This is a genomic window from Bradyrhizobium sp. 186, from assembly GCF_023101685.1.
GTDB lineage: Bacteria > Pseudomonadota > Alphaproteobacteria > Rhizobiales > Xanthobacteraceae > Bradyrhizobium.
Genome location: NZ_CP082164.1, coordinates 3257442 through 3313447, shown reverse-complemented (window position 1 = coordinate 3313447; position 56006 = coordinate 3257442). Strand labels below are relative to the sequence as shown.

The following is a 56006-nucleotide window of genomic DNA, read 5'->3' as shown; positions in this document are numbered from 1 at the left end:
AGGAAGATCGGGGTGCAGATCAGGATGGTCGCGGCCATATCCATGAACGTGCCGAGCACGAACAGGATGAGGTTGATGAGCAGGAAGATGACCCAGGGTTGCGAGGACACCTTGCTCATCATCTCGCCGGCGAGGTCGGCCACCTCGTAGAGCCCCATCAGATACTGGAACATGGTGGACACGCCGATCAGCAGCAGCACCACGCCCGTCGTCTTCACCGCCTTGGCGGCGGCGCGCAGGAAGTTGCTCCAGGTCATGGTGCGATAGATGAAGAAGGTCAGTAGGATCGTGTAGGTGACCGCGACCGCTGCGGATTCAGTTGCAGTGAAGACGCCGGACAGGATGCCCGCCAGGATGATGCCGACGATCAGGAGGCCGGGCAGCGCGGCCGCGAAGGAGCGGAAAACCTCGGCCCAGCCCGGGAACTTGCCGGCCGGATAGCCTCGCTTCACCGCGACCGCGTAAGCGGCGACCAGCATACACACCATCAGCACAAGCGCTGGCAGGAGGCCGGCGGCGATCAAAGCGCCGATCGATACCTTGCCGCCGGCGGCCAGGGCATAGATGATCATATTGTGACTGGTTGGCATCAGCGCTCCCACCAACGAGGCATGGGTGGTGACGTTGACGGCGTAGTCGGTGTCGAAACCTTCCTTTTTCATCATGGGGATCATCACCGCCCCCATCGCCGACACGTCGGCCACGGGCGAACCGGATACGCCGCCGAACAGCGTGCAGGCGACCACGTTCGACATGCCGAGCCCGCCGCGGATGTGTCCGACGAGATTCTTGGCGAGCTGCACGATCTTGTCGGCGACGCCGCCATGCAACATCAGCTCACCGCTGAAAACGAAGAACGGTATGGCAAGAAAGGAGAAGATGTTCATCCCCGACATCATCTGCTGGAAGATGACGGCGACCGGCAGGCCTTCATAGAGGATGGTACAAATCGCCGAGAGGCCGATCGCGAAGGCGACCGGTACGCCGAGGATCAGGAAGCCGAAGAAGGAGGCGCCGAGAATGATCAGTTCCATGAGGGGACGACCTCTTCGCCGCGCAGGAGAGCAATGATGTGCTCGATTGAAAAGGAAACGATCAGAACGCCGGAGGCGATCAGCGGTACGTAGCGGACGACCTCAGGGAGGCCAAGATTGGGGATCTTCACGGTTCCGACCGAGGCTCCGAGGATCCAGCCGTTGTAGGCCATCGCAATGCCAAATGCGGCTACCAGAACGTGGATGACAAGCTCGATTTTCTCTCGCACGTGATCCGGAAGCATCACCAGCAGACTGTCCATTCCGATGTGTCCGGCATCGCGCACGCCGACGGCGGCGCCGATCAGCGTGACATACAGGATGAGAACCAGTGCAAGGTTCTCCGTCCAGGTCGGGCTGGAATTGAGCACGTAACGTCCGAACACCTGGTAGAACACAACGGTGACGATGAGGAGCAGGCCGGTCACGGACAGATACATGCCCGCACGAGCGACGACGGCATTGATCCGCGATAGCAAGCCGGTAGACGGGCGAGCCGCCGCGGCCTCCGGCTCGTGGCTTGCGACGTGTGGGTCTGACATCCGCGTCTCCTTGCGAGGGTCCGGTGTCGCCGGTCGGCGACTCCGGACCCGACGCCCCTATGTTTTTACTTCGTGTCCTGGATACGCTTGACGAGGCTCTGCAGCTTTTCGTCAGCGGCGAACTTCGCGTACACCGGCTTCATCGCGTCGACGAATTCGGCCTTGTTGGCGATCGGAACGACCTGAACGCCAGCCGCCTCGACGGTCTTGCGGGAAGCCTGCTCACGCTCGTCCCAGAGCTTGCGCATGTAGGGTACCGATTCCTTGGCCGCCTTGCGGATCATCGCCTGATCCTCCTTGCTCAGCGTGTCCCAGACCTTCTTTGACATCACGAGAACTTCGGGCGCCAGGGAGTGCTCGGTGACGTTGTAGAACTTGGCTGCCTCGAAATGGCGCGACGATTCGTAGGAGGGCCAGTTGTTCTCGGCAGCGTCCACCAGACCGGTCTTGAGAGCGGTATAGACCTCTCCATACGGCATCGGCGTCGGGTTGGCCCCGAGGCTCTGGATCATGCCGACCCACAGGTCGGATTGCTGGACACGAATCTTCAGTCCCTTGAGGTCCGCGAGCGACTTGATCGGTGCCTTGACGGTGTAAACGGACCGGGCGCCGCTGTCGTAATAGGCAAGGCCGACCAATCCTGCGGGTTCCATCGCCGCCAGGATCTCATCGCCGACCGGCCCGTCGAGGACCGTGCGCATGTGCTGCGTGTCCCGGAAGATGAAGGGCAGGCACAACGCGATGGTTTCCGGCACGAAGTTGTTCAACGGCGATGCGTTGATCCGCATCATGTCGAGCGCGCCGATCTTGAGTTGCTCGATGGTGTCCTTCTCGGAGCCCAGGGCTCCGTTGGGAAACACCTTCACACCGAGCTTGCCGCCGCTCGCCGTCGCGAGCTGCTTGCCCAAGAACTTGACGGCCTCGACGGTCGGATAATCGGCGGGGTGTATGTCGGCGGAGCGGAAATCGCGTGCGGTCGCCAGGGGCGCTGAGACCGCCAGCGCAACGGCTGCGATGATACCGGCTAGTGTCTTCATCTGGGCTTTCCTCCTGAGTTAATTATGTTGTTGTTGGGCAGATGCTGCAGGCTGCCTTGGGTCGCGCCTCTTCAAGTGTGAAGTCAAGCGCCACAACTGCACCACCTTGGTAGGGTTGCGCGACGGAGTCGAGCGGATTCGGCTGCTTCGAAGGCTTCCAGCCAGCGGAGCGCAGGTCGATGCCGCGCCTGGGCGACTGGCTGCCAATGTCTCCGCTTGCGCCGGAAAGTGCGAGCTTCATCGCGCCCTCTCCGGCGGGGACCTGCACGGCAAGTGCCGGCGCCCCTGCAATCGCGCCTCGCTGTCGGCCAAATGCCGGATGCGAGGTAACGATGCTCGTTGCATCCATGGACGTTCCTCTCGTTTTATGCTCGACCGCTATTGGTTGCGGCTTGGAGGTTCGGACGAGACGGTCGCCCCATCCTTGTGCGAACGCGCTGCATCAGCGCGAATTCGCCAATGTCGTCCCTAGGGCGGGCGGCATTCAGAGTCCAAGCCAAATCCGGCATCGATCAATGCTGGAGTTGCATCGATCGATCGCGCGGTGCTCCGGGGGAGCATCGGCGGATGGTCCTTTTTGCGAAGCCAGATCATGTAAGGCGCGACCGGGAATACGATGACAAGACAATCCTTGCGCCGCTGAAGGAAACGCCGGATGCCGCGCTCGAAGAGGTCATGCGCAAGACCTGGCCGTTCTACGGCGTCATGCTGTTCGTGCTGATGGTCGTCGCCTATCTGCCGGAGATCTCGCTCTGGCAGCCGCGCATGGTGCAGCGATAAAGTAAGCCACGTCGGCGTGACATCACCGGAGCGTCACTTGACGCTGCCGACGCCGGCCCCTCAAGATGCCGCGAAACATAGCGGAACATGTTGAGGGAATGCCCATGCCGCGGAAGCTGATCGATATCTCGGTGCCGTTGCAGAACGACGTGCCGGCCGATCCGCCGGGCAACCACCCGACGATCCAGTATATCGACCATCAGCAGGGCCTGCCGCGCATGCTGCAGTTCTTCAAAGGCCTCAAGGCGCAAGATTTGCCGGATGGCCAGGGTTGGGCCGTCGAACAGGTCTCGCTGTCGACGCATAACGGAACGCATCTTGATGCGCCTTGGCACTTTCATCCGACCATGAACCGCGGCGAGCAGTCATGGACGATCGACGAGGTCCCGCTCGAGTGGTGCTTTCAGTCCGGCGTCAAGCTCGATTTCCGGCATCTGCCTGATGGATACGTCGCCACCGCCGGCGACGTCGAGAAGGAGCTCAAGCGCATCGGACACACGCTCTCACCGCTGGAGATCGTCGTCGTCAACACCAGCGCCGGCGCGAAGTTTGGGCAGGCCGACTACGTCAATTCCGGCTGCGGGGTGGGCTATGAAGCCACCATGTATCTGCTCGAACGCGGCGTACGGCTGACCGGCACCGACGGCTGGAGCTGGGACGCGCCGTTCGTGTTCACCGCAAGGAAATATGCGGAAACGAGGGATGCCAGCCTGATCTGGGAGGGCCACAAGGCGGGACGGCACATCGGCTATTGCCATCTCGAGAAGCTGCACAACCTCGACAAGCTGCCCTCGACCGGATTCACGGTCTCGTGCTTCCCGGTGAAGATCGAGCGCGCCTCCGCTGGCTGGACCCGCGCAGTTGCGATCATCGACGGTTAGGCGCGCGCACTGTCAGTTGCCGCCGAGTCCGGTTTCGACGAGTTCGCGCAGCGCGTCGGTATCGAGCACGACGATGGCGCCATGCTCGAGACGAACCCATTTGCGTCCGGACCAGGCGCGCAATTGCTTGTTGATGCTCTCGCGCGTCATGCCCACCATCTCGCTGATTTCCTGCTGCGTGATGGCGAGCGTGCCGCTGCCGGAGTCGAACTTGCGCTCTTCGGTGAGGCCGAGCAGCGCGCTTGCGAGCCGGCCCGGCAAGTTTTGCAGGATCACCTGCTCGACCTGCTGACTTGTCCAGCGCAGCCGCGCGCAGAGCAACTCGATGAATTTCATCGCCAGCGCCGGCTGGCTTTTCACGAAAGGCAGAAAGTCCCGACGGTCGATAATGTAGAGTTCGCAATTGGTGTTGGCGGTTGCGTCGGCCGATCGGGGTGCGCCGTCAAGGACCGCGATCTCACCAAAGATTTCTCCGGGACCGATGAGATTGAGAATGGCGTTCCGGCCATCGGGCGATGAGGAGGAAATCTTCACTGTCCCCGTGATCACCGCGAACAGGTTGTTGCCGGGATCGCCTTTGGCGGCGATCGTCGCACCGCGCTTCACCGTGGTGTGCTTGGCGTAGCGGCAGAGCTGATCGAGCGCGTCCGGCTCCAGATCCGCGAAGATCGGGTGCTTGCGCAGGACCGATAGTTTGTTGCCCGCTGATTGTCGGGGGTCGCCGGTCTTGTCCTGAGGCACGCCGCGGGGCTCCTAAGACTGCGAGGCACTGGGGTTCCTGCGTAGTCAACGTTGCCGGGCTTTTCAACCGGAAAGCATGCACGCGGTTTTAGGCGAATGCCGCGAAAATGCCGCGATCAGGCTCGGAGTCCGCATCCGAAGGATGTGCCAATGCATTCCCGTCGATGCAGAGTTGCAGGAGCCACAAGTCGCGGTTGCGTTGAGGCGCTGCCGAACGGCCAGGAGCCGGCCGGCCATTGCCCGCAATTGGCACATCAAATGCGTCTATGATCTCAGGAATTTCGGCGCTCGCCATCCGGCTTGAGCCGGTCCGCGCTGGGTTGTCGATCCGCCCAAGCCAAAGCTGCGGCGAATGTGACAAAGACGGCTACGACGGCAATGGACATCAGCATCGCGTCAGTTGGCATCATGCCCTCCCGGATTGTTCTGGCATTATTGGCCGCACACGGTCGGCGTCATTGATCCGGATCAAAAATCGGAGAGCGCTGTGGGAGGGCCGGGCCTCAGGCCGCGGCCAATGCTTCGACCCGAGCGGGGTCGAGCAGGTTGATGCCGCCATGGATAATCTCGATCACACCGTGGCGCTCCAGCTTGGTGAAGGTCCGGCTGACGGTTTCGATGGTCAGGCCGAGATAGTCGGCGATATCCTGGCGGCTCATCGGCAGTGGAACCGTGTTCGAAGGTCCCCTCAGCGAGAACGACCGCTCGCGCCAGCCGAGCAGAAGGGTCGCGACCTTCTCGCCCGCGGAACGGCGGCCGAGCAGGACCATGTGGTCACGCGCCTGGCTCAACTCGCGAATGGCCAGTTCATTGATCCGCTGCAGCAGATGCGGCCGATCCTCGATGAAGCGGCCGAAAGGGGCTTTTGCGAACTGGCAAACGGTCACTGCGCCGATCGCATCGGCCGAAAAATTGTGGCGGCCGGAGATATTCATCCCCAGGAAATCGCCAGGCAAGGCAAAGCCCACGATCTGCCGGCGACCGTCAGGCAAGAGCTTGTACAGCCGCATCACGCCCTCGAGGACATTGTAGAACGATGTCGTGATGTCCTCCTCGCAGAACACGGTCTCGCCTGCCGCGAAATGGACGCGCCGTCCCAGATGCTCGAACTCCCTCAGCTCGACCGCATCCAGCGACGAACAGACTGCGACTTCGCGGACCGCACAATCGCTACAGGAGCGCCGGTTCGGCTCAATCGTGACCACGGAAGGTTTCATCCACCGCTCCAAGCGCCGGCTGACCTCAGCATCAGGCCGCGTCCACCGCGCGGGACGCATTTTACTGCACTGCGCCAAAGCCGGTTGACGCGGATCAATTGTGGCGGACATAGCCAGCCCTGTTGTGCTGCAACATTCGAATGATCAGCCCGGGCGCGCTAGAACGCTTGCACCGTCCAGCCTATCAGCTCCTTGGCGGTACGGGCGAAGGCCGCGTTGAACGCTTCGGCCGCAACGGCCGGCTCGACTTTGTCGAGCTTCTCGCTGCTCTCGACGAGGCGCGATGCGATCACCTTGCCGTTCTTGTCGACGATCCGCGCCGACAGTCCGATCTCGACCCGCGTCTCGCCTTCCATGGCGATGCGGAAGCGTCTGATATCGATCAGGAGCTGATAGTCCGCCTGTCCCAGGTCGGTCGTGCGCAACGGAGCATGGGCGATGTCGTAGTTCTCAAAACTGTCGATTAGCCGCGCCTGCACCAGCTTTGGAATGCTGTCGGCCCAGAGGAAATCTGCAAAGCCCTGATTGTCCCCGGTGGACGAGAACAGCATGCGCTGCGTCTGGAGCATCGCGACCGCAGTCGGCTCGGGAATGGCCAATGACGCGGACAAGGTCTTGCCCGCCGGCCTGACATCCTGCGGCGCGCGCAGGTCATGAGTTATCTTCTGCGCGGGCGCGCCGCCGCCGGTCATCTTCTCGAGGCCCGCCAGGATGCCGTCAAGCTTGCCGGTGTTGCGCGCAAGACCATCGGAGAACGTCTTGAAATTTGCGATAGTATCCTTCAGCGGACCGGAATTGTCCTCCAGCACGGTATCGACCCGCTGCAGCGCATCGCGCGCCGCCTGCGTCATGCTCTGGCCCGCCCCGGCTTCCGCTATCAAGGTCAGGGGCTCACCGGACTTGGCGACGATCATGCCGCCCTCCAGCGTCACCACCGGCACGCCGGTCAACCCCTGAAAATCGAGTCCGACCTTGGTGTCGGCGCGCACCGGCGTCGCCGAGGCAACCGAGATCGTCGCATTGACGAAGCGCGAATTATCCGGCGCGACCCCAAGCTGGGTCACCTCGCCAACGCGGATGCCGTTGAACAGCACGCCGGCGCCGACCAGGAGGCCCGGCACGGGTCCCTGGAATTGCACGTGGAAGTTCGTGCGCGGCCCGATCCCGCCGGTGTTGTTCAGCCAATAGACGAAGCCGAACACCGCGAGGATCGCGGCCAGCACGAAGGTGCCGATCAGCACGTAGGGAGCGCGGGTTTCCATGTCTCATCTCATCTGAGGTTCCAGCATCTGCGAGCGCTTGCCGTGAAAATAGGCGCGCACCCAGGGATGCTCGGATTGCAGCAGTTCGCGCATCGGGCCGACCGCCACGATCTTGCTGTCAGCGAGTGCGGCGACGCGGTCGCAGACCGTGGTGAAGCTCGCGAGGTCATGGGTGACCATGAACACGGTGAGGCCAAGTGTCTTTTGCAACGTCCTGATCAGCGCGTCGAAATCGCCGGCGGCGATCGGATCGAGGCCGGAGGTCGGCTCGTCGAGGAACAGGATCGGCGGATCGAGCGCGAGCGCGCGCGCCAGCGCCACGCGCTTGGTCATGCCCCCCGACAGCTCAGCGGGATATTTGTCGCCGTCCTGCGCCCGCAGCCCGACCATCTCGAGCTTGGCGATCGCGATCTCGTCCATCAGTTCCTGCGACAAAACGAGATTTTCGCGCAACGGAAACTGGACGTTCTGCCGGACCGTCAGCGAGGAGAACAGCGCGCCCTGCTGAAACAGGATGCCCCATTTCGTGGCCGCGCCTTGCGCGGTGCGGTCGTGCGTGCCGCCGATCGGCTGTCCCATGACTTCGATGGTCCCGCTTCGGCGCGGAATGAGGCCGATGATGGTACGCATCAACACCGACTTGCCGCCACCCGACGCACCGACGAGACCGAGGATTTCACCTCGGCGGACGTCGAGCGACAGATGGTCGAGCACGGTCTGGCGGCCGAAGCCGACCACGAGGTCGCGGACCCGGATCGCGAACTCCTGCTGCGATTCGGGCATCGTCACATCCCGATCGAGGCAAAGAAGATCGCGAACAGGCCATCGAGCACGATCACGAGGAAGATCGACTTCACCACCGACGTCGTGGTCTGCCTGCCGAGCGACTCGGCGCTGCCCTTCACGCGCAATCCTTCGCTACAGGCCACGATCCCGATCACCAGCGCCATGAACGGCGCCTTCAGGATGCCGACCTCGAAATGGGTGACGGAAATGGCCTCACGCAGCCGCGCGATGTAGATGGCAGGTCCCATGTCGCCGTAGAATTGCGCGACCAGGCCGCCGCCATAGAGCGCGGCAATCGATCCGATGAAAGCAAGAATGGGGAGCGCGATGACCAGGGCGGCCACCCGCGGCAGGATCAGGACGTCGACGGGATCGAGCCCCATGGTCGAGAGCGCATCGATCTCCTCGCGCATTTTCATGGAACCGAGCTCGGCGGTGTAGGCGCTTCCCGAACGGCCGGCGACCATGATGGCGACGATCAGCACGCCTAGCTCGCGCAGCACGAGGATGCCGACCATGTCGACAGTGTAGGACTCCGCGCCGAACCTGCGGAAATGGAAGAAGCCTTGCTGAGCGATGATGGCACCGATCAGGAAGGTGATCAGCATGACGATAGGAATCGCCTGCCACCCGATCCGGTAGAGCTGATAGACGAGCGATGTCAGTCGCAGCGAGCGTGGCCGGCGCACGACGCCGATCACGGCCATGAACAATGCGCCGAGCATTTGAAGAAAGATCGTGATGTCTTCCCGCGCGCCGATGGTGGCCTTGCCGAAATCGTTCAGCCTGAGCAGAACCGGGTTGGGCGCAACCGCGGGCACCGGCGTGTCGCGGTTGACCTGACGCACCTCGTCCATCAGGCCGCTGAAATGATCGGCGACTCCGACGAATTCGGCCGATCTGCCGGATGATGTCGCCCCGCGCAACAATTTCTCCAGCAGCCAGGCGCCGAGCGTGTCGAGCTCGCTGACGCCCGCCATATCGAGCGTCACGGCTTTCGATCGGGCCACATCTTTCCTGACCGACTGCGAAAGCGCTTCGAGCTTCGACACATTGGTGGAGATCCATGGCCCCTCGGGGCGCAGTTCGAGGCGCTCGCCCGACGGCGTTGCCAGCAACAGAGGTTCCGAGTTCACGTTCATATCCTAATGGGACGATGGGTCCCCACTAGCCCGTGTTCTAGGCCGGCATACGGCCGCTCGATTGACCTGCCTCAAATACGGGCCCGCATCAGCCTCTTGACGCAAATCAATGGCGGCCGGGCTCGCTCGCATAGGCTTTCGCCATTCAATGGAGACCGCCAATGTTCGAGACCGGCAGAACGAGCGACGAGCTGAAAGCGCTGAAGGTCGACGTCACACGTCTGCTGAGCACGGCCGGCGAGGAGATGTTCGATACGTCAAAGGATCGCGCCGAGGCGCTCGCCGATCAGATCAAGGCCGCGCTGGCCGAACTCGGCGAGACCGTCACCGAGGAGCAGGAGCAGCTTCAAGGTCTCATCACGGAACGCCCGGTCGCGTCGCTCGCCTCCGCCTTCGCGCTCGGTGTGATCGTCGGCTTCATGCTGAGGAGACACTAAGTGAATACGGAAAATGTCGTCAAACATCTGCGCGCACTGTGGCGCACGGACAGGATCATCGCGGACATCCGGCTGCGCCATTTGCTAGTCGGGCTGGGCCTGCGCGCTTTCGCGGCGCTGATCGCCGCATTCGGACTTCTGATGCTGGAGCTGTCGGCTTATTTCGCCCTGGTCCAGATCTGGAGTGCAATCGCCGCGGCCGCCATCCTCGGTGCCGTCAATTTCGCCGTCGCAGGGATTCTCTTCGTCGTCGCAGGGCGTGCCCCGCCAGGCCGCGACATCGAGCTCGCCAATGAAATTCACGGCACATCCGTCGAAGCCCTGCAACTGGAGGCGCGAGCGCTCCAGGCGCAGGTGACCGGCGCGGTTCATCATCCGCTGAGCACGATCGTGCCGGTGCTGGTGCCGCTGATCACAATCATCGTCAAGAGCTTGCGAAAGACCGCCAAGGAGTCCGCCGCGGCGGCAGCGCCTGAAGCGCGCTCGTAAGCGGCAAGCTCAGAGTTTCAGCCTGACGTCACAGATATCAGGCTCGGCCGGATCCGGCTTCACCTCGAAGCCGAGTTGCCGGCACATGGCGAGCATCACGATGTTCTCCTGGAGCACATCGCCCGATATGGTCTTCAGCCCCTCCGACTTCGCATAGTCGATGATCAGCTGCATCAGCGCCCATCCGAGTCCCCTGCCCTTGAGGTCGGACCGCAACAAAATCGCGTATTCGCCGCTCTCGTAGATCGAGTCCGAGTGGAGCCGGACCACGCCCACCATCTCGTTGGTGGCCTCATCGAACGCGATGAAGGCCATCGCGCGCGCATAGTCGAGCTGGGTCAGGCGTGCGATGAACTCATGGGTGAACTCCTTCATCGGGGCGAAGAAGCGCAGGCGGAGGTCGTGGGGCGTCACGTGACGCAGGAATTCGTGGATGGTCGGCTCATCCTCCGGGCGCAGGGGCCGCACGAAAATGCGCCAGCCGTCCTTAAGCCCGAGGTGGCGCTCCCATTGTGATGGATAGGCGCGAACGGCGAAATTGGCGGGGCCGGAGCCCGCGAATTTCCGTTGCGGCGGCGCCACCGCGACCCGCGCATCGACCGCCGTCACGCCGGTTTCGTCCGCGAGCAGCGGATTGATATCGAATTCGTGGATTTCCGGAATATCGGCCGCCATCTGAGCGAGCTTGACCAGCACCATGGCGACGGCGTCCTGCTTGACCGCGGGCACGTCCCGGTAGGCACGCAGCAACCGCGAGACCCGCGTGCGGTCGATCAGGTCACGGGCCAGTTGCAGGTCGAGCGGCGGCAGCGCCAACGCCTTGTCGTTGATAATTTCCACCGCCGTCCCGCCCCGGCCGAACACGACGACGGTACCGAAGGTCGGATCGTCGGCGAGACCGACGATCAGCTCGCGCGCCTTCGCCTTGACGACCATCGCCTGCACGATGACGCCGGCGATGCGGGCTTCTGGGCGCAGCTTCTTCGCCCGCGCGAGAATGTCGCTAGCGGCCGCGCGCACGGCATCCGGCGTGGTCAGGTTGAGAACGACGCCGCCGACATCGGACTTGTGGACGATGTCGCGCGACATGATCTTGAGCACAACAGTCGCGCTTTGCGCAAACATCTCGTTTGCATGGACCACCGCCTGCTCGACATCAGCCGCCGCACAGGTCGATACCATCGCGATGTCATAGGCCTCCAGCAGGCGCTTGATCTCGACGGGTTCGAGCCACTTCCGGCCGTCGGCGATCGCATTCGCAACAATCTGCCTGGCAGCCTGGGCGTCAGGCACGAACGTATCGGGCATCGCCGGAGGAACCTGGCTCAGCTCCTCCACGACTTCGCGGTGCCTCACGAGGTACATGAAGCCGCGCACCGCGTCGTCTTCGGTCGGATAGTTCGGGATACCGGCGCCGGACAACGTTTCGATGATGTTCTGGTCGGCTCCGATCCAGGAGGCGAGCACGGGCTTGGCCCAACTGCGGTGCTTCTGGCGATACGCCTTGACGCGTTCGGTTACCATCGTTGCGATATCGGCGGCCGAGGCGATCGCGGTCTGCACATTGAGGACCAGGACTGCGTCGTTGTCGGGATCGGCGAGCAGCACCTCAAGCGCCACGACGTAGCGCGACGCATCGGCGTCGCCAACGATGTCGACGGGATTTGCGCCGGACCAGGTCGGCGGCAGCACAGCGTCAAGATTTTTACGCGTGTCCGCCGAAATGGTTGCGGGAATTCCGTCGAGCTCGACCAAACGATCGACGGCGAGGACGCCGATGCCGCCCCCATTGGTCAGGATCGCAAGACGCTTTCCCGCCGGCGATTCGACGCGACCAAGGGTCTCGGCACAATCGAACAGCTCTCGGAGATCGGAGACCCGCAGGACACCGGCGCGGCGGAACGCCGCGTCATAGACGGCATCCGCGCCAGCGAGAGCACCCGTATGCGTGGCAGCGGCCTTCGCGCCCTGCGCCATGCGGCCGGACTTCACCACGACGACAGGCTTCACGCGTGCCGCGGCGCGCGCTGCCGACATGAACTTCCGCGCGTCCTTGATGGCCTCGATATAAAGCAGGATCGCGCGGGTCTTGTGATCCATCGCGAAATAGTCGAGCAGGTCGGCGATATCGACGTCGATCTGATCACCGATCGACACGATGCCGGAGAATCCGACGCCGCGCTGCGCGGCCCAATCTACCATGCCGGCCGCGATCGCGCCGGACTGCGAGATCAGTGCGAGATTTCCCGCTCCGGGCATATGCGCGGCGAAACTCGCGTTGAGGCTGACGCCGGGCATCATGAGGCCGAGGCAGTTCGGGCCGATCAGCCGCATGCCGTATTTCCGGGAGGCAGCGATGGCGGCTTCGTGCAGGGATCCCGGTCCGTGACCGAGCCCGGCCGAGACGATCAGGGCCCCTGCGGAGCCGCGACGCCCGGCCTGGTCGATGATCCCGGGAACCGCGGCGGCCGGCGCGGTGATGACGACGAGCTCGGGCACGAATGGCAGCTTGTCGAGGCTGCTCACCGCAGCAACGCCCCCGATCTCGGGATGGCGTGCATTCACCAAGCCGAATGCTCCCTTGAATTCGGCGTTGCGAATGTTCTCGAGAACGGCGCGTCCTACTGACCCCCGACGAGGGCTCGCTCCGACGAGGGCAACCGACCTAGGCGACAGCAGGTTTTTCAGGCGGTAAGTCGACATAACTGCAATCGTCCGATCGGGCGACGGATCCGATAGTCCGGAAGCTAGCGCGAATATGGAGTGAGCGCACCTAGTGCGACATCATCACCCAGCATGGTGGCTGGCCGATGACGGTCTTGGTCACGCCGCCCCACACGACCTCGTTCAGGCGCGAATGGTGGTAGGCCCCCATCACGATGGCGTCGATAGAGTGCGAGTCCGCCCAGCTCCCGAGCACCTTGCCGATCGAGCTGCCGCTGCCCTTCACCGTTTCGAAGGATGCGTAGACTCCGTGTTCCCTCAGATGATCGACGAGATTCGTTCCAGATTGCATGATCGCATCGGTCTTGTCGTCCGCCACCGTGATCACCCGCACCGATGCGGCAGCCTGGAGGACCGGCAACGCGTCGCCTACCGCGCGCGCGGCACGTGCCGAATGATCCCAGGCGATCACGACGTTCTCGAATTCGGGCCGGAGTTCGTCCACATGCTGCTCCGGACAGAGCAGCAGCGGGCGGCCGGATTCGAACAGGAACGTCTCGATGATGTTCTCTGTTCGACTGTCGTGCGGCTTCACGGGGATAAGGCTGAGATCGCTGAAGCGCCCATACTCGGCCAGGGTCGATGCGATCTGGTCCGCCGGCACCTTGCCCGATCGGCTTTGAGCGCGAATGCCCGTGCGGGAGGCCGCGTTGGTGAACGCATCCAGGAGATGCTGCATGTCGCCCACCTCGCGCACAGCGCCGGGCTCGGCGGAAGCCGGATCACCGGGGAATATCACCTTCGGCCGCACGAAAATATCTTCCTCCAGCGCAAGCGCGGTGATCCTCGCGCCGAGATCGGCGGCGACGGCCACGCATTTCTCGATCGCAGCAAGCGCCGGCCCGCGCGGCTGGCCGACAAGCGGCAGAAAGACGTCCTTGATGGGCATCGGGATTCTCCTTGCCAGCCAAAATAGGCCTGCTTTCGTCGGGACGCTTGATCCTCGTCAAGCCGGGGGAGCTCCGTTCGGCCAGCCGACGACAGGCGTTGATGGAAGTCAAGGACTGGCCGCGATCCCGTCCTAGAGGTTAAGCTCGTCCGCGGCCGGACCGCTGGCCGACGCATCGGAATGAGCCGGCAGGAATGACAGAGGATTCCGCGACCCAGGAACGGATCTTTGCGGCGCTCACCGACCCCGCCGAGCACCCCGGCGTGAGGCGGATCGAGACGCACGCAGCTTCAGTCTTTCTCGACGGGGAGCGTGCGCTGAAGATCAAGCGGGCGGTCCGGTTTCCATTCCTCGACTATTCGACCCTCGAGAAACGCAAGGCGGCCTGCGAGGAGGAGATCAGGATCAACCAGCCCCTGGCGCCCCAGATCTATCATCGCGTCGTGGCGATCACCGAGGAGCCGGATGGATCCATAAGGGTCGACGGCCGTGGCCGGCCGATCGAGTATGCGGTCGACATGTCCCGCTTCGACGAAAACCGGACGCTGGATCATCTGGCGAAAGCAGGCCCGCTGGATGCGGACCTTGCCTCGGCCGTTGCGCGCGCGATCGCAGCCTCGCATGCAGCGGCAACCCGTGCCGAGAGGGAGACATGGGCTTCCTCCATCCCAGCCCTGATCGATGGCAACAGCAATGGCTTGCGGAACGGCAACCATTTGAAGACGGCTGAGATCGAGCAGCTCGGCAATGCCTCGCACGAGGCGTTTCTGCACATCCGTCCCTTGCTCGAAGAGCGCGGCGGTCAAGGCTTCGTGCGACGCTGCCATGGCGATCTGCATCTTGCGAACATTGTGGTGATTGACGAGCAGCCCGTGCTGTTCGACGCCATCGAGTTCGATGCGCGTATTGCAACTGTCGACGTGCTCTACGATCTTGCGTTCACGCTCATGGACCTGCTGCGCCACGACCAGCCGCTGGCGGCCAACACCGTCCTGAATCAATATCTCACTGCGACGCCGCTCGAAAACCTCGACGCGCTCGGCGCCCTGCCGCTGTTCATGTCCGTTCGCGCGGCGATCCGCGCCCAGGTGGCACTGGCACGCCTGAAGCCGCCGCATTCCGACGATCCCGGTATTCTTGACGAGACACGCCGCTATTTTGACCTTGCCAGGGCGCTAATCCATCCGTCCTCCCCTCGCCTGATTGCCGTCGGCGGGCTGTCAGGCACCGGCAAGACGGTTTTGGCTCGTGCACTCGCGCCCGCCGTGACGCCGGCACCCGGGGCTGTCGTGCTGCGCAGCGACATCGTCCGCAAGCAGATGTTCGGGGTCAAGGACACCGACCGGCTGCCAACATCCGCATATCAACCCGAAGTGACGCAGCGCGTTTACGAGACGTTGGCCCAACACGCCCGGCGCGTGTTGACCCAGGGACATTCGGCGATTGTCGATGGCATATTCGCCCGCGATTTCGAACGAGACGCGTTCTCGGCACTGGCCCGTGAGTGCAACGTGCCTCTGAGCGGCCTCTTCCTGGTTGCGGACCTGACGACGCGGCAGGCGCGAATCGGAAGCCGTCAACGGGACGCATCCGACGCCACGCAAGAGCTTGCCGCGCTGCAAGAGCACTATAGTATCGGTCATGTCGGTTGGGCGACCATCGATGCATCCGGGACACCCGAGCGGACGCTCCAGAACTGCCGGGACGCGATCGCTGAAGGCAAATAAGGCAATCTGATTGGCGCGGGCAAGGATGTCGCGACCCACCACGATCTCGACGGCGACCGCTCGCGCCAGACCTGCGGCGAGAGGCAATGCCCTGCCCGGACGCCTGAGCCCCGGCATGGCTTGTGACACCGCCTTCCGGATCATCGCGCGCCGCCATCTCGATGCCGTCCTTGCCCAACATGACGGCACCTGTCGCGGCGATCCGGACGCGCTGCATCAGATCCGGATTGCACTGACCCATCTGCGCACCGCCATCCGTTTCTTTTCGCCCATCGTGGACGACGCGCGGCGCCCTGAGGTCTGGGCCGAGCTGAAATGGTTGAACAGCCAGCTCGGCATGGTACGGGACCTCGACGTGGCGATTGAACGCGTTGTAGCCGAGAGCGGCGACGAGCTCGCCGTGATTGCCGAGCTTCAGCACTGGGACGAGAAGCGCGCCGAAAGCCACCGCCTGCTGGCGCGCGCGCTGCAATCGGCGCGATATCGGCGCCTGGTTGAGCAGACCTCGGCCTGGATCAAGAGCGGCCCCTGGTCGACCAGGCGCAGCAAGGAGGCCATCCGGCTGCGCCGCTGCTCGCTCGCCGACCATGCGACGGCGCAACTCACGGAATGGGAAAAGACGCTGCTCAAGAAGGCGCGGAAACTCCGCAAGCTCGACGTCGAGAAACGGCACAAGCTTCGGCTCCTTAACAAGCGAATGACCTATTCGATCGAGTCGCTGGAAGATCTGTTCGCCGACAAGTCGCTGACGAAGCAGAAATCCATCCTCAAGCAATTGCGCAAGGCGCAACGGTCCCTCGGACAACTGAATGACGATGCGCGAGGACAAATTCTGGCAGCGTCATTAAATGGGGCCGGCCCGGAGGCAGGCATTCGCTTCCTCGACCGCAAACGCGAAAAGCGGCTGTTGCGAACCGCCATGGCCGCCTACCAGAAACTGGACAAAGCCAAGCCTTTCCGCTCCTCGGACCTCGCGCCAAGTCTGGAAACTGAGGACTAGGTGTAGACGTAAGTCTCCCGGCGCGTCGCTCATTGGAGGTGTTGAGCACCATCAACTCCAGACACCGATCAAATTGCTACCCGAGGCCGTTCAGCTTCGCGTGCTTGACCTGGGTCAAACCGGATATCGACGCCTGCAATAGGCTCTGCGCATCGAAATTCGTGCGAACCCGCGGAGTGTGTCCATGCGCGCCCATCAGATCATGACCCGGTCGGTCATTTCGGTCACCCCCGACACCAGCATTGTCGAAGCAGCGAACATCATGCTGAAGCGGCATGTCAGCGGTCTCACGGTGATCGACGATGCCGGCACGCTCGTCGGCGTCGTTTCAGAAGGAGACTTCATCCGCCGCAGCGAAATCGGCACCGGGCGCAAGCGGGGGGCGTTGGCTGAGATTCATCCTCGGCCCCGGCAAATCGGCTAGCGACTTCATCCATGAGCATGGCCGCAAGGTGTCAGAAGTGATGACCGCCTCGCCCGTGACCATCACCGAGGATACGGCGCTCGCGGAGATCGTCGATCTCATGGAACGGAACAACGTGAAGCGCCTGCCCGTGGTCCGCGGCGACAAGGTCGTCGGTATCGTGTCGCGCGCCGGCACCAATTTGGTGCAGGCGGTGGCGGGCCTTGCCCGCGTGGTGCCGGATCCGACGGCCGACGACGATCACATCCGCGGCCGCATCATCGACGCCATGGAGAGGAATGACTGGTGCCCGTTCGGCCTCAACGTCATCGTTCGCGACGGCATCGTTCACCTCAGCAGCGTTATCACCGAGGAGCGCTCACGGAAGGCCGCGGTCGTCGCGGCGGAGAACGTCGAAGGCGTGAAGAAGGTGCACGACCATCTCTGCTGGGTCGACACCATGTCGGGCATGTATCTGAATTCACCCGAGGACGACGATCTCGCGAAGGCGAGCTGAAGCAGAGCGCGGTTCAGCGGGGAATGACGGCGGTGGCCTCGATTTCGACGCGCGCCGCCTTCTCGACGAGGCGGACGACCTGAACCAGCGCCATCGCAGGATAGTGCGCGCCGAAGATCGTTCGATAGACCTTGCCGAGTTCCTTCAGGTTCGCCAGGTATTCGTCCATGTCGACGACGTACCAAGTCAGTCGCACCAAGTGCTCGGGCCGGGCACCGGCCTCGGCCAGAATCGCGGCGATGTTGCTCAGGGCCTGGCGTACCTGCGCGACAAAACCCTCTGCCAGACGCTCCTCGGCATCCCAGCCGATCACCCCGCCGGTGACGACGATGCGCCCCTCCGCGGCGATGCCGTTGGCGTAGCCCTTCGGCAGCGGCCAGCCAGAGGGCTGGAGGACCTGCGCCCCTGACCGGGTGTCGTCCTCGGCTGCGGTCGGCAGCACCGCAAGCTGCGGACCTTTCGGCGTCGTCACGGACAATTTTCTATCCTTCTCTCATTCTGCCGCGACACCCGAGGACGTCACTGCGGCCTGCGCCAGCTGCCGCAAGGCAAAGCGCTTCAACTTGCCGGTCTCGGTCTTCGGCAACTGCGTCACAAACTCGATCGCGCGCGGATACTTATACGGCGCGATCTCGCGTTTGACATGCTCCTGCAGCTCCGCGGCAAGCTGCGGATCCGTGTTGACGCCGGGCGCCGCAATGACGTAGGCCTTCACGATCATTCCGCGCGCCTCGTCCGGCGCACCGACGACACCGCACTCGGCAACAGCGGGATGCGTGAGCAGCGCTGCCTCGACATCCGTGCCCGCGATGTTGTAGCCGGCGGACACGATCATGTCGTCGGAGCGCGACTGGTACCAGAAGTAACCCTCGCTATCCATTAGATACGTGTCGCCGGTGATGTTCCAGCCGTTCTGGACATATTTGCGCTGCCGCTCGTCGGCGAGATAGCGGCAGCCGGTCGGCCCACGCACGGCGAGCCGACCCATCGTGCCCGGTGGCACGTCGTTGCCGGCGTCATCGACGATCTTTGCCTCATAGCCTGGAACGGGCTTGCCGGTCGCACCTGGGCGGATCTCGTCTTCGGTCGCGCTGATGAAGATGTGCAGCATCTCGGTCGCGCCGATGCCATCCATCAACTTGATGCCGGTGGCCTTGAGCCAGGCATCGAATGTCGGCTTGGGCAGCGTCTCACCGGCGGAGACGCACTTCCGTAGTGAGGAGATGTCGCGGCCTGGGAGCTTGCCGATCATGGCGCGATACGCCGTCGGCGCAGTGAAGCAGACCGTGGTCCTGTATTGCTCGATCGCGGTCAGGATGTCGTCTGGCGTTGTCTTCTCCAGCACGACGAAGGAGGCACCGATATGCATCGGAAATAGCACGCCGCCGAAGCCGAACGTGAACGCAAGCGGTGCCGAGCCGACGAAGCGATCCTTCTGCTCGGCCCGCAGAATGTTGCGCGCGTAACCATCGCAGACCGCCAGCATATCCCGGTGGAAATGCATGGTGCCCTTGGGATCGCCAGTCGTGCCCGACGTGAAGGCGATCAGGCAGATGTCGTCGGAGGCGGTATCGACCGCCCTGAACTCCGGACTTGCGTCGGCGATCAGCGCCTCAAGCGAGTCCGCCGCGCCATTGCCCCAATAGACGACCCGCTTGAGACTGGTCGCGACCGCTTTCGTCTTCTCCATTTCTTCGGCGAGCTTTCCGTCACAGAGCGCGAGCGTGATCTCCGCCTTCTGGATCGGATAGGATAGCTCCTTGGCGCGGAGCAGCGGCATCGTCGCGACGACAATGCCGCCGGCCTTGATCACCGCGAGATACGTCGCAACCATCATGGGGTTGTTGGCAGAGCGCAGCAGCACGCGTCCGCCTGTCACGAGACCAAGCTTACCGACCAGCACATTGGCGATGCGGTTCACGAGGTCTTGCAGCTCGCGATAGGTGTAGCTGACGGCGGGACTGATGACGCAAGGCGCGTCGCCGTGCCCCAGCTCAACCCAGCGATCGAGGAAATAACTGACGCAGTTCAATCGCGGCGGATAGTGCAGCTCCGGCCGCGTGAAGATGAATTCGGGCCAGAGCTCTCGCGGCGGCAGGTGTTGCCGCGCGAATGTATCGACATGGGCCGTCGCAGCGTTAGCGTCATACGAGCCCGACACTTGAACCTTGGCGGCGTTGGCCATCGCACGCTCCTTTCAGCATGGAAAGCACCCGGCAGCACTATCTTGGAAACATTTTAGGCTTAAAACAATTCGGCGCAATAGTGGATTTTGGGCATCCGTTGCTTTTTCCTGCGGCAAATGGGAATTGGCGGGCCCGCCCGACGGCAGACTTAAGACCGGCGGCGACCGGCCGATTTCTGCGCCGACGCCTTGGTCTTGGCCAGAAGCCGCATCAGCTCGCGCACGTCCTTCGGCGTCAGGTCGGCGAAGAGATCGGCGATCCAGGTCTCATGTTCCGCAGCCATCCTGCGAAACTCCGCACGTCCAAGCTTTGTCAGCCGGATGACCTGGACGCGGCGGTCCGTCTCCGAGGTGCGACGGTCGAGATGGCCGGATTCCACGAGCCGCTCGACAAGTCCGGTCACATTGCCGTTTGACACCATCATGCGCTTGGAGACGTCGGACAGGGTCATGCCGTCAGGGGCTTTGTCGAGCTGCGCCATCAGATCGAAACGGGGGAGCGTGACGTCGAAGCGCTGCCGCAGCCGGCCGCGGACTTCGCCCTCGATCAGGGTCGTGCAGGTCAACAGGCGGAGCCACAGCCGAAGCTCTTCGGCGTGATCCTCCGGCGTTTCGACGGCCTTGGTCTCGGAATCGAGCATCTGGTGCGATCACTAACGGCTGGCAGTGGCGCGGGCGACGGATTCACCTAACATTTTGAGCTTCAAGTAAATCCACGCGGGCCGCAAGTCCAAAGCTGCAACAATCGACCGCACGAGAATTTCTTTAGGCTTCAAATAATTGGCGCGCCGCTTGCATACGGTGGTTGGCGTGACGGCGCTACGCAGATGCGCCGGCTCCGGCTTGCTTGCCGCAGACGCCGTCATCAGACTAAGCTTGGATTGGACCACACGAGCTGCGACGTCGAGCGTGAGCGTATCGGGGGAGAGATCATGAAGAAGCAATTGACCTTGGCAGGATTGGCGCTGCTGCTCGGACTGGACCCGGCGCTCGCGCAAGAGAAGATCAAGCTGGGTGTGATCGTGACCCTGTCGGGACCCGCCGCCGCGCTTGGCCAACAGGTCCGCGACGGCTTTGCGCTGGGGGTGAAGGATCTCGGCGGCAAGATGGGCGGCCGCGATGTCGAGGTCGTCGTGGTCGACGACGAGCTTAAGCCGGATGCGGCGGTGACCAAGGTCAAAGGCCTTCTGGAGCGCGACAAGGTCGACTTCGTGGTCGGCCCGATCTTCTCCAACATTCTTCAGGCAATTCACCGGCCCGTCACGGAATCGAAGACCTTTCTGATCAGCCCCAATGCGGGTCCGTCAACCTTTGCCGGCAAGGACTGTAACCCGTTCTTCTATGTGACGTCGTACCAGAACGATCAGGTCCACGAGATCCTCGGCAAGGTGGCGCAGGATCGCGGCTACAAGCGGATGTATCTGATGGTGCCGAACTATCAGGCCGGCAAGGACTCCGTTGCCGGCTTCAAGCTCGACTACAAGGGCGAGATCGTCGAGGAATCCTATATGCCGCTGAACACACTGGACTTCCAGCCGGAGCTTTCAAAGATTTCATCGCAGAAGCCCGATGCGCTCTTCACGTTCATGCCGGGGGGCCTCGGCGTCAACCTTGTGAAGCAGTACCGGCAGGCGGGCCTTGCCGATAGCATTCCGGTGCTCTCGGCTTTCACCGTCGATGAATCGACCCTGCCGGCACAGCAGGACGCCGCGGTCGGCATGTTCGGCGGCGCGAACTGGGCGCCCAATCTCGACAATCCCCAGAACAAGAAGTTCGTCGCCGCCTATGAGGCCGCCTACAGCGGCGTGCCCGGCACCTACGCCTTCCAGGCCTATGACGCCGCGATGCTGATCGACAGCGCCGTCAAGGCGGTGAAGGGCGACCTTTCCAACAAGGACACCGTTGCATCTGCCCTGAAGAAGGCCGATTTCACTTCGCTGCGCGGCACCTTCAAGTTCAACACCAACGGCTATCCGATCCAGGACTTTTACCTGACAAAGGTCGCCAAGCGTCCGGACGGAAAATTCCAGACCGAGATCGTCCAGAAGGTCTTTGCGAACTACGGCGACCGCTATGCCAAGGACTGCAAGGCGGCGAACTAAAGCCGCACGTCGAGTTACGGGAGGACTTCAATGAAGAGCGAAATCACCGGCATCACGCGGGCCAATGAGGGGATCCAGGGCATTTCCTGGAACATTCTCGGCCAGACCTATGTGCCGAAGAGCAATACCGAGCACAGCTTCTCCTGGCACGCGACGCTGCCACCGGGCACGTTCGTGCCGCCGCATATTCATCCCGACCAGGATGAGTATCTCTATATGTTGGAAGGCAAGCTCGATTTCATGCTCGGCAATTCCGAGTCGCAGGCGACCGCGGGCGATTTGATCCGACTCGGCATGGGCGTACCCCACGGCATCTTCAACAAATCGGAGCAAACCGCGAAGGTGTTGTTCTGGGTCTCGCCGACCCGCAAGCTCTTCGATCTATTCTGGGGCCTTCACAACATGAAGGAACAGAAGCCGGAGGACGTGGTGGCGATGGCCGCCGAATTCAATATCCACTTCCTGCCGCCGCCGCCCGGTTAAGCGGCCGCGCTCAGGCGCGCACTGCCGCGAGGCCCGGCACCGCAGCGAAGCCGGCTTTGGTGGCATAACCGCGCACGATTGCCTCGCGCTGGGAATAGCTCAGCACGTTGTCGACATTGTCGAAGCCGTCAGGCGCAAGCTGCTCGACCGCGTCGATGACCCCCTCGGGGCCACCGCGCCGGTTGGAGCGGACGATGTCCGCGGTCATCGGCAGGCGCTTCTTCTCGTATTCGATCAGCGCCTGGCGCGAATGCTCGGCACGCACCAGTGCGTCCGCAAGGCAGCGCGCATCGAGGATCGCCTGCGATGCGCCGTTGGAGCCGACCGGGTACATCGGATGCGCGGCATCGCCGAGCAGCGTGACGCGTCCGGACGACCAATAAGGCAAGGGATCGCGGTCGCAGGTGGGATACTCGTAGAATTCGGGCGTCGCGGAGATCAGGTTCTTCACATCGATGTAGGGCACGGAGAAGCGCGCCACATGCGGCATCAAGTCCTCGCGCCGGCCCGGCCGTGACCAGTCCTCCTTGCGCGGCGGCGGGGCATTGCCCTCGCCGACCTTCACCAGCACGGCCCAGTTGGTGAGGCGGCTCGCAGGGCTCGATCCCTCCGCGATCGGATAGATCACGACCTTGGCGTTGAGGCCACCGGCCACGATCATCGATTTGCCGGTGAGGAACAGCGGCCAGTCGCGCGCGCCGCGCCACAGCATCAGGCCGTTCCAGCACGGCGGCCCCTCGTTGGGGAACAGCGTGTCGCGGACCCGCGAATGGATACCATCAGCGCCGATCAGGATGTCGCCGCGCGCGGTGTGGATGTGTGCGCCGGCACGATCGAAGAAGTAGGCTGTGACGCCGCCTTCGTCCTGGGTGAACGCACCCAGGCGGCAACCGGTGTGGATCGACTCCGGCCCGAGCCGCTCCTCGACGGCGCGATGAATGACGCCCTGAAGGCGACCGCGGTGAATCGAGAATTGCGGCACGTCGTGGCCGGCGTCGACGCCGCGGGCTTCGCGCCAGACCTCCTGGCCATGGCGGTTGAGGTAATAGAGCTGGTCGGTGCGGATCGCGACGTCGTCAAGCTTCTGCAAGAGACCGAGGCCGGCGAGCTCACGCATGGCATGCGGCAGCGTGTTGATGCCGACCCCGAGCTCGCGAATGGTATCGGCCTGCTCGAAAATCTCGCAACCGATGCCGCGAGACCGCAGCATCAACGCCGTGGTGAGACCTCCGATACCGCCGCCGATGATGATCGCCTTCATCGCCCTAACTCCACTCGAAACACGCCAGGCAATGGGGTTAACGTCGCACGGGCGGTTACTCGGCCGCAAGCGGCTTTGTCGCCTCTGCCTTGAGCTCGGCCCTGGTCTTGGGCTTAGCCTTAATTCTCAGCTCCTCGAGATCCTGCCGATCGCGCACGCTGTTGCGGAAAATCTGCTCCTTGCCGGGCATGTATTGCGGCGGGCAGAACGCCCCGTCAGCCCCATACCAAGCCGCCGCCTTCATGGTGAAGAAGGGGTCAACCAAATGTGGACGGCCGAGCGCAACGAGGTCCGCCCGGCCGGCGGCCAGGATGGTGTTGGCCTGGTCTGCGGTCGTGATATTGCCGACGCACATGGTGGCCACGCGCGCCTCATTGCGGACCTGGTCGGAAAACGGTGTCTGGAACATGCGCCCATAGATCGGTTGTGCATCGCGCACAGTCTGCCCGGTCGAGACGTCGACAAGATCGACGCCGGCTTCGGCGAAGGCACGCGCGATGGCGACGGCGTCATCGCCGGTGATGCCGCCATCAGCCCAGTCGGTTGCGGAAATGCGCACCGACATCGGCTTGTGCGACGGCCACACCGCCCGCAGCGCCTCGAAGATCTCAAGCGGGAAGCGCAGGCGGTTGGCGAGCGAGCCGCCATATTCGTCCGTGCGCGTGTTCGTCAGCGGTGAGATGAAGCTCGCGAGCAAATAACCGTGAGCGCAGTGCAATTCGAGCATGTCAAACCCGCAGCGCTCTCCGCGCTCGGCCGCCGCGACGAATGCATCCCTCACCGCACTCATGCCGGCGCGATCGAGCTCGCGCGGCACCTCGCTGTCCGGGAAATAGGGCAGCGGCGATGCCGAGAACACTTCCCAGCCGCCCTCTTCCAGCGGCCGGTCCATGCCGTCCCACATCAACTTGGTCGCACCCTTGCGGCCAGCGTGCCCCAGTTGCAGGCAGATTTTCGCGGCCGAGTTGGCGTGGACGAAATCCACGATGCGCCGCCAGGACGCCTCCTGCTCGTCGTTCCACAGCCCTGCGCAGCCGGGCGTAATCCGGGCGTCGCGGCTGACGCAGGCCATCTCCGTGAAGATCAGACCGGCGCCACCGATCGCGCGCGATCCATAGTGCACCAGATGAAAATCGGTCGGCACGCCTTCATTCGCCGAATACATGCACATCGGCGACATCACCGCACGATTGGCGATCTCCATCTCGCGCAGCCGGAATGGCTGGAACAGCGGCACGAGCGGTTTACGAGTGTCGACATCAAAACCGCTATCGCGAACACGCTTGGCAAACGAGGTCTCGACCTCGGCGACGAAATCGGGCGCGCGAAGCCTGAGATTGTCATAGGTGATCGCCTTCGAACGCGTCATCACGCCGAAGGCGAACTGCACGGGATCAAAATCCCAGAAGCGGTCGACGTGCTCGAACCAGACCAGCGAGACGTCGGCGGCGTGCTGCGTCTTCTCGACCTCTTCGCGGCGACCGTGCTCATAGACCTCCAGCGCAGCCCTGATGCTTGGCGCGTTCTGCATCGCCTCGGCAAGCGCAATCGCGTCTTCCATCGCGAGCTTCGTGCCCGAGCCGATCGAGAAATGCGCGCTCGCCTTGGCGTCGCCAAGCAGCACCATGTTGTCCTTGACCCAGCGCTTGCTGCGGATCATCGGGAAATTACGCCACATCGAGCGGTTGGTGAGCAGCTGATGTCCATCGAGGAACCAGCCAAAGATCTCGGCCATCCGCGCCGCCGATTGGGCTTCGTTCAGCCCCGTCAAGCCCGCGCGCTCGAACGTCTTGGGGTCGGTCTCGAAGATCCAGGTCGAATGACCGGCTTCGTATTGATAGGCGTGGGCGATGAACGGCCCCCACTCCGTCTCCTGGAAGATGAAAGTGAAGGCATCGAGCGGCTTGGTCGAGCCCATCCAGGCGAACATGTTGGCGCGAACGTCGACCTGCGGCTGGAAATGATCGACATGTTTCTCGCGGAAGCGGCTGTTGACACCGTCGGCAAGCAGGATGAGATCGGCATCAGCGAAGCGGGACTCCTCATCGATATCCACTTCGAAATGCAGGTTGACGCCGAGCTCGCGCGCCCGCTCCTGGAGAATCAGGAGCAGTTTCTGCCGTGAGCAGCCGCAGAAACCATTGCCGCCGACCCGGTGCACCGTGCCGCGAAAATGCACGGTAATGTCGTCCCAATAGGCGAATTCCTGGGTGATGCGACGGTAGCTCGGAAGATCGTGCTTCTCGAAATTATCCAGCGTGGCATCCGAGAACACCACGCCGAAGCCGAAAGTGTCGTCAGCCCGATTGCGCTCGTACACCGTGATCTCGGCGCTCGGCCGCTGCTTCTTGAGCAGGATCGCAGCATAGAGACCCGCAGGTCCGCCACCGATGATCGCGACTTTCATGGGAGCCTCGCCAATTCACCCGGCCATGAAACTATTTTAAGCCTAAAATAATTTCGCGCAAGTCCCCATTGCTGGCGGGCTGCTGGCAAAGCCCGACTTAGTCGCCCCTGAAGACCGGCTTGACCTTGTTGGCGAAGGCCTCGAAGGCGCGCTCGAAATCCGCCGTCGTCATGCACAAGGCTTGAGCAATAGCCTCCGCCTCGATCGCCTCCTCCACCGACATCGCCCATTCCATCGCCAGCATCCGCTTGGTCATGGTGTTGGCGAAGGTCGGCCCCTCGGCAATCTGCTTTGCCAGCACCTGCGCCTGGGGCAGCACCTGCTCCGGCGTCACAATGCGGCTGAAGAAACCCCAGCGCTCGCCTTCCTCCGCGGTCATGAACCGGCCGGTGTAGAGCAGTTCGGAGGCGCGGGACTGTCCGATGATGCGCGGCAGGATCGCACAGGCGCCCATGTCACAACCTGCAAGTCCCACCTTGTTGAAGAGGAATGCGACCTTGGTCCCGCTCGCTGCAAGCCGCATGTCCGACGCCATGGCGATGATCGCGCCTGCCCCGGCGCAGATGCCCTCGACCGCGGCCACGATCGGCTGCGGACAGGCTCGCATCGCCTTGACGAGGTCACCCGTCATCCGCGTAAAGGCGGTGAGCCCCTTGGTGTCCATCTTCACGAGCGGCCCGATGATCTCGAACACGTCGCCGCCGGACGAGAAGTTGCCGCCGGCGCCGGTGACGATGATGACCTTGACCGCATCGTCGAACGCACAGGCGCGAAAGAAATCGATGAGTTCGCGATAGCTCTCGAAGGTCAGCGGATTCTTCCGTTCGGGGCGATTGAGCGTCACGGTGGCCACACCATCGACAACGGCCAGCAGGAAGTGCTGTGGCGAGTAGTCCGCGAGCGGCACGGTCACGGGATTGACTGGTCTGCTCATGCGATCTCCTTAGCTTCCTTGTTCCGCGCCTATTACGTACACGCTAGATCTCACCGCCGGCGACGGCAATCGCCTGTCCTGTGATCGCGCCAGCCCCCTCGCCGCACAGCCAAAGCACAGCGTCTGCCACCTCCTGAGGCGTGATGAGGCGCCCCTGCGGATTGTGGCGCGCGAGCTCGGCAATCGCCTGCTCGCGACTACGACCGGTCCTCTTCTTGATATTTTCGATGCTGCCGGCAACCAGATCGGTGTCCGTGAAGCCGGGACACACCGCATTCACGGTCACGTTGCTGCCGGCCATTTCCAGGGCCAGCGAACGTACCAAACCGATCACGGCGTGTTTGGCTGCACTGTACGCGCTGACATAGGCATAACCCTTGAGCCCAGCCGTCGATGCGATCGCGACAATGCGTCCGTACGGGCGGTCCTTCATCCCTGGCAATACGGCGCGGATGGCATGGACCACGCCCATGAAATTGACGTCCATCATGCGTGCGAACAGAGCGCTATCCGATTTCGAGAACGGCGCGGATTCGGCGCTGCCAGCGTTGGCGATCAGGATATCGATTGGCTTTCGCGCACTCGCCTCGGTGATGGCAGCTTTCAATGAAGCTTCGTCCGAGACGTCGGCGACGACCGCAAAATGCGCGTCTCCTGCGCTGACCGCCTCTTCAAGAGTTGCTGCATTTCGGCCAAGCACGGTAACGGTCGCACCGGCCCCGACAAGAGCGGCCGCAATTGCGCGGCCGATGCCGCGACCGCCACCGGTCACCAGCGCGTGCGGCGAATGCGGCAATCCGGACATGCGCTGGCTCCATGACACTGTTGGTCGTCCCTGGATATATTTTAACCTTCAAATTTTTGCAACGAAGCCGTCCATTTGCGTCGCAAACGGCACGCGCTGAGGCTCGGCCCGAAAATTGCTTTAAGTATAAAATTATCTCTTCCCATCCCCCACAGGCCTGTTAGCATCGCCGGGCCGAACAAAAGGATGTCGCGTGTCGCAATCCACGCCGATGATAACAAAGGACGGACGCTTCGCCTATGAAGCCGCGGGAGATCCGGGCGCGGTACCTTTGATTTTCCTGCATGGCATTGGCGGCGCGGCACGGGCCTGGCGGCACCAGCTTGCCACTTTCGGCGATCGATTCCACGCGATCGCTTGGGATATGCCGGGCTATGGCGGATCGGCGCCGCTTGCCAGCGTCAGCATCTCTGCCCTGGCGGATGCGCTCCAGCACTTCGTCGCGCAGATCGGTGCGGCGAGCCCCATTGTGGTAGGCCATTCGATCGGCGGCATGATCGTCCAGAAATGGCTGGCCCAATTTCCGCCGTTGGCACGCGCAGTCGTCTTGGCACAGACGAGCCCGGCCTTCGGCAAGGCCGATGGCGAGTGGCAAAAAACGTTCATCGCGGCGCGGCTTGGGCCGCTCGATCGCGGAGAGACGATGAAGTCGCTGGCGCCCTCCCTGGTGCAGGAGCTGGTCGGCGACGAACCGAATCCCAACGGGATGGAGCTTGCACGCGAGTGCATGGCAAGCGTGCCGGAGGCAAGCTATCGCGCCATGATGCTGGCGCTGATGGGATTCGACCAACGCAGCACGCTGAAGAATATTTCCGTACCAACGCTGCTGCTGTCCGGCTCCAGGGACAACAACGCGCCCGCGCCCATGATGGCGAAGACGGCGACGTACATTCCTTCAGCCGAATATGTCGAGCTTGCCGGCGTCGGCCATCTCGCCAACCTTGAACGCCCCGATGCCTTCAATGCTGCTCTTGACGGGTTCCTGGAGTCTGTCGTGGCCAAAACACAGGTGACCGCACAATGACCATGCAAGTCAGCAAGACCATTGGTGCGACCGACAAGGTCGCGCTCGATGCGCCGATCTTCGATCCGGTCGCGTTCCGCTTGAGTGACGAGCAGGCCGGCATCATCGCGCGAGCGCGTGAGATCGGCCAGAGCGTGTTCGCTGGCCGCGCCGCGACTTACGATCGCGAGGCGACCTTCCCGGTCGAGAATTATCGCGACCTGCATCGCGTCGGCCTGCTCGGCATTGCCGTCCCCAAGAAGCACGGCGGACTTGGCGCGAACTTTCAGACCTATGCACTGGCGGCGGCCGAGATCGGCCGCTATTGCGGCGCAACTGCGCTCACCTGGAACATGCATGTCTGCTCGACTCTGTGGTCGGGCCCGCTCGCCGACGATCTCGATATGGACGCCGAGACCCGCGCGGAGCACGAGCGGCGACGGGCTGTCCACTACAAGCGCATCGTCGAGGACGGCGCGATCTATTCGCAGCCATTCTCCGAGGGCGGCGCTGCGGCCGCAGGCGGCGTCGCCTTTGGCACGGAAGCAAAGCCCGTGAAGGGCGGCTGGATCATCAACGGCAAGAAGATCTTTGCATCGCTCTCCGGTCACGCCGCCTATTACGGCGTTCTTTGCACCGAGATCGAAGAGGGCGAGAAGGCCTCACGCCGCAACACCCTTTACCTGGCTATCCCAGCCAAATCGCAAGGCGTTTCCGTCGTCGGCGACTGGGATCCACTCGGCATGCGCGGCACGGTTTCGCGGACGCTCCTGTTCAAGGATGTGTTCGTGCCGGACGATTCCGCCCTGATGCCGCGTGGCGTCTACTTTCAGGCCGCGATGCGCTGGCCGCACATGTTCCTGACGCTATCGCCGACCTATATGGGCTTGGCGCAGGCGTCCTATGATTTCACCGTGCGATATCTGCGCGGCGAGGTGCCGGGCATGCCGCCGGTCAAGCGCAGGATGTATCCGACCAAGCAAATCGCGGTCGCGCAGATGCAGATCAAGCTCGAGCAGATCAAGGCGACCTGGTTCCAGGCCGTTACCGAGGCGCGCGCCAATCCCAGCAAGGAGCAGGTGCTGCGCGCCTACGCCGCGCAATATTCGGTGATGGAAGGCGCCAACGAGCTCGCGGCACTGGCGATCCGCACCTGCGGCGGTCAAGCCATGCTTCGGTCGCTGCCGCTGGAGCGGATTTATCGCGACAGCCGCTGCGGCTCCCTCATGCTGCCCTGGACGGCCGAGCTCTGTCTCGACCGTATCGGCCGCGAGGCGCTGTACGAGGCCGGCGAAACGGACGACTGACGGTGGACCTCTGTAGTCTGATCGATCGCAACGCGGCGTTCGCGCCAGACAAGGCAGCCATCGCCTTCGAAGGGGAACGGCTGAGCTATGCCGCATTCGCCGCGCGCATCGAGCGGACCGCTACAGGGTTGAAGCAAGAGCTCGGCGTCGGCCGGGGCGACCGCGTCGCGATCCTGAGCTTGAACCGGCCGGACTATCTGGTTCTGCTTTACGCATGTGCGCGGCTCGGTGCGATCCTGGTGCCTCTAAACTGGCGATTGGCCATCGCCGAACAGCTATTTATTCTCACCGATGCGGGCGCCAAGGTTCTGGTGCTCGAGCAGGCCTTTAACGGAGTTCTTCCCGAGCTAGAGGATGCTTCGCCCGGGATGGACGTTATCGGGCTGGACTTCACGCCATCTCGTGGCGAGACATTCGAAAATCTGCTGGCATCCGGCGACGGCCGCGGCCGCAATCCGCATGCCGATCTCTCCTGCCCGCTGCTCATCGTTTACACGTCCGGGACGACCGGACGGCCGAAAGGCGCGGTGCTGCGCCAGGAGGCGCTGTTCTGGAACGGCGTCATGAGCCAGCACATGCACAACATGACATCCGACGACCACGTGCTGACCGTGCTGCCGTTCTTCCACGTCGGCGGCCTCAACATCCAAACCACGCCGGCGCTCCAGCTCGGCGCAACCGTCACGATCCACGCCCGTTTCACACCGGACACGGCGCTGGCCGCCATCGCGCAGGAGCGGCCGACGCTGACAGTGATGGTCCCGGCGATCATCCAGGCCGTGAGCGATCATCCCGCCTGGGCCACGACGGATTTCTCCTCACTGAAGGCCGTCGCGACCGGTTCGACCATCGTACCGCCGCATCTCATCGATCGCGTCGTCGCGCGCGGCGTTCCAGTGCTTCAGGTCTACGGTTCGACGGAAACCTGCCCCATTGCAGTCTATACGCGGCTCGGCGGCGACCTTTCGCGCGCGGGATCGACCGGCCTCGCCGGCCTGTGCTGCGAAGCAAAGGTGATCGATCAGGCAGGCCGCGAGGTGCCGCCGGGCACGCCGGGCGAAATCGCGGTGCGCGGCCCCAACGTGTTCTTCGAATATTGGGGCAACGCGGATGCGACCCGCGAAGCGCTGCACGACGGCTGGTATCGTACCGGCGATATCGGACTGCGCGATGCGGACGGCTATTTCTGGGTCCGGGACCGCAAGAAGAATATGATCATTTCAGGCGGCGAGAACGTCTATCCGGCCGAGGTCGAACGGGTCTTGCTGGAACATCCCGATGTCAGCGAATGCGCCGTCATCGGCAGACCGGACCCGCGCTGGGATGAGGTCCCTGTCGCCTATGTCATCCGGCGATCCGGCTGCCGGCTCGAAGCCGACGAACTGAGAGCGCATCTTCAGGCCCAGCTCGCGCGCTACAAGGTGCCGCGCGACGTCGTCTTCGTCACCGACCTGCCGCGCACGGCGCTGGGCAAAGTCCAGCATTTCCTGCTGAAGCAGCTTGATGCGCAATCACGCGCACAGGGAGAAGCATCTTGAAGATCGCGGTTCTGGGTGGTGGGAACGGCTCTTTCGCCGCCGCGGGCGACTTTGCGCTGTCGGGGCATGATGTCCGACTCTGGCGCCGCGACGAAGACCAGGTCGCAGCTCATCGTGCCGCAGGCTCCCGCATCCTGGTGAAGGACCATAGCGGCCGCCACGACATCGAGCTCGCGCTGGTCACGACCGACATCGCCGAAGCGGTCAGTGGCGCCGAACTGATCCTGTGCCCTGCCCCTGCCTTCGCACAGCGGGACATCGCCCGCCTGCTTGCTCTGCATTTGCGCGACGGCCAGGTCGTGTTTCTGCCGCCAGCGACATTCGGCTCGATAATCTTCGCACAGGCTGCGCGGGATGCCGGCAACCACGCCAAGGCGAGCTTTGCCGAGACCGGCACGTTGCCCTGGTTGACCCGCAAGCATGGGCCGTTCGAGGTCGCCATCACCATCCGCGCCAAGCGGTTGCCGGTCGGCGTGTTCCCACTCGACCAGGCACCGCACGCGCTCGAAGTGATCGGGCGTGCTTTCCCCGGCGTGATCGAGCCATGTGGAGACGCGCTCTCCGGCGCGCTGATGAATGCGGGTCCCATCATCCATCCGCCGCTGATCGTGATGAATGCGGGCCCGATCGAGCATTTTGAGCGGTGGGACATCCACAAGGAAGGCACGCAGGGTTCGATCCGCCGGGTTACTGACGCGCTCGACGCCGAGCGGATCGCGGTGCGCGAGGCCCTTGGATATGGTGTGCCGCATTTCCCGCTTGTCCATCACTATGCCAAGGAAGGCGAGATCTGGATGTATGGCCGCGGCTCGCATGACCGGCTGACCGATTCCGGCGACTGGCGCGAACGCATTGTGCTGACCGAGCATCGCTACATGCGCGAGGATTTGCGGCTTGGGCTTTCGCTGCTGGTCTCCGTCGCCGGGCTGGCCGGTGTGGCGACGCCACTGGCGAGCGCATTTCTGGCGATCGGCGGCGCGATCTGCGGTGAGGATTTTGCGCAAGGCGGCCGAACGCTCGAGACGCTGGGCCTTGGCAACCTCGGCAAGGCCGAGCTACAGACGCTCCTTCGCATGGGATTTTGACCGATGACAACCCGCGCCAATATCGCTTGTCTCGGGGCCGGCCGCATGGGGCGCGGCATCGCCGTCGCGTTCGCCTACGCGGGACACAACGTCATCATGATCGACGTCAAGGCCCGTTCCACGGAGGAATTCGCCAGGCTGGAGACGGACGCGCTCGGCGAAGTCAGGAAGACATTTGCCAGCCTGTCGAGCCTGGGGCTGCTCACCGAGGCAGATGTCGGCCCGCTCACCGCGAGGGTCTCGGTGGTGCCTGCCAGCCGCAGTGGTGCAGCGCTATCCGATGCCGGAATGGTCTTTGAGGGCGTTCCTGAGGTTGTCGAGCTCAAGCGGGAGGTCCTGGGGGCCGCATCGAGGCAGGTCGGGCCGAATAGGATCATCGCATCGACGACATCCACGATCCTCGTTGACGATCTGTCCGGCGCGATCGTGAACCCTCGCCGGTTCCTCAATGTGCATTGGCTCAATCCCGCCTATCTGATCCCTCTGGTGGAAGTTTCGCCCGGCAAAGAAACCGATCCTGCCATCGTTGACGAGGTCAAGGCGCTGCTCGAAGGGATCGGCAAAGTGCCCGTGGTCTGCGCGGCGACGCCCGGCTTCATCGTGCCACGCATCCAGGCGCTCGCGATGAACGAAGCCGCACGCATGGTCGAGGAAGGCGTCGCCAGCGCAGAGGAGATCGACAAGGCCATCCGCTACGGCTTTGGTTTCCGCTACGCCGTGCTTGGGCTGCTCGAGTTCATCGACTGGGGCGGAGGCGACATTCTCTATTACGCCAGCCGCTACCTCGAGGGCGCGCTCGGAAGCGACCGCTATCGCGCGCCGGATGTAATTTCACGGAACATGCACGAAGGCCGGATCGGCCTACGAACGGGCGCCGGCTTCCTCGACTATTCCGGCCTCGACGTCGATGCTTATCGCACAAAGCGGCTCCAGGCGATGGTCGACCTGCTTCGGCACTTCGACCTGGCGCGTCCGCCGGTGCTCGATCGCAGCTAGCCGAAGACGTCCTGGAGCAGGCCTTCCCGCACTACGGCGACCCCGTCGAGTTCGATGGTCGTTCCCATCATCGGCAGGTCGAAATGACCCGCCGTGTAACGGCCGGCAAATTCGTTCGCGCCGGTCGAGAACAGGAAGTTGCCGGAGACGGCACGAATCTCCGTGCCGTTGGTGTCGCGCTGGTCGTACATCGACAGCGCCTCGTAGCGCGCGCCCGGGTTCATGCCGAAGCCGACATGCGACACAGCGTAGGCCTCGCGATCGCCCCAGGCGGCCAGATAGGCGCGCATCATCGCCGCATCCGTGCCCTCGCCTTCCAGCTCGACGACATAATCGTCCTTCAGCGCCATCTTCACCGGCGACGTCAGGTAACGCTTGAACGTGAGATTGATGTCGCCAGGCGCCATCACCAGCGTACCATTGATCGTCCCGCTCTTTGGAAAGCTGACCACGATCCCGCCCGGCCAGTGCGCCAGCGTGCCTGGCTTGTCGGTCCAGCCCCACACGCCGACCGTCGAAGCTCCCACCATGTCGACATCGAGCGCCGTGCCAGCTTTTGAGGTGACCCGCATCCGCTTGGTCCCACGCAGCATCTTGGCCGCGGCGCGAACACGCTTCTCGAGCGCGATATCCGGCACCATTCGCTCCAGCGCCTCGGGATGCTCGTTCGAAATCACCAGGATGCGCGCGCCGGCCTTGAGAATTTCAGGCGTCTCCACCGCATGCATCAGGCCCTCGATGGTGCAGTCCACCACGAAGCCGGCCTGCTGGAGCGCGCTGACCACCGGTGCAAGCCGCTGGATCGCCTCGCTCGCCCCTGTCGAGCGAACCGGCACGACATGCCGGTTGCGCGGGGTCGGCATGACCACGTGAAACGGCCGCGCCCCCAATCGCAGCAAGGCGAGCTCCGCCAAATGTACATTCAACGCGCGCGACTGCGTTTCCGAGAGGATTGCCGCGGTGTCACCGGCCTTGACGGCGCATCGCTCAAAAATCTCACAAAATGCGTCGATCCATTTTGCCTCAATGCGATCAGCCAGCATGGTTCACTCCCGGTGTTTCTTGTTCGGTCAGATCACGCCTCGGGGAAACCCCGTAGTAGGTATGATCGCAAGGCTCCCAACAGGCCATTCAGGATCAAACCCAACAGCGAGATCGTAATCAGCGGCACGAACATGTCGATGGCTTGAAAGGTTCGCGCCGCTGTAACAAGGGCATGGCCCAGTCCGTCCGTCGACGTGATCATCTCGGCCAGAAACACCACGATGCAGGAAATGACAAGACCGATCCGGCAGCCGGTCAGGATCGATGGCATCGCCGCGGGCAACACCACCTTGAAGAGGATTTCATAGCGCCGCGTTCCCGCCGCCATGGCCGACCAGATCAGCTTCTGCTCGACGGTCGATGCGCCATAGTAGGTGGACAGCAGAATGGGGAAAAGCGCGTCCGCCGCCACCAGAGTGATCTTCGATCCATGGCCGAAACCGAGCAGCAGCAACAGCGCCGGATAGAGCGCGACCTTAGGCAATGGCGCCAGCACCCGCACGATCGGCCGAACCACGGCATTGATCGCCGGACTGGCGGCGGCGGCAATGCCGATCCCCACGCCGAGCACGACCGCGATCGCGAAGCCGGCAAACAGCCGGAACAGCGTTGCCGCGATCTCCTGCTGGTACGTCCACGTCACGAGCTGTTGGAGCAACCGGCCGAAGACGACTCCTGGCGGCGGCAGCAATGCCGCGGGTGCAAGGCCGGATGACACGAGGCCTTGCCACACCGCGATCACCAGCACGATGGGTGTGAGCCCAAGAACGACCTTCGATGGGAGAAGGCGCGATGTCATGAGAAGCTCAGGGGCATGTCAAATTGAGGCTCAGACCAGCGGACAAGCTTTGCGCGGACCCGCTCGAAGATCGCATCGAGGCAGATTCCCATCGCCCCCACGATGATGATCATCGCATACACGGTGTCGTATTGGCCCATGTCGAGCGCGTTGAACAGGATATTCCCGGCGCCGGACTGGCGGGCGATCATTTCGCTGGTGATCATCGTGATTAGCGCCAATACAAGCCCGGTGCGGCAGCCGGTCAGGATTTCCGGAAGCGCCGCAGGCAACACGATCCGGACCAAACGTTGCAGGGCTGAGAGGCCCATCGCGGCGCCTGACCACAGCATCTTCTCTTCGACAGCCTTGGCGCCTTCAAAACTGTGATAGATCACCGGGAGGCTGACGCCGAGGAAGATCACAAGCGTCTTGGTGATGTCACCGACGCCGAGCCAAAGCATGATGATCGGCATCAGGGCTGCCTTCGGCACCGGATAGATGATCATCAAGAGCGGGTTGAAGAACGCCGCGACTGCGCGGCTGCGGCCCATCAACAAGCCGAGAGGAATCGACACAAGCACCGCCACGCCAAATCCGATCGCCATGCGGCGAAGCGAGGCCAGGATATTGATGAGCGCTTCCTTGTCGCCAAGAATGTCGGGAATCGCTCGGATCGCATCCAAGGCTGTTGGAAAGCTGTCGTTCTTGAGTGCGAGCGCTGCGATTTGCCACAACGCCAGCAACCCGATGCAGGCGAACACCGGGGCAGCGCGCTTAGCCAAGGTAGCCGGCGATATCATGACGGCGATCCGGCTTCGTCGCTCTCGTCGAACATGCGCTCGATATCGACGACGTATTTCTGGTAGCGCGGGTCGAGCAACAGCTCGTTGCGACGACGCGGCCGCGGCAGATCGATGTCGATGACCTGCCGAATACGGCCCGGCGATTTCGACATCATCACGACCTTGTCGGACAAGAAAACAGCTTCGTCGACCGAGTGGGTCACGAACAACACCGTCTTGCGGTCGCGCTCCCAGATATTCAGGAGATCGTTCTGCAGGCGTGTCCGGGTGTGAGCGTCGAGCGCACCGAACGGCTCGTCCATCAATAGGACTTCGGGATAGTAAGCAAGCGTCCGGGCCAGTGCCACCCGCTGCTTCATGCCGCCCGACAGCTCCTTGGGATAGAAGTTCTCGTAGCCCTTGAGGCCGACCATCTCGATCAAGGCGCGGCTCTGCGCTTCCGCCTCAGCGGCACGCACGCCTTGCTGACGCGGCCCGTACATCACATTGCCCAGCACGGTCTTCCAGGGAAACAGCGCAAATTCCTGAAACACTGGTCCGCGATCCGGGCCAGGCCCTATGATCGCTTTACCTTTCATCTTCGCCGCGCCGCTCGTCGGATTCACGAAGCCTCCGACGATGTAGAGCAGTGTTGACTTGCCACAGCCAGACGGGCCGAGAATGGAGACGAACGCTCCCTCTTCGATCGTCAAGGAGATGTCCGATAACGCCAGATGATCCTTGCGCGCCGAGGTTTGAAACACCTGCGAGACGCGGTCGATCTCGATGATTGCAGAAGCCGGCTTTTGTGGCGTCACCGGTCTCACCCATTCGCTCGATCTCGAAGGCACTACCTTCATCCCGTCTCTCGCCACTGGCGCACGAACGTTGCGCAACCGATCTGAAGGACCTCCGTCAGCTGCACGAGCTTAGCAAGAAACTTGCCAAACGGGTCGCCATTTTCGCGCAAAGCATCATGGCTCAATCGAACCACGGCCATTCTGCCGGGCCCTCATGCGTAACTGCTCCACCCGGCGCCTGCCCGACCAGTCGCGCATATTTCGCGAGCGCACCTGCGCGGTGACGTGGCGGCCGCGGCTTCCAATCACGTCGCCGCGCTGCGAGTTCCTGCTCGTCAACCAGCAAATCCATGCGGCGGCCGGCGGCGTCAATTCGGATCCCGTCGCCGTTGCGAACAAGCGCCAGCGGGCCACCGACAAAGGCTTCTGGGGCCACATAGCCAATGCACATGCCGCGGGTTGCACCGGAGAATCGTCCATCCGTGATCAGGGCAACCTTTTCGCCCATGCCCTGCCCGTAGATCAGAGCCGTGACGCCGAGCATCTCGCGCATGCCGGGGCCGCCAACCGGACCTTCGTTGCGGATCACCAGTACCTCGCCTGCTTTGTAGCTGCGGTCGCGTACCGCTGTGACGCAGGCTTCCTCGTCTTCGAACACTCGCGCCACGCCCTCGAAGAACTGGCTCTTCAGACCTGCAACCTTGATCACCGCGCCGTCTGGGCAGAGATTTCCCTTCAGCACCGCAACGCCACCGTCGGGCATGATCGGCGCACGTGCCGCGTAGACGACCTCTCCATCGGGTGCGTTGGCCGCGCCATATTCTTCCGCAAGCGTGCGGCCCGTGATGGTCAGGCAGCTGCCATCGATGTGTCCGCCTTGGATCAGTTCGCGGATTACAACGGCGGCGCCGCCGATATCGTAGACATCCTTCGCGGTGTACTTACCGCCGGGGCGCAGATTTCCAATCAGGGGCGTCCTGGCAAACACCTCCCCGACGTCATCGATCGTGAACGGGATGCCGGCCTCGTTCGCAATCGCCGGCAGATGCAGCGCTGCGTTGGTCGAACCACCCGTCGCTGCAACGATCGCCGCGCCGTTCTCCAGTGATCTCCGGGTCACGATGTCGCGTGGCAGCGGCCCGCCACGTTCCAGCATCTCCATGACCAGCCGTCCTGCGCGTCGGGAGATCTGTGCGCGTTCGGCGTAAACACCGGGCACCATCGAGACGTTCGGAATGGTGAGGCCCATCGCCTCCGAAACCATTCCCATGGTGTTCGCGGTGAACTGGCCGGCGCAAGCTCCCATGGTCGGCAGGCAAGCGCGCTCGATCCGCTCGAGCGTGGGGCCATCGATCGCTCCGGTCATGAAGCTGCCGACGGCCTCATAGGAGTCGAGCACGGTGAGGGTCCGCCCGTCCAGGCGACCCGGCAACGCGCTGCCGCCATAGATGAAGATGGACGGGACGTTACAACGAACCATTCCCATCATCACGCCGGGAAGCGTCTTGTCGCATCCGCCGTATCCGATCAGCGCATCGTAGGCGAGACCATGGACGACGGCCTCGATCGAGTCGGCGATCAGCTCACGCGAAAACAGGGAGAACTTCATCCCCTCGTGATTCATACTGATGCCGTCGGACACCGAGACCGTCGAAAACTCACGCGGCGTGCCGCCGGCCTCCTCGATCCCGGCCTTGGCCGCTTCGACTTGGAAGTCGTGAGTCATATTGCAGGGCGTCTGCTCGCCCTTCATACTGACGACACCCACCATCGGCCTGGCAATCGCCGCGTCGTCCAGGCCCATCGCACGCATGAATGCGCGGTGTGGCGCCCGATCGAGGCCGTCAGTCGTGATCCGTGATCGCAACTTCTTCATGCTTGCATCATCTTCACGCGACGTCCCGGACGGGCCGGAGCGCGGCGATCTCTTTGTTCGGACAACGGCTCGATCGCCTATTGCAGCGGCGCGACGATCGTCGGATGCTTGAACTGAGCGACATCCAGCTTCGGCAGCATTCCCGTCTCCGCGTAGATGTCCAGCATCTTCTGGATCGCGGGGAAATTCGGCGCCGCACCCGGGTCGCGACCGAAATCATTGTCCTTGAGCAGATAGGTCTCGAGCACCGGAACGGGCGCCTTCAGCACCTCGGACACGACCTTCAAGGTCTCTTCGCGGTTCGCCAGCGCCTTCTTCATCCCCGAGGTGATGTCGCGGACGTAGGCCTTGACCAACTCCGGGTTCTTGTCGACGAAATCTGCACGGCAGGCTTCCAGGATGTGGACGATGTTCGGCATGGCCTGCGACAGCAAGAACAGCTTCCGGGTGCCACCTTTCGCCTCTGCGCGCGCGGCAAACGGCTGGTTCATGTTGACCGCATCGACGCGGCCCTGGCGCAGAGCGTCTTCCGAGACGGCAAAGCCGACCTCAACGAGCTTGATATCCTTGGCCGGATCTACGCCGTTCTGCTTCAGAAGCAGGTTGAAAGGCCCTTGCGTCCCGCCGCCGATTACCGAAATCCCGACCGTCTTGCCCTTGAGGTCGGCAATCGTCTTGATCGGCGAGTCATCCATGACCGCCCAGTAGACCGAGAAGCCGCCCGGCTTCTCGAATACGTGCTGCGCCACAATGTAGGCCTTCAGGTTGCCACCAACCACGCCATTGGCGAGCGACAGCGGCGCCTGCGTCGCACAATCCAGTGCGCCAGCCGCAAGCGCCTGGGTCATAGGCGCAGTGCCTTGGAATTGGGTCCATTCGATGTTGTAGGTCTTGCCGATAGCGGGGAATTCGGCCGGCCTGCGCATCATCCAGTATTTGGATTCCTCGGCGGGGATCGTCCAGCCGACGCGGATCGTCTGCTGTGCCCGCAACGGGGTTGCGCTCGCCATCATGGCCGCCACCGCCCCCAATGCCAGCATCCACCTCGAAACCGTTCGCATTGTGCCCACTCCGTTGCTCCAGCGCCGACCGGCGCCACCAACCCGACCGACCCAAATGTTTCATGGTTCAAACAATCAGGCAAGCCATGCAAGCCAGCCCGGTTTCGCCGTGGGACACGCGATGTATGGTATGGCGGCGGTCCGCGCGGCGTCGCGCCGCGGCATAAGGAGGCAACCTATGGCTGATGCGAACAGGGCAAACCCGCAAGGCGTCGAGAGGCTCGGCTATCTCGGCCTTGGACTGATGGGAACGCCGATGACCGGGCGCCTGCTCAAGGCCGGTCATCAGGTCACCGTCTGGAACCGCTCGCTCGGCAAGGTGACACCACTCGTCGAGGCAGGCGCGAAGCGCGCCGCCACGCCGCGCGACGTCCTGGCGAACTCGGACATCGTGTTCATGTGCGTGACGGATGCCGCTGCGGTGGAAGAGGTGCTTTTCGGCCCCGAAGGCCTTTCTGCGGCTCACGGCACAGGCAAACTCGTGGTCGACTTCTCGTCGATTCACCCCGATGCCGCGCGCGAACTCGCAACGCGTCTGAAAGACGCGAACGGCACGGGCTGGATTGATGCGCCGGTCTCCGGCGGCACCAAGGGCGCCGAGGAAGGGACACTTGCCATCATGGCCGGCGGAGAAGCTGGTGACATCGCGAGGGTCCGGCCCTACGTGCTGGCCATGGCACGCAGGTTCACCCACATGGGTCCCACCGGCGCCGGCCAGACCACAAAGCTCTGCAACCAGGTGATCGTCGGATGCGCGATGGCCGTCCTTGCCGAGGCAACACGCCTTGCCGTCAACGCCGGTATTGATGCCAATCGATTGCCCGAAGCGCTTGCCGGCGGCTTTGCGGATTCCATTCCACTTCAGCTCTTCGTGCCGCGGATGGCCCAAGGCATTCACTCACCACCACTTGGTCACATCGCTACGATGCTCAAGGACCTTGATACGGTCGCCGATGTCGCCCACGCGACGTCGACGCCGGTGCCAATGGCTACGCTTGCGGGACAACTTTTCAGGTTGGCTAAGGTCGCGCGAGGCGCGGAAGCGGACGCGCTGGAGATCTACAAGCTTTCAGCGGAAGAGCGTTGAGCCGTCGAGCGCGACTTGAAGCGCGTTACGGTGAGGTCTTGCGTTCATCGTCTGCCAGGAACCGGCCAAACTTCCCCCGCGCGAAGAGCAGCGGCTCTTTCGTATTGTAAGTGTAGGCCTCAACAGCGCCGAGAAAGATCACGTGATCGCCGCCATAGTAGCGATTGACGGATCGGCACTGAAAATTAGCGACACTTTCGGCGAGCACCGGAGCGCTTCCGAGCCCTGGGCTCCAGTCAATCCCATTGAATTTGTCATCGGACGATTTTGCGAATTCGTTGGCCAGCGCTTGTTGCGAAGCGCCAAGCACGTTGACGGTGAAATGGCTAGCGTTCTGAAATACGATCAGGCTGGAGGAATAGACGACGAGGCTCCACAGAACCAGTGGAGGATTCAGCGACACCGAGGCGAACGAGTTGCACGTCAGCCCGTAGGGCTTCCCATCAGGAGCTGCGGCCGTGATGATCGTCACGCCCGTTGCATAAGTGCCGAGTGCGTTGCGAAAATCGCGTGGATCGATCGACGAGCTGTCACTCGCGAATTCGTTGGCTGGATCAGGAGCGGCCGGCTGCTTCGGCAGATCATTCATCGGCCGGCCTCACAGCGTGAGATTCTCGGACGGCAGGCCAAGCGCCACACGTCCATAGTTGGTCCCGGCCGCATCGAAGTTGAACGCGAGATGCGAGTTGATCGCGTGCGCATCGCGGAACTGCCGCTGCAACACACCCGTCGTGAACAGGCCGCGCGCCCCGCTCGCCGCAAAGAGCATCGAGACTGCATCCGTGCACAGGTTCACCGAAAAAGCCCCGTCGCGCCGGTATCTGGTCTTGATTGCGATTCCGGGAATGTGACTTCGTCGGGCATCCTCCATGGCATCGATACAGGCCGAACGCATGATCAGGCGTGCAGCATCGATCTTGGCCGAGGCCTCCGCGATCTTGATCTGCGTGCTTTGAAAGTCGCTAAGCTTGGCGCGATTATAGGTCGAGATGCGATGACGTACGACCTCCGCGTAGTCGTCCAGGCACGCCTGCGCATTCCCGAGCGCGACGCCGGACAGAACGTACGGAAATAGCGAGAACACGGGTAACGCATATAGCGGATTGGGATTGACCTTGCTTCCCGGTGTCGGACCGCCAGCGAGATCGCCGACGGCAACGGTCATATGGTCGGGCACGAAAGCTTCCCGGACCTCCACGTCAGACGATCCGGTGCCGCGGAGCCCGGTGACGTTCCAGGTATCGAGAATCTTGTAGTCGGCCTTAGGCAGCAGAAAGATTCGATATTCGATGCCATCTGCCTCGTCGTCAGAGTAGACCACGCTTGCGAGCATGTTCCATTCGCAGGAGGCGACGCCCGAAGAGAACGGCCAGCTTCCGCGCAGCCGGTATCCGCCCTCGACCCTCGTGGCGCGGCCGGCAGGAAAGATGAACGACGACGCGATCAGCGCGTCCGGATCCTTCTCCCAGATCAAATCCTGCGCCTTCTGCTCGAACATCCCGAGCATCCAGTGGTGGCTCGCCAGATTGGTGAGATTCCATGCAACGGATGCATCCGCCTGTCCGAGCAACTCGGCGCAATCGATCAAGGCCACATAGTCGAGCTCGGCGCCGCCAATGCGTTTCGGTTGGAGCATGCGGAACAGGCCGGCATCGTGCAGGTCGCGCTCGGTCTCCGGTGGCAGGTGCCGCAGCTCTTCGGTCCGGGCCGCCCGCTCCCGCAATTGCGGCAGGAGCGCCCGGGCTCTTGCGATCAACGCCGCATAGGCGCGTTCGCCGGAGTCCGCCCCCGTCGGCTGGCCCATGCTCGGCTTTTGACCAGGCGCCATTCGTGTCCCTCGTTCTCACACAGTTATGCGGCGGGAACCTGGCCAAATCAAGCGAATGCGGTGTTAACGGACCCTGCCAACCATTGCCCGTGATCGGAGCGCGCTGTGCGGTTCAGACCGATGTCGCGGTTTTGCGCAATCCAAAAGCTCCCTTCTCGACCAACGTCGCAATCCGACGCTCATCGTAACCAAGGGTCTCGAGCAAGACACCCTCGGTATGCTCGCCCAACAGCGGCGCAGCCACGGGATCAACCGCTCCGGTCAAGCTCATGTTGATCGGAGGCTCGATATTCGGGACCCATTCCGCCGTGGGGTGCGGAATCTGGCTCAGGCGATGGCGCTCGCGCGCTTCGGGTGCATTAAAGCCCTCTTCGACGGTGCGGAGATAACCGACCGGAATATTGGCCAGCTTCATCTTCATCATCCAATTCTCGAGGGTATCGCCCGCAAACACCTCCGCGATGGCTGCCCGCAGGAGTTCCTTGTTTTCCGACCGCGCCTTTCGCGTGGCAAATTGCGGATCGGTGATGAGACCAGGCCGATTCAACACCTCGACCACCAGTCGGCGATAGAGCCGATCGTTGGCGCAAGCCATGTAGAGCGGTCCGTCGGATGCTTCGTAGACACCGACGGTAGGAGATCCGCTCGGCGAATTGCCGAACCGGCCGGGGTTCTCGCCGTTGATCAGATAGGCCATGCCGTAGAAGCCGGTCATCGCCATGGCGATGTCAAAGAGGGCGACCTCGACATGCTGCCCGCGGCCGAGCCGATCCCGCGCCAGCAGGGCCAGCAGGATGGCATTGCACGCTGACATACCCGTTGCCATGTCCACGATGGGTGGGCCGGTACGAACCGCCGGGCCATCGGCAAACCCGTTAAGCGACATGAAGCCGCTTTCGGCTTGCGTGATGGGATCGAAACCGGGGCGGGAAGAGAACGGTCCGGTGCGTCCATAAGCCGAGATCGAGCAATAGACCAGCCGAGGATTCAGTGGTGCGACCGCCTCGTAGTCGAGGCCGAATTTCTTCATGACGCCGCTCGAAAAATTCTCCACGACCACATCCGCCTTGCGGATCAGATCCCGCGCGATCTCACGCGCTTCCGGGACGGCAAGGTCGAGCGCGATGCCGCGCTTGTTGCGGTTCAGGCTGAGATAGGCGGCGCTCTCGCCGCCGATTTCGGCGTGCTCATAAGCGCGCGTGTCGTCGCCACCGTCTGCATTCTCGATTTTGATAACGTGCGCGCCGAAATCGGCAAGCGTCTGCGTGCAGGCGGGGCCGGCCACCACACGCGTGAAATCGACAACCAGCAGACCATCAAGTGCAGTTGTCCCTCCCGCCGCCCGCGGCGCACGTTCCGGCAATTGAGGCTTGGTGGACATCTTTAGAGCTCCCTTACATCGGCTTGTGACCGCCGAATTTCCTGCATAAGCAAACTTAAAGCCTGACGCCGCCGACTTCGCAAGTGCCCCACTCACCTCGCCCCAAAACGCAAAAAGGCTCGGCAGCCGTCAAGCTGCCGAGCCTTTGGACATTCTGGGGTATACCGACACTGCGCCACGCCTCGGACCATTCAGCCGTTCCGTGTCACGGGAAACTCCGATCCCTCGCTCAGCGCAGCCGCTTTTCGCCAATAGGGGTGTTCGACCAGGCCCAGGGCATATCTGGTTCGTAGAGCCGATAGCCCGCCCGGATGAAGTTGCTGGCGGACACTGGATTGTCGGTCGTATCCGAGACGATACTGTCCCATACGCCGCCCCCTCGCCTCTATCGCCCTCATCAACCTGAATTGAAGTCCCCGCCCCCAATGCCGTGGTAAGACCGCGGCCCGACAAAAGTACCCGCTCTTTCGCGCGTGGGTTGATGGCACAACGCCGGCAAACGCCACCGCGTCGTGATCGTGATAGGCAAGCCACCACGCTCCAAGCTCGAACTGTGGCAGGGTCGCGGCATCGAAAAACGTCAGCCGATGTAGATCGGCTAAGCTCTCGGCGATATCATCGTCGTTCGCATCGACGATACGAATTCTGTACATGCGATGGCCCATCGACGAAGAATGAACGCGAGCACGAGCGCGGCGACCTCGTCGCCGTGGGGTCATTTGCTCAATACGACCCTGACGCCGAGCCCGACGGCACCCATCAGACCGGCGGTAATCACCGTGATCACGGCCTTGACTGTGTAGCTCTGCGCCTGTTCCACGCTCTTCCGCCAACGCCGCAAGTGCTGGAAATCCGCTCTGAGTTCTTTTCGATCATCTTCTTCGATTCCAAACGACGCCAGCACAGATGCCACGGCTTTCAACACGATGGTCTCGATGCTCTCCTGCTGAAGCCTGTGCTGTTCGGCCAGTGTCTCGGCAACGATCGCCCTGATTTCTTCGTCTGGCATGTTCACCGCTTGATGATCCTTGCAACATTCTCGAAGCCGCGCTTGGCAAAATAGAAGGAGACCACGAGATTGGCCGTGATCGCAGCAAATCCCGCCAAGGCGTCCGTCGACCCGAAGCCGAGCACCTTGTCCCAGACCAGGAGTTTTGCGCAGTAAAACGCGACGCAATAGCCCATCAGCTTGTCCGGCTCGTACCAATGTCCGATCTCGGCGTCCGGGGACCGCAGCGGCGCGGAGCGAGGGGCTCGCGACGCGGGCTGGCACGTTCGCGCGTGCACGGCCAAGGTTCGGACGACGGCGCGCCGATCGGCGCTCCATGTGTGCGAGTGCGTGGCCGTAATGCGACCGCCGTCCGATCTCAAACCGAGACGAAAAAACCCGCGGCGGATTGCTCCGCGCGGGCTCAACTAACTCGTCTCGATGATGTCATTCTGCCGGTGTTTTGCCCGACAAGTCAACCAAACTCAGGGTATCTTCCGTCTACGCCGCCTTTGTCGAGGCGCCATTCGCTCCAACAGGCACGCAGATCGTTCGCACGATCTTTCCGACGTCATTGAACCAGAATCTGGTTCGCACCGCATTGCCGTCGTGGTCGCGATGGTCAAGACGGACACGCTTTCCTTCCGGCTCTATTTCATCGAGAACGAATGCACCCGCGCTGGCGTTCTGCAGCTTGAGCATCCAGTAGCGGAGCAATCCCGATCGTCCGCCGTATCGTCCGCCGTCGCAGCAGCCGAGCTCCGCTTGATGGTCGTAGAGTTCGAGCAAGTCCGCGAGCCGCCGCTCACGGCAGGCATCCAGCCAGTCGACGACAGTTCCTACGGGGTCGAAGGCGCTCTGGGAATTCGACATGGTCCACCTCATGCTTGCATCCCCCGATGGGTTGCCTGTCATTACGTGGATCGGCGTGAACGCTTTCTGAACGATCCGCTCAGCCTGCGTTTAATCTGGAACCTGCTCGAGGTCCTGAAAATCAATCATGACCGTAGTAAGTGCGATTGCAGTAGCGGCGCCCCTTTTCGTGCAGCGCCGCACGCTGTGCGCTGGTGGCATTCGCCGGTGTCAGGAAGTCGCCAGTGGCAAACAACTGGAGGCAATGCACGTAGTCCTTGTTGCTCAACCAATCGAACTGGCCGGCTGAAGCCGGAGAATAGTTCGCGGAAGCGGTAAGCGTGACCAAGCCGACGACGGCAGCGAACGCCAGGAGAGAAACGCGAGAGGATTTCATTTTCGTGGTCCCGTTGTTGGGCTGCGTGATACAGCGATGAACGAGACCATGAAGAATTTCGGCGATATGATCTGTGACGGCGATCACGCTCGATGCCGGGCGACGAAAAAGCCCGCGGCGGATTGCTCCGCGCGGGCTTAACTCACTGGTCTCGATGATGTCATTCTGCCGGTGTTTTGCCCGACGAGTCAAACTCAAACCCAGCGGCCGACTGGCGTGCGGGCGCGAAAAAGAGCGCGACGAACCAATTGGCCTGGCTCGCGTTAGCCTCCGCGGAAGGATCGGCCATGACACAAAGAGCGGCACAAAAGAAATCGCGCGATTTACGCGGACTAAAGTCCCGCGATGATAACCAGGGCGACAAGCAAGCCGCGATCATCGAGGACGCCAACAGAATCGATGGCGGGGATCGCGATCTCGTGCACGGCGATGGCGGCACCATCGATCTTCCCGACGAGCCCCGCGATATATCGAAAGACGACTAGCTGCGAGTTCGCGCGATGCCGGGAGGGCGCCGTCCAATCTCACGCGGCGAGATGAAAATACCCGCCGCGGATTGCTTCGCGCGGGTTGAACCAAACTCGTTTCGATGATGCCATTCTGCCAGTGCTTTGCCCGACGTCGAACTCTACCGATTACAGGTCTGAGGTACGCAAAGTCACTCGGCTTAGAATCCGGACGCTCGCGGCATCGCCATGTGCCCGCTCATCGTCTCTCCCGGCCTTTTCCGGCGTGCTGTTTTTTGGCTCATACGCAAGGGCCTCGCGTATCCACCGGGGCCAACCGGCCGAGTCCGGTTTCTGCTCTGCTGACGATCCGGCTGCTGACGCTGCGATGGTTATTGGCGCTTTCGCGGTCATTGCAATTTCTTCCCCGCTGCTGAGGTGAGTTGCAATTCGTTCGGGTGCCCCGCTTCGTCAGTGGTGAGTGAGGGATCGTCCGGATGCACGATCACGCGTTCGATCCGATGCAGCAATTCGCGCGGGGCTTTGTCGGTGGCCAATGGCTGCACCGGCTTACCCCAACCCCGGTCGAGAATTGCGTTTGCGGCGGCCACGCGCGCAAACGCATTAGCAGTCTCTCTCAGCAGGATTGCGGCGAGCTCTCACCCGATGACCGGCGCGACCGCGCATTTCCACACCCACGACAGCCAGTGGCTACTGGCCATCGCCGCCCCTAGCTATCGATAATTTGCCAACCGGGCCGCAATCGGTTTGATGAGAGGCATGGGCACGAAGTCACGAGAAAGCATCTACGGCGCTTCCGTGCGCGCGAAGGCAGAGCGAGCGGCAGAGGCCCGCAAGGACGCCGATCAGTTAGCTTGCCAGGCATGGACTGCCCGCATGCTCGCCTTTCAGGGTCCGGCGCAACCATCTCCCACCCTGGGCGACGCACTCAACGCCGGCTACGGCTACCTCGAAGTCAAATGCCTTGGCTGCGATACGCATCAAACGGTTGCTCTCAGCATCGTGCGCCGTCCGAAGAGCACGCCAATCCACGAGCTTGAGCGGTAGCGCTGCAAGCAGTGCTCGGAGCTTCAAGGCCGCCCCTTCAAACGGAGCCATCTCGTTGCGCTCCGCCCGACCAAGATTTCGGCCGGTGACCCATCGTCAACCTGGTGGCCCGGAGCGCGTTGAGGACCACTTCTGACCCGCCTGAGCCTGGAGACCGGAAGCGCCCCCGCGTTCGAACCGGCGCTGGCGCTGTACCGAAACCATGGCTTCGTGAATGGCGAGGCATTCGCCGACTATCAGCCGAGCGCCTTCAACCAATTCCTTCATCTGAAGCTCTCTGCCTCAGGCCGCCGCAGGATCTCGACCATGCCTTTTGGCGGCGCAGCAAATTGAGTAAGCAGCTCAAATTGCCAAGCTGAGTTTGGCCCGGAAGGTCGCGCTTTCGAGAGTTTCAACGAGCGGCATGTCAAATGTTAAGACGCTCCGCCGGAACAGGCGTAAGGTAACTACGTCACCGCAAGGCCCCGGCATCTGTCGGTGATGAGACCGCCAGATGCGCTCCGGCCCCACGCGAACAAGGGAGCAGCGCCATGTTGCAGCGGCGTCGTTTCAAACAGACCAAACCTCTCTATGAGCGGCTTGCGGACGAGGCGGTTCGGCTTCGCGAGGAAGCACGCTCGCTTCTGCCAGGCCAGCGCCGCGATATGCTGCTGCGCAAAGCGCGGCAGGACGAGACGGCCATGCAGATCGAGAACTGGCTTCGTTCTCCCGGCTTGAGGCCCCCGACATGACACAGCAATATCGTGCCTATCTGGTCGGTGAGAATGGCGTCTTCCAGTCGGCCGAGGCTTTCGAGGCAGAGTCCGACGCGTCCGCCCTCGATTTCGCGCGGCAGTTCACGCGGCGCGGCGATGTCGAGGTCTGGCAGCTCGGCCGAAAGGTCGGCGTGTTGAAGGCTGCCCAGTCTCCGGCAGCTTAAGCCATCGGAGAACGCCGCGAGCTGTCCTGAGCGACTGGCTGCGGCGTGTCACCTCAAAGCGCGCTTGACCGCGCCTCACTCCTCCGCAAGCTTCCGCTCGATGTCAGCGTCCACCGTTTCAGCGAACGAGCGCTGCACGCCAACAGCAAGCCCGTGCTGGTCCAATGCGTCTTGCTGGAGGACGCGCAGCACGATGCAGCGCGCGCGTTCCGAGGTGACTTCCAGATAGTCATCAATGGCGCTTTCGGCGAGCGCAATCGCATTCGGATCTCCCCTGGCGATCAGCGAACGCAACAGGCTCTGGCAATTGGCCAAACCGGGCATCGGTTCAGCCCTGGCCGCGTGCCGATTTCGGTTTCGGCTTGCTGACGGGCTGGGTATGCGTCCCGAACAGCGCCAGCAGAAACGCGACTTCTTCCTTCGAACCGACCTGGATCATGATTGTCTCCTGTTAGATTTTTTGGTCGGAGCGAGCGGCCGCGGAGTTCAGGACGATCTGGTTTCAGCAGTGTTTCAGTCGTGTTTCGTGGGGATCGAGCCACCGGTTCATCTGACGCCGCGATCAGCTCGATGCACGCGTCATCCGTCAAACTTCGAAATGCAGCGAAGCGGATTTCGGCGAGATGAAATCTCCGCGCCATGCCGGCGGCGTGGCCCTGTTCTGCCCGGCGCTTCGACCCTCGCAGGTCCGCTGCGTCGAGAGGCGAGGACGCCACCGCAACCGCGAGAGAATCCCGCCGCGGATCACTCCATGGCGGTACTTGGTTGCCATCGTGTCTCGCAGCCCGGAATCGCCTTCTGCCTGCTCGCCATCTGATGTATCTTCCGGCCGAGCCGCCAACGAGGTGTGCCGAAGTCTCGTCAGTTAGTGGCGGCGTTTGTGCCCACGGCGGGCATTGTACTCCATCTTTTTCAGATACGGCCGTCGTGACGACCAGCTCGGAACGGCGCGAACGTGAATGAACCTCAGAAGGAGGGCCGCCATGCATTTTTGTCTCACAGGGCAATACACACCACGCGCTCTCAACGCGATACTTGAAAATCCAACGACCAATCGTGAGGAAGCGGCGAGAAAACTCATCGAGGCGGCCGGCGGAAAGCTGATCTCGATGTACAGCGTTGCGGCCGACGGCCCCGGCGTTCTGGTGATTTTCGACGTGCCTGATCCGGGTGCGGCGCCAGCCATCTCCGGCCTGACCGTCACGGCGGGCACACTTCAGAACGTGAAATTGACGCGGCTCTTCACGCAGGACGAGATCAAGAAGGTGCGGCAGAACGCGGCCAAGCTGCGCACGTCCTATAGCCCGCCGGGCAGCTGATGCCTGAACGTCGACTTCAACCTCAACCTCAAACGGAACCCACGGCCAAGATCAGGTCAGCCTTCGATACGGTAGTTTTCCGGTATTCCCAGGACGGTGGAAGCGGCTAAGCTGATCGTGCCGGGGCTGACATTTCCATTCCGTACAACGATTTTAACCGGCAAGGGGCCGCCGCGAGGCGGCCCCTTTCGATTCCTGACACGCGCAGAACCAGATGAGGGACACCCCCGGCCCCGCTTCAATGCGCGGTGCTCGGAAGCGAGAAGCCTGTGACATCGGCTTCGCTTGCGTGGACGTGAAATATGAAAGAGGCCGCCAACGAGCGGCCTCTGGCTTCATGCGCTCATCAGCCTGTAGGCAAGGACTGTCGAAAAGACGCCTAATCCAACAATGGTGATTTTGAAAACGAGGACGGCCAGCATGCTGTACCTCCTTCTTTGCAAATCAGGCGAATCCTACGCCCTGCTACGCCGCTCGCAAGCGACCGCAGATTTGCACCAACTCAAACTTCAACCTGAGAGGCGCGCCCCGCGCCGCAGCCCGACGGTGCTATGCTGCCGGTGCTTTGCCCAATGCGTCAAACTTTAACTCAAATACACATATCCGGATTTGGCGGAACGAAATCTCTTTCGCGCCATGCTGGCGCATCAACCGCCGAATCGGCGATGGCAGGTCGCGAGGCGAGGCGCTCGGGCCACCTTAAGGAGATGGTCGATGTATTACGTCGCCGCCGCATTGCTGGTGCTGTCGGGGCTGTTCTACTCCGCGAGCCATCACGAGATCGGCTCGTTCGGCGTCAGCATGTGCAGCTATGGCAGTGCATTCTGCGAGAACCCGCTGATCGTCTTTTCCGGCGCGGCACTAGCCGCCGCCTGGGGCATGTTTGTCAGCATCAAATAGCATCGCCGGCGCTCTCGTCGCCGGACTGACGATTCCTGCGGCCACGACGGCGCCGGCTCGACGATTTTGGGATGTTATGTATCTACAGGTGTTTTGCCCGACGAGTCAAACTGGATTCGTATAATCGGAAACTGGTCGGACGCCCCTTCCGCGTCGCACAGGCCGGCTGCGCCCAGGAACTTTGCTCCCTGATCAGCATTCGTTATGCGAACCTGCCGTGCCGGCCCGCCCGACCCAATCGAGACGCCCCCTGATGGACGACAGCGCCTCCGCCCGCACGAAATCCGCACCGACGCTGCTGCAACGGCTGGGGCCGGGCCTGATCACCGGCGCGGCTGACGACGATCCGTCGGGCATCGCCACCTATTCGCAGGCCGGCGCGCAATTCGGCTATGGGCTGCTCTGGACGGTGTTTCTGACCACGCCGTTCATGATCGCCATTCAGCTCGTCAGCGCCCAGATCGGCCGGGTCACCGGCAAGGGGCTCGCCGCCAACGTCATGCAGGTCGCGCCGCGCTGGGCGGTGCTGACGCTCGTCTTCATGCTCGTCGCCGCGAACACCTTCAACATCGCCGCCGACATCGCCGCGATGGCGGATGCGCTCTCGCTCGTCATCGGCGGGCTCAATCACGAGCACGCGCTGATCTTCGCGGCGGGCTCGACCCTGCTCCAGGTTTTCCTGCCCTATCGACGCTACTCGCCGGTGCTGAGATACCTGACGCTGACGCTGTTCGCCTATGTCGCAACCGCCTTCACCGTCAAGATCCCGTGGAGCACGGCGCTGCTCGCCGCGGTATGGCCGCAGGCGAATGTCAGTGCCGAATATTTCCTGATGGTCGTCGCCGTGCTCGGCACCACCATCAGCCCCTATCTGTTCTTCTGGCAGGCCTCGCAAGAGGTCGAGGAGATGAACCAGGGCAGGCGCGACAAGCCGCTGCGGGAGCTGAAGCACGGCGGCAACCCGGAGCTCCACCGCATCAAGATCGATACGACGTTCGGCATGCTGCTCTCCAACGGCGTCGCCTTCTTCATCATCCTGACAACGGCGTCGGTCCTACACGCGAACGGTGTCACCCGGATCAACTCGGCGACGGAAGCGGCCGAGGCGCTGCGGCCGCTCGCCGGCGATTTCACCTTCGCGCTGTTCGCGCTCGGGATCATCGGCACGGGCCTCTTGGCAATCCCGGTGCTGGCGGGGTCGGCGGCTTACGGCGTTGCGGAGATTTTCGGCTGGCGCGCCACCTTGGAGGCGAAGCCGGACGAAGCGGTCGGCTTCTACACCATCATCGCAACCGCAACCATCATCGGCTTCGGCCTCGGCTTCACCGGCATCGACTCGATTCACATGCTGGTGTGGAGCGCCGTGCTCAACGGCATCGTCGCCGTGCCCATCATGGCCATGATGATGGTGATCGTCTCGAGCCGCGCGATCATGGGCCGGTTCAAGGCCCGCTCTTGGCTGGTCGCGCTGGGATGGCTGGGCACCGCGCTGATGGCGCTGGCCGTCTTTGCTTTGCTCGGCTCGTCCGTGATCGGCTGAGCAGGTCAGACCGGCGACAGCGCCGCCGAGATCTGCAATGCGATGATGAACGCCGCCAACAAGGCCGGCACGCTGATGAAGCGCAGGAACTGGTCTACCGAAAGCATCGCTGTCGTCCCCCCAAAAGACTAACCACAAAGCGCCTTGGCCCGCCGCGCTATTCCACCCCTTGCGCGACGTGCTGATCGGCCGTCAGAAGCTGATCGGAAATGGCGGCCCCGCTCATCGTGAGCAGCGCCAGAATCGAAATCATCGCCAGAAATTGCATGGCCGCAAAGTCGTTTCCGATCGTGGCCAAAAACGTCAAAACGTGGTGCAATTTCGGGACGATCCCGGGAAAGATCATGGCTGTCCCCATCGGATTCCAAGGGGTTTGCAGGCGAAACCGGCTGGAAAGCGCTCATGGCGGCGGCGCGGTCTTCACGCCGGTCCCTCGTTAGCCTAACAGTTGGGGCTTGGGCCGGCCTTGCGAGCGCCATAAGAAAAACAAAGCCCGGCCGGCGACAGGGAGCGACATGACAAAATCATCGAAAGCAACAAGCCTCGAAATCCTTGCCTGCGATGCCGGCTGGAGAAACTACCACTTCGTCAAGCTGACGACGGAAGACGGCATCGTCGGGTGGAGCGAGTTTGACGAGGGCTTTGGATCCCCCGGCGTGGGTGCTGCCATCCAGCGCCTGTCCGCCCGCGTGATCGGGCAGAACGTTTTCCAGCATCAGCGCATCCATGCCGAGCTGTTCGCGGCTACGCGTCCGGCCGCCGGCGGCGTAGTGGCGCAGGCGCTCGGCGCGATCGAGAATGCGCTGCTCGATGCCAAGGCGAAGCTGCTGGGCGTGCCCTGCTACGAGCTGCTCGGCGGAAAAATTCGCGACCGCGTTCGGGTCTACTGGTCGCATTGCGCGACCTGGCGGATCAATCATCCGTCCTGGTACAAGCCGCCGATCGAAGACCTCGACGGCGTCAAGGCGATAGGGCGCGAGGTCGCTGAGAAGAAGTTCACCGCGCTCAAGACCAACATCTTTTCCTATGACGACGGCAAGCCGACCGGATGGCGGCCCGGCTTCGGCTCGCCCTTCGCGCCCGAGATCAACGTCGACCGAAAAATCCTGCGCGACCTGCGCATGCATCTGGAAGCGATCCGCGACGGCGCCGGCCCCGACGTCGACATCCTGCTCGACTGCAACTTCAACGCCAAGACCGAAGGCTATCTGAAGATCCTGCGTACCATCGCGGACCTCGACATGTTCTGGATCGAGATCGACAGTTTCAATCCGGAAGCGCTGGGTTACATCCGCAGGCAGAGCCCGCATCCGATCTCATCCTGCGAGACGCTTCTGGGCCTGCGCGAATTCCTGCCCTATTTTCGAGAGCAGGCGATGGACGTCGCGATCATCGACACGCCCTGGAACGGCGTTTGGCAATCGATGAAGATCGCATCCGCCGCCGAGGCGTTCGAGGTCAATGTCGCGCCGCATAATTTCTACGGCCATCTTTGCTCGATGATGAACGCACATTTCTGCGCGGCCGTACCGAACCTGCGCATCATGGAGATCGACATCGACCGCCTCGCCTGGGACCGCGAACTCTTCACCCACGAGCCGGAGATCCAGAACGGCCATTTGATCATTCCGGACCGGCCCGGCTGGGGCACCGAGCCAAACGAGGAAGCCCTTCGCGCCCACCCGCCGAAGACCAGCGGCGGGCTTCTCAATTACGGCCGCAAGAGCTGACGACGACTACGGCGTCACGGGATTGATGGTGGGGGACGTCTTCGGGCCCGGTCGCACGGGCTCGACTGGCGATTTGGGCTCGGTCGGAAGCACCTTTGCGCCTGCAGCGCGCGCGGCCTCGCCCGTGGTGTGATACATCGCGACATGGGCCGGCTGGATCTTGGCCCGGCTCCACGGCCCATGATCGACGATCAGCATCGCGGCAATCGTCAAGCCGGCGACGATCAGCGCGATCACGCCAGGATGACGAAGCGCGGTGGAGATGGAGTACGCGAAGCGATCAGTTGCCATCGAATGATCCACTATTTTCCTATCTCAGGTTAATTCAATTGGGCCCCATCGAGTTCCGCCCTTCGTCAAGCAAGTTCCGGACCGAAGGCGCGGAACTCGGCCACCGCGCACTCACTTCTTCACATCCGGTCGCGCATCGCCGACGAACCTGTCGCGATTCGGCATCTTCACGGCCGCAAGCGATTTTGCGTCGAGCGTCGCATCCGCACCCACCAGCCCATTCAGGTTCAGGATGTAGGCGGACACCGCATAAACGTCGTCATCGCTCAGCGACTGCGGCGCATTCTGCGGCATGGCCCGTCGAATGTAGTCGAACAGCGTCGTCGCATAGGGCCAGAAGCTGCCGACAGTGCGGATCGGCTTTGCCGTCCCGATCGTGCCTTGCCCGCCGGCGAGCCTGTCACCCAGGCCACCCTCGCCTTTCTCGCCATGGCACGAGGCACATTGCTGGGCATACACGTCGCGTCCCTGAATGACCGAACCGCTACCCTGCGGCAGATTGCTGCCGTCGCGTCCGATGTCGATGTTCCAGCCCGCGATCTCCGCCGGTGTTGCCGGCCGTCCGATGCCGTAGGGACTTTGCGCTTGTGCACCGCTGGCCCAGGCACAGAAAACGATTGCGAAGGCGATGCCGCAATTCTCACGCAAGCGCATTGGTGACCTCGCCGTCAGCCGCGATGCGCCAGGGCCAGATCGCATTGTTGTGGTAGAAATAGTTCTCACCACGCACGGCAAGCAGCTCGGCCAGTGTCGGCTGCACATAGCCGGTCTCGTCGATGGCGCGGCTCTGGATCACCGCGGGCTTGCCGTCCCATCGCCAAGGCAGGCGAAAGCGAGTCAAGGCGCGCGTCAGCACCGGCTCCTGCAGTCGCGCTTCCTGCCAGCTCTTGCCGTCATCGACAGACACCTCGACACGCGCGACCTTGCCATGTCCGCTCCAGGCGATGCCGGCGATCTCGTGGAAGCCGGGCGCATTCAGACGTTGACCGCCCGAGGGACGCGTGATGATCGACTTCGCTTCCATGTAGAAGGAAAACTCGCGCGCCGTGCCGTCCGGCAGAAGGTCGGTATATTTCGAGGTCTCCTCGCGCGAATAGACCGGCTCCGCGGTGATGTGCAGGCGCCGCAGCCACTTCACGCTCATATTGCCTTCGAAGCCCGGCAGGAACAGCCGCAGCGGGTAACCCTGCTGCGGGCGGAGC

At 62.7% G+C, this 56006-nt stretch carries 58 protein-coding genes and 3 pseudogenes (2 of these 61 cut by a window edge); 23 read left to right on the top strand and 38 right to left on the bottom strand.

The genetic code is table 11. The features are described from left to right. From IVB18_RS15790 to IVB18_RS15775, 4 genes are all read right to left on the bottom strand, one after another. Nucleotides 1–1034, bottom strand: partial view of a TRAP transporter large permease gene (locus IVB18_RS15790; protein ID WP_247989966.1) — the 5' portion only. The gene continues 259 nt to the left of window position 1, outside the view; the window shows 1034 of its 1293 coding nt (coding positions 1–1034); the start codon lies at nt 1032–1034; its stop codon lies off the left edge, out of view. Further along, complete coding sequence (locus tag IVB18_RS15785; protein ID WP_247989965.1) at nt 1025–1576, bottom strand: TRAP transporter small permease; 552 nt, start codon at nt 1574–1576, stop codon at nt 1025–1027. The genes IVB18_RS15790 and IVB18_RS15785 overlap by 10 nt, the downstream gene beginning before the upstream one ends. A 65-nt stretch (nt 1577–1641) precedes the next feature. Continuing rightward, nucleotides 1642–2613, bottom strand: a complete 972-nt coding sequence (locus IVB18_RS15780; RefSeq protein WP_247989964.1) for a TRAP transporter substrate-binding protein — start codon at nt 2611–2613, stop codon at nt 1642–1644. A gap of 22 nt (nt 2614–2635) precedes the next feature. Then, a complete protein-coding gene (locus tag IVB18_RS15775; protein WP_247989963.1) occupies nt 2636–2854 on the bottom strand; it encodes a hypothetical protein in 219 nt (72 codons plus the stop codon). Nucleotides 2855–3180: 326 nt separating this feature from the next. Between IVB18_RS15775 and IVB18_RS15770 the strand changes: the two genes are divergently transcribed. Beyond that, nucleotides 3181–3393 (top strand): hypothetical protein, encoded by a 213-nt coding sequence (locus tag IVB18_RS15770; protein ID WP_247989962.1) that lies wholly within the window; start codon nt 3181–3183, stop codon nt 3391–3393. A gap of 104 nt (nt 3394–3497) precedes the next feature. Beyond that, nucleotides 3498–4274, top strand: coding sequence for a cyclase family protein (locus tag IVB18_RS15765; RefSeq protein ID WP_247989961.1), 777 nt, complete (start codon nt 3498–3500; stop codon nt 4272–4274). A gap of 12 nt (nt 4275–4286) precedes the next feature. Here the strand turns inward: IVB18_RS15765 and IVB18_RS15760 are convergent, their stop codons facing one another. The 5 genes from IVB18_RS15760 to IVB18_RS15740 all read right to left on the bottom strand — a co-directional run bounded on the left by IVB18_RS15760 (nt 4287) and on the right by IVB18_RS15740 (nt 9416). Beyond that, nucleotides 4287–5015, bottom strand: a complete 729-nt coding sequence (locus IVB18_RS15760) for a Crp/Fnr family transcriptional regulator (protein WP_247989960.1) — start codon at nt 5013–5015, stop codon at nt 4287–4289. A gap of 503 nt (nt 5016–5518) precedes the next feature. Continuing rightward, the gene (locus tag IVB18_RS15755) at nt 5519–6232 is read right to left on the bottom strand and encodes a helix-turn-helix domain-containing protein (protein WP_247989959.1); all 714 of its coding nucleotides are present in this window, start codon (nt 6230–6232) and stop codon (nt 5519–5521) included. Nucleotides 6233–6390: 158 nt separating this feature from the next. Further along, a complete protein-coding gene (locus IVB18_RS15750) occupies nt 6391–7494 on the bottom strand; it encodes an ABC-type transport auxiliary lipoprotein family protein (RefSeq protein WP_247989958.1) in 1104 nt (367 codons plus the stop codon). Between the two features lie 3 nt (nt 7495–7497). Then, the gene (locus IVB18_RS15745; protein ID WP_247989957.1) at nt 7498–8277 is read right to left on the bottom strand and encodes an ABC transporter ATP-binding protein; all 780 of its coding nucleotides are present in this window, start codon (nt 8275–8277) and stop codon (nt 7498–7500) included. Nucleotides 8278–8279: 2 nt separating this feature from the next. Further along, nucleotides 8280–9416 (bottom strand): MlaE family lipid ABC transporter permease subunit, encoded by a 1137-nt coding sequence (locus IVB18_RS15740; protein ID WP_247989956.1) that lies wholly within the window; start codon nt 9414–9416, stop codon nt 8280–8282. Nucleotides 9417–9583: 167 nt separating this feature from the next. On the opposite strand from IVB18_RS15740, the gene IVB18_RS15735 reads away from it, so the two are divergent. Then, a complete protein-coding gene (locus IVB18_RS15735) occupies nt 9584–9859 on the top strand; it encodes a hypothetical protein (RefSeq protein ID WP_247989955.1) in 276 nt (91 codons plus the stop codon). Next, on the top strand, nt 9860–10348 hold the full coding sequence (locus tag IVB18_RS15730) for a phage holin family protein (RefSeq protein WP_247989954.1): 489 nt from the start codon (nt 9860–9862) through the stop codon (nt 10346–10348). A gap of 9 nt (nt 10349–10357) precedes the next feature. On the opposite strand, the gene IVB18_RS15725 is transcribed toward IVB18_RS15730, so the two are convergent. Together IVB18_RS15725 and IVB18_RS15720 are read right to left on the bottom strand one after the other, a co-directional pair. Then, nucleotides 10358–13051 carry a bifunctional acetate--CoA ligase family protein/GNAT family N-acetyltransferase gene (locus IVB18_RS15725; RefSeq protein ID WP_247989953.1) on the bottom strand — a complete coding sequence of 898 codons (2694 nt, stop codon included), beginning with the start codon at nt 13049–13051 and terminating at the stop codon, nt 10358–10360. A 70-nt stretch (nt 13052–13121) separates the two neighbouring features. Then, complete coding sequence (locus tag IVB18_RS15720; RefSeq protein WP_247989952.1) at nt 13122–13961, bottom strand: universal stress protein; 840 nt, start codon at nt 13959–13961, stop codon at nt 13122–13124. 194 nt (nt 13962–14155) lie between these two features. Here IVB18_RS15720 and IVB18_RS15715 point away from each other — a divergent pair, with 194 nt between their 5' ends. The 3 genes and pseudogenes from IVB18_RS15715 (at nt 14156) to IVB18_RS15705 (ending at nt 17608) form a co-directional block, all read left to right on the top strand. Beyond that, nucleotides 14156–15688, top strand: coding sequence for a bifunctional aminoglycoside phosphotransferase/ATP-binding protein (locus IVB18_RS15715; RefSeq protein ID WP_247989951.1), 1533 nt, complete (start codon nt 14156–14158; stop codon nt 15686–15688). A 25-nt stretch (nt 15689–15713) separates the two neighbouring features. Further along, complete coding sequence (locus IVB18_RS15710) at nt 15714–16688, top strand: CHAD domain-containing protein (protein ID WP_247989950.1); 975 nt, start codon at nt 15714–15716, stop codon at nt 16686–16688. A gap of 184 nt (nt 16689–16872) precedes the next feature. Continuing rightward, a pseudogene (locus IVB18_RS15705) lies at nt 16873–17608 on the top strand (CBS domain-containing protein). A 13-nt stretch (nt 17609–17621) separates the two neighbouring features. Here IVB18_RS15705 and IVB18_RS15700 read toward each other — a convergent pair. The 3 genes from IVB18_RS15700 to IVB18_RS15690 form a co-directional block, all read right to left on the bottom strand. Continuing rightward, on the bottom strand, nt 17622–18080 hold the full coding sequence (locus tag IVB18_RS15700) for a RidA family protein (RefSeq protein ID WP_247991650.1): 459 nt from the start codon (nt 18078–18080) through the stop codon (nt 17622–17624). 21 nt (nt 18081–18101) lie between these two features. After that, complete coding sequence (locus tag IVB18_RS15695; RefSeq protein ID WP_247989949.1) at nt 18102–19793, bottom strand: benzoate-CoA ligase family protein; 1692 nt, start codon at nt 19791–19793, stop codon at nt 18102–18104. A gap of 149 nt (nt 19794–19942) precedes the next feature. Continuing rightward, on the bottom strand, nt 19943–20434 hold the full coding sequence (locus tag IVB18_RS15690; protein WP_247989948.1) for a MarR family transcriptional regulator: 492 nt from the start codon (nt 20432–20434) through the stop codon (nt 19943–19945). A 291-nt stretch (nt 20435–20725) separates the two neighbouring features. On the opposite strand from IVB18_RS15690, the gene IVB18_RS15685 reads away from it, so the two are divergent. Both IVB18_RS15685 and IVB18_RS15680 read left to right on the top strand, forming a co-directional pair. Further along, entirely contained in the window at nt 20726–21895 is a 1170-nt protein-coding gene (locus IVB18_RS15685; protein ID WP_247989947.1) for an ABC transporter substrate-binding protein, read from the top strand. Nucleotides 21896–21925: 30 nt separating this feature from the next. Next, nucleotides 21926–22378: a cupin domain-containing protein gene (locus IVB18_RS15680; RefSeq protein WP_247989946.1), complete on the top strand. Its 453-nt coding sequence runs from the start codon at nt 21926–21928 to the stop codon at nt 22376–22378. Between the two features lie 10 nt (nt 22379–22388). Here the strand turns inward: IVB18_RS15680 and IVB18_RS15675 are convergent, their stop codons facing one another. From IVB18_RS15675 to IVB18_RS15660, 4 genes are all read right to left on the bottom strand, one after another. Beyond that, nucleotides 22389–23639 (bottom strand): flavin-dependent oxidoreductase, encoded by a 1251-nt coding sequence (locus tag IVB18_RS15675; RefSeq protein WP_247989945.1) that lies wholly within the window; start codon nt 23637–23639, stop codon nt 22389–22391. 55 nt (nt 23640–23694) lie between these two features. Beyond that, nucleotides 23695–26046 (bottom strand): bifunctional salicylyl-CoA 5-hydroxylase/oxidoreductase, encoded by a 2352-nt coding sequence (locus IVB18_RS15670; RefSeq protein ID WP_247989944.1) that lies wholly within the window; start codon nt 26044–26046, stop codon nt 23695–23697. 97 nt (nt 26047–26143) lie between these two features. Continuing rightward, nucleotides 26144–26980 (bottom strand): enoyl-CoA hydratase family protein, encoded by an 837-nt coding sequence (locus IVB18_RS15665; protein WP_247989943.1) that lies wholly within the window; start codon nt 26978–26980, stop codon nt 26144–26146. A gap of 43 nt (nt 26981–27023) precedes the next feature. Further along, complete coding sequence (locus IVB18_RS15660; protein ID WP_247989942.1) at nt 27024–27785, bottom strand: SDR family oxidoreductase; 762 nt, start codon at nt 27783–27785, stop codon at nt 27024–27026. A gap of 193 nt (nt 27786–27978) precedes the next feature. Here IVB18_RS15660 and IVB18_RS15655 point away from each other — a divergent pair, with 193 nt between their 5' ends. Genes IVB18_RS15655 through IVB18_RS15635 form a run of 5 tightly spaced genes read left to right on the top strand, consistent with a single transcriptional unit; the run spans nt 27979 to nt 33714 of the window. Continuing rightward, nucleotides 27979–28809 (top strand): alpha/beta hydrolase, encoded by an 831-nt coding sequence (locus IVB18_RS15655; protein ID WP_247989941.1) that lies wholly within the window; start codon nt 27979–27981, stop codon nt 28807–28809. Beyond that, the gene (locus IVB18_RS15650; protein WP_247989940.1) at nt 28806–30095 is read left to right on the top strand and encodes an acyl-CoA dehydrogenase; all 1290 of its coding nucleotides are present in this window, start codon (nt 28806–28808) and stop codon (nt 30093–30095) included. The genes IVB18_RS15655 and IVB18_RS15650 overlap by 4 nt, the downstream gene beginning before the upstream one ends. 2 nt (nt 30096–30097) lie before the next feature. Further along, a complete protein-coding gene (locus tag IVB18_RS15645; protein ID WP_247989939.1) occupies nt 30098–31633 on the top strand; it encodes a long-chain fatty acid--CoA ligase in 1536 nt (511 codons plus the stop codon). Continuing rightward, entirely contained in the window at nt 31630–32718 is a 1089-nt protein-coding gene (locus tag IVB18_RS15640; protein ID WP_247989938.1) for an NAD/NADP-dependent octopine/nopaline dehydrogenase family protein, read from the top strand. Before IVB18_RS15645 ends, IVB18_RS15640 begins: the two co-directional genes overlap by 4 nt. A 3-nt stretch (nt 32719–32721) precedes the next feature. Beyond that, nucleotides 32722–33714: a 3-hydroxybutyryl-CoA dehydrogenase gene (locus tag IVB18_RS15635; RefSeq protein ID WP_247989937.1), complete on the top strand. Its 993-nt coding sequence runs from the start codon at nt 32722–32724 to the stop codon at nt 33712–33714. Here IVB18_RS15635 and IVB18_RS15630 read toward each other — a convergent pair. The 6 genes from IVB18_RS15630 to IVB18_RS15605 form a co-directional block, all read right to left on the bottom strand. Further along, nucleotides 33711–34757, bottom strand: coding sequence for a peptidase M29 (locus IVB18_RS15630; protein WP_247989936.1), 1047 nt, complete (start codon nt 34755–34757; stop codon nt 33711–33713). The two genes, IVB18_RS15635 and IVB18_RS15630, sit on opposite strands and share 4 nt — an antisense overlap. Nucleotides 34758–34789: 32 nt before the next feature. Next, nucleotides 34790–35557, bottom strand: coding sequence for an ABC transporter permease subunit (locus IVB18_RS15625; RefSeq protein WP_247989935.1), 768 nt, complete (start codon nt 35555–35557; stop codon nt 34790–34792). Then, on the bottom strand, nt 35554–36339 hold the full coding sequence (locus IVB18_RS15620) for an ABC transporter permease (RefSeq protein WP_247989934.1): 786 nt from the start codon (nt 36337–36339) through the stop codon (nt 35554–35556). The genes IVB18_RS15625 and IVB18_RS15620 overlap by 4 nt, the downstream gene beginning before the upstream one ends. Then, on the bottom strand, nt 36336–37181 hold the full coding sequence (locus IVB18_RS15615; RefSeq protein WP_247989933.1) for an ABC transporter ATP-binding protein: 846 nt from the start codon (nt 37179–37181) through the stop codon (nt 36336–36338). The genes IVB18_RS15620 and IVB18_RS15615 overlap by 4 nt, the downstream gene beginning before the upstream one ends. A gap of 121 nt (nt 37182–37302) precedes the next feature. After that, a complete protein-coding gene (ilvD, locus tag IVB18_RS15610) occupies nt 37303–38997 on the bottom strand; it encodes a dihydroxy-acid dehydratase (protein ID WP_247989932.1) in 1695 nt (564 codons plus the stop codon). Between the two features lie 77 nt (nt 38998–39074). Next, the gene (locus IVB18_RS15605) at nt 39075–40058 is read right to left on the bottom strand and encodes an ABC transporter substrate-binding protein (protein WP_247989931.1); all 984 of its coding nucleotides are present in this window, start codon (nt 40056–40058) and stop codon (nt 39075–39077) included. A 178-nt stretch (nt 40059–40236) separates the two neighbouring features. Here IVB18_RS15605 and IVB18_RS15600 point away from each other — a divergent pair, with 178 nt between their 5' ends. Continuing rightward, nucleotides 40237–41145, top strand: coding sequence for an NAD(P)-dependent oxidoreductase (locus IVB18_RS15600; RefSeq protein ID WP_247989930.1), 909 nt, complete (start codon nt 40237–40239; stop codon nt 41143–41145). Nucleotides 41146–41170: 25 nt separating this feature from the next. Here the strand turns inward: IVB18_RS15600 and IVB18_RS15595 are convergent, their stop codons facing one another. The 8 genes and pseudogenes from IVB18_RS15595 to IVB18_RS15560 form a co-directional block, all read right to left on the bottom strand. Next, nucleotides 41171–41734, bottom strand: a complete 564-nt coding sequence (locus tag IVB18_RS15595; RefSeq protein WP_247989929.1) for a flavin reductase family protein — start codon at nt 41732–41734, stop codon at nt 41171–41173. Nucleotides 41735–41743: 9 nt separating this feature from the next. Beyond that, nucleotides 41744–42973, bottom strand: coding sequence for an acyl-CoA dehydrogenase family protein (locus IVB18_RS15590; RefSeq protein ID WP_247989928.1), 1230 nt, complete (start codon nt 42971–42973; stop codon nt 41744–41746). A 112-nt stretch (nt 42974–43085) separates the two neighbouring features. Further along, on the bottom strand, nt 43086–44354 hold the full coding sequence (locus IVB18_RS15585; protein ID WP_247989927.1) for a CoA transferase: 1269 nt from the start codon (nt 44352–44354) through the stop codon (nt 43086–43088). A gap of 229 nt (nt 44355–44583) precedes the next feature. Then, nucleotides 44584–45007 (bottom strand): annotated as a pseudogene (locus tag IVB18_RS15580) (GNAT family N-acetyltransferase). Between the two features lie 62 nt (nt 45008–45069). Then, nucleotides 45070–45369 (bottom strand): hypothetical protein, encoded by a 300-nt coding sequence (locus tag IVB18_RS15575; RefSeq protein WP_247989926.1) that lies wholly within the window; start codon nt 45367–45369, stop codon nt 45070–45072. Beyond that, entirely contained in the window at nt 45366–45641 is a 276-nt protein-coding gene (locus IVB18_RS15570; RefSeq protein WP_247989925.1) for a hypothetical protein, read from the bottom strand. Before IVB18_RS15570 ends, IVB18_RS15575 begins: the two co-directional genes overlap by 4 nt. 202 nt (nt 45642–45843) lie before the next feature. Next, nucleotides 45844–46215 carry a hypothetical protein gene (locus tag IVB18_RS15565; RefSeq protein WP_247989924.1) on the bottom strand — a complete coding sequence of 124 codons (372 nt, stop codon included), beginning with the start codon at nt 46213–46215 and terminating at the stop codon, nt 45844–45846. A gap of 121 nt (nt 46216–46336) precedes the next feature. After that, a complete protein-coding gene (locus tag IVB18_RS15560; RefSeq protein WP_247989923.1) occupies nt 46337–46783 on the bottom strand; it encodes a hypothetical protein in 447 nt (148 codons plus the stop codon). A 56-nt stretch (nt 46784–46839) separates the two neighbouring features. On the opposite strand from IVB18_RS15560, the gene IVB18_RS15555 reads away from it, so the two are divergent. After that, nucleotides 46840–47076 (top strand): hypothetical protein, encoded by a 237-nt coding sequence (locus IVB18_RS15555; protein WP_247989922.1) that lies wholly within the window; start codon nt 46840–46842, stop codon nt 47074–47076. Between the two features lie 371 nt (nt 47077–47447). Here the strand turns inward: IVB18_RS15555 and IVB18_RS15550 are convergent, their stop codons facing one another. Next, nucleotides 47448–47648, bottom strand: a complete 201-nt coding sequence (locus IVB18_RS15550; RefSeq protein WP_346732638.1) for a hypothetical protein — start codon at nt 47646–47648, stop codon at nt 47448–47450. Between the two features lie 169 nt (nt 47649–47817). Here IVB18_RS15550 and IVB18_RS15545 point away from each other — a divergent pair. The 3 genes and pseudogenes from IVB18_RS15545 (at nt 47818) to IVB18_RS15535 (ending at nt 49024) form a co-directional block, all read left to right on the top strand. Continuing rightward, a pseudogene (locus tag IVB18_RS15545) lies at nt 47818–48228 on the top strand (hypothetical protein). A 407-nt stretch (nt 48229–48635) separates the two neighbouring features. Then, nucleotides 48636–48836, top strand: a complete 201-nt coding sequence (locus IVB18_RS15540; RefSeq protein ID WP_247989921.1) for a hypothetical protein — start codon at nt 48636–48638, stop codon at nt 48834–48836. Beyond that, nucleotides 48833–49024, top strand: a complete 192-nt coding sequence (locus IVB18_RS15535) for a hypothetical protein (protein ID WP_247989920.1) — start codon at nt 48833–48835, stop codon at nt 49022–49024. The genes IVB18_RS15540 and IVB18_RS15535 overlap by 4 nt, the downstream gene beginning before the upstream one ends. Before the next feature lie 75 nt (nt 49025–49099). Here IVB18_RS15535 and IVB18_RS15530 read toward each other — a convergent pair whose 3' ends face one another. Then, nucleotides 49100–49318: a hypothetical protein gene (locus IVB18_RS15530; RefSeq protein WP_247989919.1), complete on the bottom strand. Its 219-nt coding sequence runs from the start codon at nt 49316–49318 to the stop codon at nt 49100–49102. Between the two features lie 689 nt (nt 49319–50007). On the opposite strand from IVB18_RS15530, the gene IVB18_RS15525 reads away from it, so the two are divergent. From IVB18_RS15525 to IVB18_RS15515, 3 genes are all read left to right on the top strand, one after another. Then, nucleotides 50008–50343: a GYD domain-containing protein gene (locus IVB18_RS15525; protein WP_247989918.1), complete on the top strand. Its 336-nt coding sequence runs from the start codon at nt 50008–50010 to the stop codon at nt 50341–50343. Nucleotides 50344–51057: 714 nt separating this feature from the next. Then, nucleotides 51058–51243: a hypothetical protein gene (locus IVB18_RS15520; RefSeq protein WP_247989917.1), complete on the top strand. Its 186-nt coding sequence runs from the start codon at nt 51058–51060 to the stop codon at nt 51241–51243. 253 nt (nt 51244–51496) lie between these two features. Beyond that, on the top strand, nt 51497–52783 hold the full coding sequence (locus IVB18_RS15515) for a divalent metal cation transporter (RefSeq protein WP_247989916.1): 1287 nt from the start codon (nt 51497–51499) through the stop codon (nt 52781–52783). A 157-nt stretch (nt 52784–52940) separates the two neighbouring features. Here the strand turns inward: IVB18_RS15515 and IVB18_RS15510 are convergent, their stop codons facing one another. Beyond that, nucleotides 52941–53129: a hypothetical protein gene (locus IVB18_RS15510; protein WP_247989915.1), complete on the bottom strand. Its 189-nt coding sequence runs from the start codon at nt 53127–53129 to the stop codon at nt 52941–52943. Nucleotides 53130–53298: 169 nt separating this feature from the next. Here IVB18_RS15510 and IVB18_RS15505 point away from each other — a divergent pair, with 169 nt between their 5' ends. Further along, the gene (locus tag IVB18_RS15505) at nt 53299–54513 is read left to right on the top strand and encodes a mandelate racemase/muconate lactonizing enzyme family protein (RefSeq protein ID WP_247989914.1); all 1215 of its coding nucleotides are present in this window, start codon (nt 53299–53301) and stop codon (nt 54511–54513) included. Nucleotides 54514–54519: 6 nt separating this feature from the next. On the opposite strand, the gene IVB18_RS15500 is transcribed toward IVB18_RS15505, so the two are convergent. The 3 genes from IVB18_RS15500 to soxC form a co-directional block, all read right to left on the bottom strand. Continuing rightward, nucleotides 54520–54804 (bottom strand): hypothetical protein, encoded by a 285-nt coding sequence (locus IVB18_RS15500; protein WP_247989913.1) that lies wholly within the window; start codon nt 54802–54804, stop codon nt 54520–54522. Nucleotides 54805–54915: 111 nt separating this feature from the next. Beyond that, nucleotides 54916–55458, bottom strand: a complete 543-nt coding sequence (locus IVB18_RS15495; protein ID WP_247989912.1) for a cytochrome c — start codon at nt 55456–55458, stop codon at nt 54916–54918. Further along, a protein-coding gene (soxC, locus tag IVB18_RS15490) for a sulfite dehydrogenase (protein WP_247989911.1) crosses the window boundary here: on the bottom strand, nt 55445–56006 show its 3' portion. The gene runs 710 nt beyond the window's last position; only the last 562 of its 1272 coding nucleotides appear in the window; its start codon lies off the right edge, out of view; its stop codon occupies nt 55445–55447. Before soxC ends, IVB18_RS15495 begins: the two co-directional genes overlap by 14 nt.

Bases quoted from the DNA above. Each gene is read 5' to 3' on its own strand.
- IVB18_RS15785 (WP_247989965.1), bottom strand. From the start codon at position 1,576: ATGTCAGACCCACACGTCGCAAGCCACGAGCCGGAGGCCGCGGCGGCT.
- IVB18_RS15780 (WP_247989964.1), bottom strand. From the start codon at position 2,613: ATGAAGACACTAGCCGGTATCATCGCAGCCGTTGCGCTGGCGGTCTCA.
- IVB18_RS15775 (WP_247989963.1), bottom strand. From the start codon at position 2,854: ATGAAGCTCGCACTTTCCGGCGCAAGCGGAGACATTGGCAGCCAGTCG.
- IVB18_RS15770 (WP_247989962.1), top strand. From the start codon at position 3,181: ATGGTCCTTTTTGCGAAGCCAGATCATGTAAGGCGCGACCGGGAATAC.
- IVB18_RS15765 (WP_247989961.1), top strand. From the start codon at position 3,498: ATGCCGCGGAAGCTGATCGATATCTCGGTGCCGTTGCAGAACGACGTG.
- IVB18_RS15755 (WP_247989959.1), bottom strand. From the start codon at position 6,232: ATGAAACCTTCCGTGGTCACGATTGAGCCGAACCGGCGCTCCTGTAGC.
- IVB18_RS15750 (WP_247989958.1), bottom strand. From the start codon at position 7,494: ATGGAAACCCGCGCTCCCTACGTGCTGATCGGCACCTTCGTGCTGGCC.
- IVB18_RS15745 (WP_247989957.1), bottom strand. From the start codon at position 8,277: ATGCCCGAATCGCAGCAGGAGTTCGCGATCCGGGTCCGCGACCTCGTG.
- IVB18_RS15735 (WP_247989955.1), top strand. From the start codon at position 9,584: ATGTTCGAGACCGGCAGAACGAGCGACGAGCTGAAAGCGCTGAAGGTC.
- IVB18_RS15725 (WP_247989953.1), bottom strand. From the start codon at position 13,051: ATGTCGACTTACCGCCTGAAAAACCTGCTGTCGCCTAGGTCGGTTGCC.
- IVB18_RS15720 (WP_247989952.1), bottom strand. From the start codon at position 13,961: ATGCCCATCAAGGACGTCTTTCTGCCGCTTGTCGGCCAGCCGCGCGGG.
- IVB18_RS15715 (WP_247989951.1), top strand. From the start codon at position 14,156: ATGACAGAGGATTCCGCGACCCAGGAACGGATCTTTGCGGCGCTCACC.
- IVB18_RS15710 (WP_247989950.1), top strand. From the start codon at position 15,714: ATGTCGCGACCCACCACGATCTCGACGGCGACCGCTCGCGCCAGACCT.
- IVB18_RS15695 (WP_247989949.1), bottom strand. From the start codon at position 19,793: ATGGCCAACGCCGCCAAGGTTCAAGTGTCGGGCTCGTATGACGCTAAC.
- IVB18_RS15690 (WP_247989948.1), bottom strand. From the start codon at position 20,434: ATGCTCGATTCCGAGACCAAGGCCGTCGAAACGCCGGAGGATCACGCC.
- IVB18_RS15685 (WP_247989947.1), top strand. From the start codon at position 20,726: ATGAAGAAGCAATTGACCTTGGCAGGATTGGCGCTGCTGCTCGGACTG.
- IVB18_RS15680 (WP_247989946.1), top strand. From the start codon at position 21,926: ATGAAGAGCGAAATCACCGGCATCACGCGGGCCAATGAGGGGATCCAG.
- IVB18_RS15675 (WP_247989945.1), bottom strand. From the start codon at position 23,639: ATGAAGGCGATCATCATCGGCGGCGGTATCGGAGGTCTCACCACGGCG.
- IVB18_RS15670 (WP_247989944.1), bottom strand. From the start codon at position 26,046: ATGAAAGTCGCGATCATCGGTGGCGGACCTGCGGGTCTCTATGCTGCG.
- IVB18_RS15665 (WP_247989943.1), bottom strand. From the start codon at position 26,980: ATGAGCAGACCAGTCAATCCCGTGACCGTGCCGCTCGCGGACTACTCG.
- IVB18_RS15660 (WP_247989942.1), bottom strand. From the start codon at position 27,785: ATGTCCGGATTGCCGCATTCGCCGCACGCGCTGGTGACCGGTGGCGGT.
- IVB18_RS15650 (WP_247989940.1), top strand. From the start codon at position 28,806: ATGACCATGCAAGTCAGCAAGACCATTGGTGCGACCGACAAGGTCGCG.
- IVB18_RS15635 (WP_247989937.1), top strand. From the start codon at position 32,722: ATGACAACCCGCGCCAATATCGCTTGTCTCGGGGCCGGCCGCATGGGG.
- IVB18_RS15630 (WP_247989936.1), bottom strand. From the start codon at position 34,757: ATGCTGGCTGATCGCATTGAGGCAAAATGGATCGACGCATTTTGTGAG.
- IVB18_RS15625 (WP_247989935.1), bottom strand. From the start codon at position 35,557: ATGACATCGCGCCTTCTCCCATCGAAGGTCGTTCTTGGGCTCACACCC.
- IVB18_RS15620 (WP_247989934.1), bottom strand. From the start codon at position 36,339: ATGATATCGCCGGCTACCTTGGCTAAGCGCGCTGCCCCGGTGTTCGCC.
- IVB18_RS15615 (WP_247989933.1), bottom strand. From the start codon at position 37,181: ATGAAGGTAGTGCCTTCGAGATCGAGCGAATGGGTGAGACCGGTGACG.
- ilvD (WP_247989932.1), bottom strand. From the start codon at position 38,997: ATGAAGAAGTTGCGATCACGGATCACGACTGACGGCCTCGATCGGGCG.
- IVB18_RS15605 (WP_247989931.1), bottom strand. From the start codon at position 40,058: ATGCGAACGGTTTCGAGGTGGATGCTGGCATTGGGGGCGGTGGCGGCC.
- IVB18_RS15600 (WP_247989930.1), top strand. From the start codon at position 40,237: ATGGCTGATGCGAACAGGGCAAACCCGCAAGGCGTCGAGAGGCTCGGC.
- IVB18_RS15595 (WP_247989929.1), bottom strand. From the start codon at position 41,734: ATGAATGATCTGCCGAAGCAGCCGGCCGCTCCTGATCCAGCCAACGAA.
- IVB18_RS15590 (WP_247989928.1), bottom strand. From the start codon at position 42,973: ATGGCGCCTGGTCAAAAGCCGAGCATGGGCCAGCCGACGGGGGCGGAC.
- IVB18_RS15585 (WP_247989927.1), bottom strand. From the start codon at position 44,354: ATGTCCACCAAGCCTCAATTGCCGGAACGTGCGCCGCGGGCGGCGGGA.
- IVB18_RS15565 (WP_247989924.1), bottom strand. From the start codon at position 46,215: ATGTCGAATTCCCAGAGCGCCTTCGACCCCGTAGGAACTGTCGTCGAC.
- IVB18_RS15540 (WP_247989921.1), top strand. From the start codon at position 48,636: ATGTTGCAGCGGCGTCGTTTCAAACAGACCAAACCTCTCTATGAGCGG.
- IVB18_RS15535 (WP_247989920.1), top strand. From the start codon at position 48,833: ATGACACAGCAATATCGTGCCTATCTGGTCGGTGAGAATGGCGTCTTC.
- IVB18_RS15525 (WP_247989918.1), top strand. From the start codon at position 50,008: ATGCATTTTTGTCTCACAGGGCAATACACACCACGCGCTCTCAACGCG.
- IVB18_RS15520 (WP_247989917.1), top strand. From the start codon at position 51,058: ATGTATTACGTCGCCGCCGCATTGCTGGTGCTGTCGGGGCTGTTCTAC.
- IVB18_RS15515 (WP_247989916.1), top strand. From the start codon at position 51,497: ATGGACGACAGCGCCTCCGCCCGCACGAAATCCGCACCGACGCTGCTG.
- IVB18_RS15510 (WP_247989915.1), bottom strand. From the start codon at position 53,129: ATGATCTTTCCCGGGATCGTCCCGAAATTGCACCACGTTTTGACGTTT.
- IVB18_RS15505 (WP_247989914.1), top strand. From the start codon at position 53,299: ATGACAAAATCATCGAAAGCAACAAGCCTCGAAATCCTTGCCTGCGAT.
- IVB18_RS15500 (WP_247989913.1), bottom strand. From the start codon at position 54,804: ATGGCAACTGATCGCTTCGCGTACTCCATCTCCACCGCGCTTCGTCAT.
- IVB18_RS15495 (WP_247989912.1), bottom strand. From the start codon at position 55,458: ATGCGCTTGCGTGAGAATTGCGGCATCGCCTTCGCAATCGTTTTCTGT.